At 67.0% G+C, this 57366-nt stretch carries 49 protein-coding genes (1 of these 49 only partly in view); 21 read left to right on the forward strand and 28 right to left on the reverse strand.

The genetic code is table 11. From position 1 onward, the window contains the following. Positions 1-308: 308 nt before the first annotated feature. The 3 genes from C7I84_RS16025 to C7I84_RS16035 all read right to left on the reverse strand — a co-directional run bounded on the left by C7I84_RS16025 (position 309) and on the right by C7I84_RS16035 (position 7251). Positions 309-1487: a M24 family metallopeptidase gene (locus C7I84_RS16025; RefSeq protein WP_106773214.1), complete on the reverse strand. Its 1179-nt coding sequence runs from the start codon at positions 1485-1487 to the stop codon at positions 309-311. A 117-nt stretch (positions 1488-1604) separates the two neighbouring features. Then, positions 1605-3554: a CHASE2 domain-containing protein gene (locus C7I84_RS16030; RefSeq protein ID WP_106773215.1), complete on the reverse strand. Its 1950-nt coding sequence runs from the start codon at positions 3552-3554 to the stop codon at positions 1605-1607. A 1-nt stretch (position 3555) separates the two neighbouring features. After that, positions 3556-7251 carry a FecR domain-containing protein gene (locus C7I84_RS16035; protein ID WP_245428461.1) on the reverse strand — a complete coding sequence of 1232 codons (3696 nt, stop codon included), beginning with the start codon at positions 7249-7251 and terminating at the stop codon, positions 3556-3558. 266 nt (positions 7252-7517) lie between these two features. Here C7I84_RS16035 and C7I84_RS16040 point away from each other — a divergent pair, with 266 nt between their 5' ends. Further along, positions 7518-8327 (forward strand): SapC family protein, encoded by an 810-nt coding sequence (locus C7I84_RS16040; RefSeq protein WP_165816099.1) that lies wholly within the window; start codon positions 7518-7520, stop codon positions 8325-8327. Positions 8328-8339: 12 nt separating this feature from the next. On the opposite strand, the gene C7I84_RS16045 is transcribed toward C7I84_RS16040, so the two are convergent. Continuing rightward, positions 8340-8756, reverse strand: a complete 417-nt coding sequence (locus tag C7I84_RS16045; protein WP_106773218.1) for a cupin domain-containing protein — start codon at positions 8754-8756, stop codon at positions 8340-8342. A 4-nt stretch (positions 8757-8760) separates the two neighbouring features. After that, a complete protein-coding gene (locus tag C7I84_RS16050) occupies positions 8761-9630 on the reverse strand; it encodes a phosphoenolpyruvate hydrolase family protein (protein WP_106773219.1) in 870 nt (289 codons plus the stop codon). A gap of 52 nt (positions 9631-9682) precedes the next feature. Between C7I84_RS16050 and C7I84_RS16055 the strand changes: the two genes are divergently transcribed. The 7 genes from C7I84_RS16055 to C7I84_RS16090 all read left to right on the forward strand — a co-directional run bounded on the left by C7I84_RS16055 (position 9683) and on the right by C7I84_RS16090 (position 16558). Beyond that, on the forward strand, positions 9683-10306 hold the full coding sequence (locus tag C7I84_RS16055; protein WP_106773220.1) for a TetR/AcrR family transcriptional regulator: 624 nt from the start codon (positions 9683-9685) through the stop codon (positions 10304-10306). Between the two features lie 358 nt (positions 10307-10664). Continuing rightward, positions 10665-11975 carry an ABC transporter substrate-binding protein gene (locus C7I84_RS16060; protein WP_106773221.1) on the forward strand — a complete coding sequence of 437 codons (1311 nt, stop codon included), beginning with the start codon at positions 10665-10667 and terminating at the stop codon, positions 11973-11975. Between the two features lie 82 nt (positions 11976-12057). After that, the gene (locus tag C7I84_RS16065; protein ID WP_106773222.1) at positions 12058-12963 is read left to right on the forward strand and encodes a carbohydrate ABC transporter permease; all 906 of its coding nucleotides are present in this window, start codon (positions 12058-12060) and stop codon (positions 12961-12963) included. A 1-nt stretch (position 12964) separates the two neighbouring features. Beyond that, a complete protein-coding gene (locus C7I84_RS16070; protein WP_106773223.1) occupies positions 12965-13924 on the forward strand; it encodes a carbohydrate ABC transporter permease in 960 nt (319 codons plus the stop codon). Continuing rightward, positions 13921-14130 carry a hypothetical protein gene (locus C7I84_RS16075; RefSeq protein WP_106773224.1) on the forward strand — a complete coding sequence of 70 codons (210 nt, stop codon included), beginning with the start codon at positions 13921-13923 and terminating at the stop codon, positions 14128-14130. The genes C7I84_RS16070 and C7I84_RS16075 overlap by 4 nt, the downstream gene beginning before the upstream one ends. After that, complete coding sequence (locus C7I84_RS16080) at positions 14127-15230, forward strand: ABC transporter ATP-binding protein (protein WP_106773225.1); 1104 nt, start codon at positions 14127-14129, stop codon at positions 15228-15230. Before C7I84_RS16075 ends, C7I84_RS16080 begins: the two co-directional genes overlap by 4 nt. A 245-nt stretch (positions 15231-15475) precedes the next feature. After that, positions 15476-16558: an ABC transporter ATP-binding protein gene (locus C7I84_RS16090; protein ID WP_106773226.1), complete on the forward strand. Its 1083-nt coding sequence runs from the start codon at positions 15476-15478 to the stop codon at positions 16556-16558. A 340-nt stretch (positions 16559-16898) separates the two neighbouring features. Here the strand turns inward: C7I84_RS16090 and C7I84_RS16095 are convergent, their stop codons facing one another. Next, positions 16899-18140 carry an RNA polymerase sigma factor gene (locus C7I84_RS16095; protein WP_106773227.1) on the reverse strand — a complete coding sequence of 414 codons (1242 nt, stop codon included), beginning with the start codon at positions 18138-18140 and terminating at the stop codon, positions 16899-16901. A 4-nt stretch (positions 18141-18144) separates the two neighbouring features. Further along, complete coding sequence (locus tag C7I84_RS16100) at positions 18145-18495, reverse strand: YciI family protein (RefSeq protein ID WP_106773228.1); 351 nt, start codon at positions 18493-18495, stop codon at positions 18145-18147. A gap of 689 nt (positions 18496-19184) precedes the next feature. On the opposite strand from C7I84_RS16100, the gene C7I84_RS16105 reads away from it, so the two are divergent. Beyond that, positions 19185-19568 (forward strand): MAPEG family protein, encoded by a 384-nt coding sequence (locus C7I84_RS16105; RefSeq protein ID WP_106773229.1) that lies wholly within the window; start codon positions 19185-19187, stop codon positions 19566-19568. 136 nt (positions 19569-19704) lie between these two features. Here C7I84_RS16105 and C7I84_RS16110 read toward each other — a convergent pair whose 3' ends face one another. Together C7I84_RS16110 and gshB are read right to left on the reverse strand one after the other, a co-directional pair. Then, complete coding sequence (locus tag C7I84_RS16110) at positions 19705-21234, reverse strand: YifB family Mg chelatase-like AAA ATPase (RefSeq protein ID WP_106773230.1); 1530 nt, start codon at positions 21232-21234, stop codon at positions 19705-19707. Positions 21235-21393: 159 nt separating this feature from the next. Next, complete coding sequence (gene gshB, locus C7I84_RS16115; RefSeq protein WP_106773231.1) at positions 21394-22335, reverse strand: glutathione synthase; 942 nt, start codon at positions 22333-22335, stop codon at positions 21394-21396. Positions 22336-22484: 149 nt separating this feature from the next. Between gshB and C7I84_RS16120 the strand changes: the two genes are divergently transcribed. The 6 genes from C7I84_RS16120 (at position 22485) to C7I84_RS16145 (ending at position 28724) form a co-directional block, all read left to right on the forward strand. Next, the gene (locus C7I84_RS16120; RefSeq protein ID WP_106773232.1) at positions 22485-23834 is read left to right on the forward strand and encodes a putative bifunctional diguanylate cyclase/phosphodiesterase; all 1350 of its coding nucleotides are present in this window, start codon (positions 22485-22487) and stop codon (positions 23832-23834) included. A gap of 145 nt (positions 23835-23979) precedes the next feature. Then, on the forward strand, positions 23980-24747 hold the full coding sequence (locus tag C7I84_RS16125; RefSeq protein WP_106773233.1) for an SDR family NAD(P)-dependent oxidoreductase: 768 nt from the start codon (positions 23980-23982) through the stop codon (positions 24745-24747). Further along, positions 24744-25685 carry a 2-dehydro-3-deoxygalactonokinase gene (locus C7I84_RS16130; protein WP_106773234.1) on the forward strand — a complete coding sequence of 314 codons (942 nt, stop codon included), beginning with the start codon at positions 24744-24746 and terminating at the stop codon, positions 25683-25685. Before C7I84_RS16125 ends, C7I84_RS16130 begins: the two co-directional genes overlap by 4 nt. Then, a complete protein-coding gene (locus C7I84_RS16135; protein ID WP_106773235.1) occupies positions 25682-26314 on the forward strand; it encodes a 2-dehydro-3-deoxy-6-phosphogalactonate aldolase in 633 nt (210 codons plus the stop codon). The genes C7I84_RS16130 and C7I84_RS16135 overlap by 4 nt, the downstream gene beginning before the upstream one ends. 35 nt (positions 26315-26349) lie before the next feature. Further along, positions 26350-27408, forward strand: coding sequence for a D-alanine--D-alanine ligase family protein (locus tag C7I84_RS16140; protein WP_106773236.1), 1059 nt, complete (start codon positions 26350-26352; stop codon positions 27406-27408). Positions 27409-27911: 503 nt separating this feature from the next. Next, entirely contained in the window at positions 27912-28724 is an 813-nt protein-coding gene (locus C7I84_RS16145; protein ID WP_106773237.1) for a hypothetical protein, read from the forward strand. Positions 28725-28892: 168 nt separating this feature from the next. Here the strand turns inward: C7I84_RS16145 and C7I84_RS29540 are convergent, their stop codons facing one another. Next, positions 28893-31946 carry a calcium-binding protein gene (locus tag C7I84_RS29540; protein ID WP_120785122.1) on the reverse strand — a complete coding sequence of 1018 codons (3054 nt, stop codon included), beginning with the start codon at positions 31944-31946 and terminating at the stop codon, positions 28893-28895. Between the two features lie 220 nt (positions 31947-32166). On the opposite strand from C7I84_RS29540, the gene C7I84_RS16160 reads away from it, so the two are divergent. Beyond that, positions 32167-32658: an Lrp/AsnC family transcriptional regulator gene (locus tag C7I84_RS16160; RefSeq protein WP_245428462.1), complete on the forward strand. Its 492-nt coding sequence runs from the start codon at positions 32167-32169 to the stop codon at positions 32656-32658. A 168-nt stretch (positions 32659-32826) separates the two neighbouring features. On the opposite strand, the gene C7I84_RS16165 is transcribed toward C7I84_RS16160, so the two are convergent. Further along, entirely contained in the window at positions 32827-33126 is a 300-nt protein-coding gene (locus C7I84_RS16165) for a septal ring lytic transglycosylase RlpA family protein (RefSeq protein ID WP_245428466.1), read from the reverse strand. Here C7I84_RS16165 and C7I84_RS30595 point away from each other — a divergent pair. Continuing rightward, on the forward strand, positions 33026-33289 hold the full coding sequence (locus C7I84_RS30595; RefSeq protein ID WP_245428470.1) for a hypothetical protein: 264 nt from the start codon (positions 33026-33028) through the stop codon (positions 33287-33289). The two genes, C7I84_RS16165 and C7I84_RS30595, sit on opposite strands and share 101 nt — an antisense overlap. Positions 33290-33679: 390 nt before the next feature. Here the strand turns inward: C7I84_RS30595 and C7I84_RS16170 are convergent. The 3 genes from C7I84_RS16170 to C7I84_RS16180 all read right to left on the reverse strand — a co-directional run bounded on the left by C7I84_RS16170 (position 33680) and on the right by C7I84_RS16180 (position 39053). After that, a protein-coding gene (locus C7I84_RS16170) for an IS630 family transposase (RefSeq protein ID WP_106773240.1) occupies positions 33680-34625 on the reverse strand; the annotation gives its coding sequence in 2 pieces (ribosomal slippage) (positions 33680-34285 and positions 34287-34625; 945 coding nt in all). An 82-nt stretch (positions 34626-34707) separates the two neighbouring features. After that, the gene (locus C7I84_RS16175) at positions 34708-35865 is read right to left on the reverse strand and encodes an efflux RND transporter periplasmic adaptor subunit (protein WP_106773353.1); all 1158 of its coding nucleotides are present in this window, start codon (positions 35863-35865) and stop codon (positions 34708-34710) included. A 14-nt stretch (positions 35866-35879) separates the two neighbouring features. After that, on the reverse strand, positions 35880-39053 hold the full coding sequence (locus C7I84_RS16180) for an efflux RND transporter permease subunit (protein ID WP_106773241.1): 3174 nt from the start codon (positions 39051-39053) through the stop codon (positions 35880-35882). A gap of 305 nt (positions 39054-39358) precedes the next feature. Between C7I84_RS16180 and C7I84_RS16185 the strand changes: the two genes are divergently transcribed. Continuing rightward, the gene (locus C7I84_RS16185) at positions 39359-39961 is read left to right on the forward strand and encodes a TetR/AcrR family transcriptional regulator (protein WP_106773242.1); all 603 of its coding nucleotides are present in this window, start codon (positions 39359-39361) and stop codon (positions 39959-39961) included. A 42-nt stretch (positions 39962-40003) separates the two neighbouring features. Here C7I84_RS16185 and C7I84_RS16190 read toward each other — a convergent pair whose 3' ends face one another. The 10 genes from C7I84_RS16190 to C7I84_RS16235 form a co-directional block, all read right to left on the reverse strand. Then, positions 40004-40954, reverse strand: a complete 951-nt coding sequence (locus tag C7I84_RS16190) for a carbohydrate kinase family protein (RefSeq protein WP_106773243.1) — start codon at positions 40952-40954, stop codon at positions 40004-40006. Next, the gene (locus tag C7I84_RS16195; protein WP_106773244.1) at positions 40926-42164 is read right to left on the reverse strand and encodes a Gfo/Idh/MocA family protein; all 1239 of its coding nucleotides are present in this window, start codon (positions 42162-42164) and stop codon (positions 40926-40928) included. Before C7I84_RS16195 ends, C7I84_RS16190 begins: the two co-directional genes overlap by 29 nt. Positions 42165-42174: 10 nt before the next feature. Next, positions 42175-43197: a LacI family DNA-binding transcriptional regulator gene (locus tag C7I84_RS16200; RefSeq protein ID WP_106773245.1), complete on the reverse strand. Its 1023-nt coding sequence runs from the start codon at positions 43195-43197 to the stop codon at positions 42175-42177. After that, entirely contained in the window at positions 43194-44150 is a 957-nt protein-coding gene (locus tag C7I84_RS16205; protein WP_106773246.1) for an ABC transporter permease, read from the reverse strand. Before C7I84_RS16205 ends, C7I84_RS16200 begins: the two co-directional genes overlap by 4 nt. Further along, the gene (locus C7I84_RS16210) at positions 44147-45136 is read right to left on the reverse strand and encodes an ABC transporter permease (protein WP_106773247.1); all 990 of its coding nucleotides are present in this window, start codon (positions 45134-45136) and stop codon (positions 44147-44149) included. Before C7I84_RS16210 ends, C7I84_RS16205 begins: the two co-directional genes overlap by 4 nt. Before the next feature lie 13 nt (positions 45137-45149). Then, positions 45150-46652: a sugar ABC transporter ATP-binding protein gene (locus tag C7I84_RS16215; protein ID WP_106773248.1), complete on the reverse strand. Its 1503-nt coding sequence runs from the start codon at positions 46650-46652 to the stop codon at positions 45150-45152. A gap of 68 nt (positions 46653-46720) precedes the next feature. Beyond that, positions 46721-47746 carry an ABC transporter substrate-binding protein gene (locus C7I84_RS16220; protein WP_106773249.1) on the reverse strand — a complete coding sequence of 342 codons (1026 nt, stop codon included), beginning with the start codon at positions 47744-47746 and terminating at the stop codon, positions 46721-46723. A 465-nt stretch (positions 47747-48211) separates the two neighbouring features. Next, the gene (locus C7I84_RS16225) at positions 48212-49369 is read right to left on the reverse strand and encodes a mandelate racemase/muconate lactonizing enzyme family protein (RefSeq protein ID WP_106773250.1); all 1158 of its coding nucleotides are present in this window, start codon (positions 49367-49369) and stop codon (positions 48212-48214) included. A 122-nt stretch (positions 49370-49491) separates the two neighbouring features. Beyond that, positions 49492-50427, reverse strand: a complete 936-nt coding sequence (locus C7I84_RS16230; RefSeq protein WP_165816100.1) for a LysR family transcriptional regulator — start codon at positions 50425-50427, stop codon at positions 49492-49494. 73 nt (positions 50428-50500) lie between these two features. Next, positions 50501-51385 (reverse strand): LysR family transcriptional regulator, encoded by an 885-nt coding sequence (locus C7I84_RS16235; protein ID WP_106773252.1) that lies wholly within the window; start codon positions 51383-51385, stop codon positions 50501-50503. A 93-nt stretch (positions 51386-51478) separates the two neighbouring features. Between C7I84_RS16235 and C7I84_RS16240 the strand changes: the two genes are divergently transcribed. From C7I84_RS16240 to C7I84_RS16250, 3 genes are read left to right on the forward strand one after another with little or no spacing between them, the layout of a single operon-like run. Beyond that, positions 51479-52264: an SDR family oxidoreductase gene (locus C7I84_RS16240; protein ID WP_106773253.1), complete on the forward strand. Its 786-nt coding sequence runs from the start codon at positions 51479-51481 to the stop codon at positions 52262-52264. Positions 52265-52274: 10 nt separating this feature from the next. Beyond that, positions 52275-52979 (forward strand): ribonuclease activity regulator RraA, encoded by a 705-nt coding sequence (locus tag C7I84_RS16245; protein WP_106773254.1) that lies wholly within the window; start codon positions 52275-52277, stop codon positions 52977-52979. Next, on the forward strand, positions 52976-53902 hold the full coding sequence (locus C7I84_RS16250; RefSeq protein WP_106773255.1) for a dihydrodipicolinate synthase family protein: 927 nt from the start codon (positions 52976-52978) through the stop codon (positions 53900-53902). The genes C7I84_RS16245 and C7I84_RS16250 overlap by 4 nt, the downstream gene beginning before the upstream one ends. A gap of 104 nt (positions 53903-54006) precedes the next feature. On the opposite strand, the gene lhgO is transcribed toward C7I84_RS16250, so the two are convergent. The 4 genes in view from lhgO to C7I84_RS16270 are tightly spaced (at most 59 nt apart) and all read right to left on the reverse strand, a layout consistent with a single transcriptional unit that may run on beyond the window. Beyond that, the gene (gene lhgO / locus C7I84_RS16255) at positions 54007-55206 is read right to left on the reverse strand and encodes an L-2-hydroxyglutarate oxidase (RefSeq protein WP_106773256.1); all 1200 of its coding nucleotides are present in this window, start codon (positions 55204-55206) and stop codon (positions 54007-54009) included. Positions 55207-55221: 15 nt separating this feature from the next. Continuing rightward, positions 55222-56730, reverse strand: coding sequence for a tripartite tricarboxylate transporter permease (locus C7I84_RS16260; protein ID WP_106773257.1), 1509 nt, complete (start codon positions 56728-56730; stop codon positions 55222-55224). A gap of 25 nt (positions 56731-56755) precedes the next feature. Continuing rightward, positions 56756-57223: a tripartite tricarboxylate transporter TctB family protein gene (locus C7I84_RS16265; RefSeq protein WP_165816101.1), complete on the reverse strand. Its 468-nt coding sequence runs from the start codon at positions 57221-57223 to the stop codon at positions 56756-56758. A gap of 59 nt (positions 57224-57282) precedes the next feature. Then, positions 57283-57366 carry the final stretch of a tripartite tricarboxylate transporter substrate binding protein gene (locus C7I84_RS16270; RefSeq protein ID WP_106773259.1) on the reverse strand. It continues 897 nt past the right edge of the window, so only the last 84 of its 981 coding nucleotides appear in the window; its start codon lies off the right edge, out of view; the stop codon is at positions 57283-57285.

Consider the following 57366-nt stretch of genomic DNA (forward strand, 5'->3'; position numbering starts at 1 on the left):
TCTTGGCCAAATCTATTCCAAATCTGATAGTTTGCATCGCGGACGGTCTCCTTCGCTGAGTCCAACAGCTCCAGCTTGGCACATTCGATGCCGTGAGGGGCCGTCCACCCATCATTCCGGGGCCGCGCAGCGGAACCCGGAATCCAGAGTGCGGACGCTGCTCGAAATTCCTGGATATTTGCGAAGTCTCGCTTTTCCTTCGACACCAACGCTCTGGATTCCGGGTTCCGCTGCGCGGCCCCGGAATGACGGTCAACATCGGCATATGCGATTGCCCTGCCGTCCATGGGGGGAAGAAAACATAGGCCTCACCCGCCCCGGTTCCAGCCGCGGCCGCGCTCGCCGAACATCTGGTAGCCGCTCTCTGTGACGGCCACCGTGTCCTCCAGCTTGATGAAGCCGCGCGCCGGGTGGAGCATGGTGGTCTCCACCGACAGCACCATGCCCGCTTCCAGCGGGTGGGCGGCGTCGACGCCTTCATAGGTGACCGGGTGGTTGGTCATCAGGAACGGCGCCTCATGGGTGATGACGCCCATGCCGTGGGCGAAGAAGTCGGTGTAGGGCGCGACCGGCGAAGCCTTCAGCCGCTGCTCGCCGGCGGCGATCAAATCGCCGCCCGGCGCGCCGGCGCGGATTTTTCCGAAGGCGGCCTGCTGGACGGCATCGATCTCCGACAGCAAATCCTCCAGTTCGGCATCCGGCTCGCCCAGCACGCCCATGCGGCAGAGGTCACCGATATAGCCGTGATAGTTGCCGCCCGAATCGATCGACAGCACCTCGCCCTTCTTCCACGCCTGCGGCGAGGCGGCGCGGTTGTGGCTGGAGCCCAGCGTCAGCAGGCAGTATTCGAAATGCAGCCCGCGATCGGTCTCCTCCTTGCGCAGCCGCTCGATGATCTCGGCCTTGGTCGTGCCCTCGCCTGCCCATTCGATGGTGGCGAGCATGGAGTCGGTGATGAGTTCGGAAGCGGTGCGCAGCTTGTCCAGCTCCTCCGGCGTCTTGACCGCACGCAGCCGCTCGAACACGCTGGTGGCATCCACCAGCTCGGCGCGGTTGCCGAGCTGTCCGAGCACCGCATGCGCGTCGGACGGCAGGAAGGGGGGCTCGATGCCGATGCGCGCGCCGGGCGCCGCGATCTTGCGGATATGGTCGGCGGCGAGCTGGGCGGCGTCCAGCGTGCCCCAGGCGGCGGCATGCAGCGTCGGCGTCCAGAACGGCCGGTTGGCGTGCTCGCCGCCCTCCATCCGGTTGGCCACATAGGCGGCGTGGTCCGGCCGCCCCTTCTCGTAGACGACCACCGGCAGGTAGCGGCTGTGGCCGATCGCGTCCATGGCAGCGAAGAAGATGAATTTGTAGCCGCCCAGCAGGTACTGGACGTTGTGCTTGGAGGTGGCGACGAGGATGTCGATGCCAGCCTTGTCCATCAGCCGGTCGAGTTTTTCATGGTCGAACGGAACGGCGACCGGCGTCTCGGTTTTGATGTTCATGATCTCTCTCCCTGCCGCGACGGTAGCGTGCATGGCCCTGGCCTGCAACGGCGGTTTGTGATTGCCCTGTGATTGCCCCGCCCTTGTGCCCGGCCAAACCGGCCGTGAAGCCGGCGCTTACCGCCCTGCCGCCAGACGATCGCGCAGAATCCGGTAGAAACCCGCCACCTCCGGCAGTTCTTTCCCCAGAACCTCGAAGCGGGGACCGTCGGCCCTGAGCATCCCGGCATACATGTCGGCGATCAGCGCCGCATGCCAGGCGAGTGCGTCCGCGGTGGCGCGGGGCACGGGCGTCGACACCATGACCGCCTGCGACTTGCCCTTCACCTTGACCAGGTCGAGTTCGGCCAGCGCGATCCGCCCACCGACAAGCCGCGCCGCCGCCTCGCCGACCAGGATCGAGACGCCGAAATTCTTCGTCTCGCTTTCCAGCCGCGAGGCGAGGTTCACCGGATCGCCCAGCGCCGAATAGTTGAAGCGGAAGTCGGAGCCCATGTTGCCGACCACGCAGTCGCCGCTGTTGATGCCGACGCCGATGCGCAGCGGTGTGGGCGCCCGCTCCGAGCCGGCTGCCTCCCGCTCGCGCTCGGCGTTCAGCGCGTCGACCGCGTCCAGCATGGCAAGCGCGGCCTCGATCGCGTGGACCGCATGGTCCGGATCCTCCAACGGCGCGTTCCAGAAGGCCATGATCGCGTCGCCGATATATTTGTCGATCGTGCCGCCGGCCTTGAGGATGACGTCGGAAAGCGGGTTGAGCAGCCGGTTCATCAGCCGCGTGAGCCCTTCCGGGTCGTCCTTCATCTCCTCCGAGATGGTGGTGAAGCCGCGCACGTCGCAGAACAGCACGGTGAGCACGCGCCGCTCGCCGCCGAGCTTGAGCTGGGAAACGTCGTCGGCCAGCCGCTCGACCAGCACCGGCGACAGATATTGCGAGAAGGCGCGGGTGATCCTCATGCGGCGTCGGCGCTCGGCGGCGTAGTCGCGCGCGCTCTGGATAGCAGCGACGCCGGCGAAGGCGAGCGACGGCGCCACCGGCGCCAGGAAGACGCGGCCGTATTGGAGAAGCAGCAGGCTGGCGGCGAAGATGCCGAGCACGGCGGCGATGGAGACCGCCGCCGTGATCCGTCCCGTGCCGCTCCAGACGGAAAGAGCCGCCAGCGCCGCAGCGGCCAAAATTGCGAGTGCGACCGCCACCACCGGCGCCGGCATCACGAAATGGCGGCCGCCGAGATTCTCGAAGATCGTCGCCTGCAACTCGGCGCCGGCGAGCAGCCTGTGGCTGCGCACCGTGTCGGAGGTGGCATAGACGTCGGGTCCGCCGGTGTCGACGCTGGGCGCCGACTGCATCGACAGGCCGACGATAACCGTGCGGCCGCGGAACGCATCGGGCGGCAGGAAGGCGCCGGGATCGAGCGCCTGGTAATAAGACACCGTCTGAAAGCTGCGCGGCGGACCAAAACCTTGGATCAGCGCCCCTGCCGGCACTGCGGGCGCCACGCCGCCGGCGGTTTCGAGCAGCCGCGCGGCAAAACCGTCCGCGTAGGCCGGAACGCGGCGTACGACCCCGTCGCCGTCGAGGCTGATCGAGACGATGCCCGACCGCGCGCCGGATGCCGTGAAGGCCGCCAGCGGTTCCACCCGGATCAGCTGGTCGGCTTGCGGCGTGCGGATCACCGTCTCGTCGGCGGCAAGCACCACGTCGGGCCCCAGCGCCGCGGTGAGCGCATGGTCGCCCGCAGCCGTCGACGGCTCGGAAAAGATGATGTCGAGGCCGATCGCCTCGGCGCCAGCAGCGCGCAGCGCCGTCACCAGGCGGGCATGCAGGTCGCGCGGCCACGGCCAGCGTTGCCCGATCTCCGCCATCGAGGGCTCGTCGATCGCCACGATGATCGGCGAATCCGGCGAGAGCGGCGGCGGCGCAAGCGTCGAGAAATGGTCGAATATCTTCAGCTCGACCAGCCGCCAGGCCGAGGCGAGCGAGGCGGCGAAGACGAGGACGGCCACCGCCGCGGCGATGGCGGCAAGCTGCCAGGCCCGGCGCGCGTCGATGGTCGCGCCGTCGGCCACCTCAGAACCGGACCTTCAGCGAGCCGGTGAAGACGCGCCCCCAGCCCGGCACGTTGGGCGCCACCTCGAACTCCTCGTCGAACAGGTTGTAGGCGGCGAGTTCGAGTTCGAAACGACTGTCCAGCGGCTCCCAGGTGAGGAAGGCGTCGGCCGTCCAGTAGGGGTCGAGCATGATGCCGGAATCGCCGCCGGAGCGCTCGCCGACATAACTCGCGGCGACAGTGACCTTGACGTCGGCCGTGCTCACCCAGGTCAGGCCCAGCCTCGCCGTCTGTTCCGGAACGTACGGGATCAGGCCGCCATAGCTCAGGCTCGACGGATCGCGGTTCTCCGAGTTCGCGTAGGCGAAAGTGGCGAAGGCGCCGAACCCGTGCGTCAGCCAGAGGTTGGCGGTGGCGCTGACGCGGTCGATCCGGCCTTCGGTGAGCGATATCTGGTCGAGGCTGAGCGGGACGGGAATGGCGAGATCGTCGAGCTCCTGGTGCTGGTAGTCGACCGCGGTGAACAGGTGATCCGACCACTGGGCCTCCCAGCGGGCCGCGAAGCTGCTGCTCTTGCCGCCGATGTCGAGCGGCGCCTGGTTCGCCTGCATGCCGATCACGCCGACCGGCGCCAGGGTGAAGGCGTTGAGCGCGCTGCTCTCCTCGATATAGCCAACGCGCAGCCAGTGGCCCTCGAACGGCGCCCAGGCGGCACCGACGCGCGGCTCCGCCCGGAATTCGTCGAGCGCCTCGCCCTCGAACATGGTGCCGAACAGGCCCGCTTCCGCCTTGAGGCTGGGCGTGATGTCGTAGAGGACGTCTGCGTAGATGCGGCCGGTGGTTAGGTCGAAGTTGCTCTCGGTGGTCGTGAGATCCCGCGACACGCCCGGAATATATGTCAGGTTCGATGCGGTGCGGTTCTGATTGAGCATTCCGCCCTCCGCGCCATAGCGCAAAGTCAGATCATCAACTCCCAGCGTGTGGTTCACGCTGCCGAGTACTGAATCACTGTCGGCTTTAACCTCCTGCGCACCGAGACCAGATACCAGATACTGGTCGTTGAGCAGGATAAGGAAGTTGGTAGCCTCAAGGCTGTGACGTTTGAAGCCGGACGCGAACACACCCGCGCTCACCACGTTCCGATACCCAAAAGTATGGCTCCAGGCAGCACCATAACCGCCAGTGCGGTCGTCAACGGTGCGATCGTTTGTGGAACCGAGCAAGTCGAGAGAATTCACGCCGGATGTGTTGGGCGGGACTGGAATCCCAAGCGGCGGAACATAAACCGTGAGACCATTGCGAAGATCATCCTCGGTATCCTGGACCGCGGCAAACAGCACGATGTTGTCGTTCGGAGTCGGGCTGAGCGTCAGATATCCGAAGCCTCCTACCGTCTTGTCGAACAGATCGTACTCTGTGGAAGTCCGGCTCGCATCGGGCTGTATCTCGCCGCGCGACTCCTCGGTATCGCGTTTGGTGAATTCGCCATAGAAGCTGATCGGGAACGGGTAGGCGAGATAGCCCTTCACCTCGGCTTCGCCGGTCCAGCCGCTGGCGTCGCCGCTGAGCCCGCCGCCCTGGATCGCGCCTTCGATGAAGGGCCGGTTGATCAGATTGGCGCCGCGGGAGCGGCCGGCAAGCATCTGCGGTTCGAGCAGCAGACCCTGGATGAGGGACGACAGCGCCGAATCGCCAGCGATCGGCTCGCCGACCGTCTGCCCGTCATAGTCGCCGCTGGTGGTGAACGGATTCGGGCTGCCGGCGATCGCCTGGTCGGCGAGCGCGCTGGCGGAGAACGGATCGAAGACCACGTCGCCATAAAAGCGGCCCCAGGCATCGAGCCCCTGCAGGCGGTAGGCGTGGTTCAGCGTCGAGCCCTGGTCGCGGCTGGCGCTGAGCGCGGCATAGTCGCCGCCGCGGGCGCGCGTGCGCTTCATCGCCTCCTGCGCCGAGCGGATGGCGCGATCGGAATCGTAATCGTCCGCCGCGATCGCCGTCGCGACATTGGCCGTCGCCGGATCATTGGGGTCGAGGCGGTCGGCATTCTCCAGCGCCTGCTCGGCCGGCTGGCGCTGGCCGGTCTCGTAATAGCCGGCGGCGAGCAGCAGCAGCGCCTGCGCGAAGGCGGGGTTGGCGGTGGAGCCGGCGAGCAGGTCCTGCATCGCCTTGTCCATCTCGCCGGTCTTCAGGTGGTAGAGGCCGCGGGCCACCAGGCCGATGTCGAAGCCGGGATCCTCGGCCATCGCCCTGTCGATCTCGGCCTTGGCCTTGGCTAGCCGGTCCTGGCCGAGATAGATCAGCGCCAGGTTGGCGCGCGACACCGGGTCCTGCGGGTCGAGCGCGACCGCCGTCTGCAGCGCCGCCTCCGCCTCGCGCGTCGCGCCGCGCTCGTCGAGCACAAGGCCCAGCGCGTTCCATGCCGAGGAGGAACCCGGCGCCAGCTCGGTCGCCCGCTTCAGGTCGGCAGTGGCGCCGTCGAGATCGCTGTCGATGTCGGCGCGGTAGTTGCCGCGCGCCTCCAGCGCCGTCGGGTCGTCGGGATCGAGCGAGAGCGCCCGGTCGACCGCCTCCTTTACCTGCACCCGGTCGTCGAGCAGCAGCGCCATCTGGGCGCGCGCCGCCGGCAGGGTCGGGTCGTCGGGAAAGCGCAACTCGGCGCGGCGGATGACCTCGACCGCCGCCGGTATGTCCTTGAGGAAGCCGGTCGTCCAGGCCTCTGCCAGCGCGCCATAGGGGCTGACGGCGGCACCCGAAGGCGGCTGCTCGAGATGGTCGGGGTTGGCCAGCGTACGGGCGAAATAGGCGGCGTAGAGGGCGACCTGGCGCCGGCTGCCGGACAGAAGCGGCGCGGCGCGGGAAAGCAGCGGGATCGCCGCGTCGTAGCGCTTTTCGGACGCCGCGATCATGCCGTCGACGAGATCGAGGCGGGCGCGCTGCGACGCATCGAGCGGTAGGCTGCGCGCCCGGTCGGCGGCGCGCTTGCCGGCGCCGCGCCCGTCATAGGAGAGCCCGACTTCGGCCAGCGTCAGCCATTGCTCGGCGGTGCGCCGCGCCTCCGGCACCGCCGCGATCCGCGCCCGTTCGCCGCGCATCCCGGCGCTGGAGAGCGGCGAGGCCGGCATGGCGGCGAAACCGTTCCGCAGCGACAGGTAGAACAGCATCTGCTCGCGGTCGTCCGGGTCGACGATCACGATCTTGGTCGGCGCCTGCCCGATTCTTGCGGAGGCCGCCTCGCCACGCCGCACCGAGACCGAGCCGAATGCGTTGGAAAGCTCGACCTGCCCTTCCAGCACGGTCAGCGAGGTCCGGCCGGAGGCGTCGACCGTCATCGTCCAGTCTGTGCCGCGGATCGCGGCGGCCGCGGCCGGCGTCTCCACGACGATGCCCTCGCCGCCGCGCTCGGCGCGCGCCCAGATGCTGCCGCTCTCCAGGCCGAACAGCGAATCGGCGCCGGGATTGACCTCCTTCACCAGCATGGTGGTGTTGCGGCCGAGCCGGACCTGCGTCTTGTCGGCGAACAGGACGGCGAGATTGCCCTGGGCGTTCGTCCTCAGCACGTCGCCGGCCAGCAGATCCTGGTGGATGTCGACGCCGCGCCAAGTGCTGACGTCGATGAAGCGCACCTCCTCGCCGGTCTTGCGGGCGATCACCGAGCCGGCGGCCGGAGCGTCGCGGGCCACCGGCTCCGCATGCGCCACGGCGGCGCATCCGAGCATCAGACCCGCCGCAACTGCCCCCGCAAGTATTCGCATGCCGCCCGATATTGTTCCCGCCTCTCCTGCCTTATGAAAAGAGAGGAACACCGAAGTCAAGCTTGGGAACCACTATGACCACCAAATATTCACCGCAGGCGACCGCGCCGCGGGGCAAGTTACCGATGTCGTTTTGCTCGAACCGCCACGTCTCTTCGTCCCAAGGCAAGCCGGTTGCGCCGGGTCCGCGGGATCGGCATCATGGAGGGCACAAAGAAAGCGGAGCGGACATGCCAGAGACGCTGCACGTCATCACCCGGGAGCGCCACCTCCACAAGAAATGGCAGCGTCCGACCGGCTACGGCTTCGCCGCGTCGATCAATCTTGCGCCGGTGGGTGCGTCGGAGATCGCGCATGCCGGCCGCGCCTTTCCCCTGGCCTTCGTCGACATGGAAGACGGCGCGACGCTGGTCGCCCTGTTCAGTCTCCATCGCGACCGCAACCTCTTCGTCGCGCCGGACGGACGCTGGCTCGCCTCCCATGTTCCGGCCGCGCTGCAGAATTTTCCCTTCAGCCTCGGCCGCCAGGCCGACGGCAAGTTCGCGCTCTGCGTCAACGAGGCGAGCGGGCTGATCCGCGACACCGCGGTCGGCGAGCACGGCTTTCCGTTCTTCGCCTCCGACGGCACGCCGACGCGCGAGACCCAGGCCATCGCCGATTCGCTGACCCGGGCACGCCGGAGCCTCGACGTCGTGCGCAACGCCGTTGCCGCCCTCGCGACGCGCGGCCTGCTGGAGCCATGGCCGGTGGTCGCCAAGGAGGAGACAGGCGACCGGCGGATCGGCGGCCTCAAGCGGATCAACGAGGCGGCCCTCAACGCGGTCGGAGCCGATGATCTCGTGGCGCTGCGCGATTGCGGCGCGCTCGCCACCGCCTATTGTCAGCTGTTTTCGATGGGCAACATTTCGGTGCTGGGCAGCCTGGCCGGCGCGCAGGACCGCGCCAGGCGGCAGCGCATGGCGATCCCCGCCAACAGCTTCATTCCCGAAGACGACGGTAACCTGAAGATCGACTGGTCGACCTTTCTCAAGGACGAGTGACGCCCCCGACTATTAGGTTCCCGGCGGGAGCATGCGAAAATCCGGCAGGTCGCGCAGCGCCAGCTCCGGTCCGGCCGGCGAATAGACGACGAAGAGCTGCATCGGTCCGTCGCCCGTATTGAGCGTCGAGTGGTAGCGGCTTTCGGGAACGAAGACGGTGCAGCCCGGGCCCACCTTCGCGACCACCGGCTTGCCGGCCTCGTCCTCGACCATCTGCTCGCCATTGCCGGAGATGACGAAGATGATCTCCTCGGCGCCCGGATGGTTGTGGCGGGCATGGCCCTGACCGGAGGGCAGGTCGACCACCCCGCCGGAAAATCGCCTGGCGCCGTTGACCTCCGGCGCCACCGTCAGCGCCAGCCTGCCCCAGTCGAAGCCGAACGCACTTACGTCCTGCGGATAAACGAAGACTTTCGATGTGTCGGTCATGGCCTCATCCCTTCCTTTTCTTCGCCGGCTTCGCCGCTTTGCCCCGCACCGGAAGCGCCTTGAAGTCGGCCGTCTGCTTCGCGATCGCCGCCTCCGCCGGCAGCCGTTCCATCGACGAGGCGCCGTAGAAGCCGTGCAGCCCGTCGATCCGCTCGAGCACGTAGCGCGCGTCCTCCGGCATGGAGATCGGCCCGCCGTGGCAGAGCAGGATCACGTCCTTGCGCACCGAGCGCGCCGCTTCGGCGATGGCGTCGATTTCTGCCACGCAGTCGTCCAATGACTTCGCCGACGTGGCGCCGATCGTGCCGCCGGTGGTGACGCCCATATGGGCGACGACGATGTCGGCGCCGGCCCTGGTCATGGCCTTGGCCTCGTCGGTGTTGAAGACGTAGGGCGTGGTCAGCAGGTCGAGCTTGTGGGCCTCGGCGATCATGTCGACCTCAAGGCCGAAACCCATGCCGGTTTCCTCGAAGCTCTGGCGCATCGTACCGTCGAACAGGCCGATGGTCGGAAAGTTCTGCACGCCGGAAAAACCCATGTCCTTCAGCTCGGCGAGGAAGCGCGGCATGATGACGAAAGGATCGGTGCCGTTGACGCCGGCCAGCACCGGCGTATGCTTCACCACCGGCAGCACCTCGACCGCCATCTCCTTCACGATCTCGTTGGCGTTGCCGTAGGCGAGCAGGCCGGCTGCCGAGCCGCGCCCGGCCATGCGGTAGCGGCCGGAATTGTAGATGATGATCAGGTCGATGCCGCCGGCCTCCTCGGATTTCGCCGACAGGCCCGTACCGGCGCCGCCGCCGACGATCGGCACGCCGCCTGCGATCATCTTCCTGAATTTGTCGACGATCTTTTTTCGCGGAATCAGCGGCATTCTGCCCTCGCCTGGCCGTTGCAATTTTTTGAGACGGGCGTATCGTATTGATATGGATGTCTCACGTCAATCGATGGCGACGGCGGAGCGCGGCCCCCGCGCCCGCACCCGCCGCCTGCTGCTGGACACGGCGAGCCGGCTGATGCAATCGGGCGTGACGCCGTCGGTGACCGAGGCGGCGGAAGCGGCCGGCGTTTCGCGGGCCACCGCCTATCGCTACTTCCCCAGCCAGGCAGCCCTGGTGCAGGCGGTGGTGCATGAAGGGCTGGGGCCGATCCTGACCTGGAAATCGGCGGCAAAGGACACCGGCGAGCGCGTCGACCAGCTGATCGCGACGTCGCTGCCGCGCATCGAGGCCTACGAGGCGACCTTCAAGGCCGCACTGAAGCTGTCGCTCGACCAGTGGGCGCGCCGGCAGGCGGGCACGCTGGGAGAAGAGCCGCGCCTCACCCGGGGCCATCGCGTGGACTTGCTGAAGGAGGCGATCGCACCGCTCCGGGACCGGCTGCCCGCCGCGCAGTTCGACCGGCTCGCGCAGGCGTTGTCGCTGGTGTTCGGCGTGGAGGTGCTGATCGTGCTGAAGGACATCTGGGGTCTCGATGGCGAAGAGACCTTGGCCGTGGCAAGATGGGCGGCGGCGACCTTGGTACAGGCATCCGCCGCGGCCGAAGCGTGAAACTTTCTCGCCAATCTGGTTGGACCAGATAATGGGTAAAGTGAACGTGACTTTTCAAGGGAGTGCTCGACCCGCTGATCCACACCCGCCGGCAGAGAAAGAAAATCGGTTAAAAATCGCGCGTTATGCGAGCGGAGCCGCTTTTGCGGGCGGGAACTGGCCGGCAACAAAGCCCTTGACGACGAACGCATATTGGTAATACCAGATTGTAGAGGGAGGAACAATCGGCTGGGGAGGCCGAGGCACGTCTAGAACCGGCCGGGGAGGGTCGGGCGGCGATGCGGCAGCGAAGGCAGACGGGGCCGAGCATCGCGCTCGGACAACTCGAGAATGCAGTTGCACAAGGGAGGAATTTGGAATGCGCAAGACACTGACCGGTCTGCTGGCCGGCATCGGATTCTCGCTTGCCTGCGGAACCTCGGCGTTCGCGCAGGAACTCACCATCTTCTGGGCGGAGTGGGATCCGGCGAACTACCTGCAGGAGCTCGCCAACCTCTATGAGGCCGAGACCGGCGTGAAGGTGACCGTCGAGACCACGCCGTGGTCCGACTTCCAGACCAAGGCCTTCACCGAATTCAACGCCAAGGGCAGCGCCTACGACATGGTGGTCGGCGACTCGCAATGGATCGGAGCAGCTTCGGAGGCCGGCCACTATGTCGATCTGACCGAGTTCTTCAACAAGCACAAGCTCGCCGAGACCATGGCGCCGGCGACGGTCAAGTATTACGCCGAATACCCGGCCAGTTCCGGGAAATACTGGTCGATCCCGGCGGAGGGCGACGCGGTCGGCTGGTCCTACCGCAAGGACTGGTTCGAGGATCCCAAGGAGATGGAGGCGTTCAAGGCCAAATACGGCTACGACCTCGCACCGCCGAAGGACTGGAAGCAGCTGCGCGACATCGCCGAGTTTTTCCACCGCCCCGACGAGAAGCGCTACGGCGTCGCCATCTACACCGACAATTCCTACGATGCGCTGGTGATGGGCGTCGAGAACGCCATCTTCTCCTTCGGCGGCGAACTCGGCGACTACGCCACCTACAAGGTGGACGGCATCATCAACTCGGACAAGAACGTCGCGGCGCTCGAGGCCTACAAGGAGCTCTACAAGTTCACGCCGCCCGGCTGGGCCAAGAGCTTCTTCATCGAGGACAACCAGGCGATCACCGAGAACCTGGCGGCGATGAGCATGAACTACTTCGCCTTCTTCCCGGCGCTGGTCAACGAGTCTTCCAATCCCAACGCCAAGGGCACCGGCTTCTTCGCCAACCCGGCCGGCCCCGGCGGCGAGCAGTTCGCCGCGCTCGGCGGCCAGGGCATCTCGGTGGTCTCCTATTCGGAGAACCAGGAAGAGGCGATGAAGTTCCTGGAATGGTTCATCAAGGACGACACGCAGAAGAAGTGGGCCGAGCTCGGCGGCTATACCTGCAACAAGGCGGTGCTGGAGAGCGCCGAGTTCCAGAACGCCACGCCCTACAACAAGGCCTTCTACGAGACCATGTTCAAGGTGAAGGACTTCTGGGCGACGCCGGAATATGCCGAGCTGCTGATCCAGATGAACCAGCGCGTCTATCCCTACATCACCGGCGACCAGGGCACGGCCAAGGAAGTGCTCGACTCGCTGGCCGGCGACTGGAACGCGACGTTCAAGAAGTACAACCGGGTACAGTAAGCCCGGCACTGGGGCACATCTGGAGGGGACGGTCCCCGTCCCCTCCTTTTCTTTTCAGGGTTTCCATGGAAGGAATCCGGATTTGGCTACCGCCGTCATGACCCGGCTCGATCCGCAATCGCGCGCCGCCGCCCGCGGCTGGAGCGATCTCACCATCCGCAACCTGTTCGTCATCCCGACGATCCTGTTCCTGATCGTCTTCAACATCTTCCCGCTGATCTACTCGCTCGGCTATTCCTTCACCGACTTCCGCGCCTCGACCAACGCGCCGGCCAACTTCGTCGGGCTGCAGAACTATCGCGAGCTGCTCAACGACCCCTTCATCTGGTCGAACTTCGCCATCACCGCGAAATACGTGATCGTCTCGGTGGTGGGGCAGGTGATCGTCGGCTTCGGCATGGCGATGCTGCTCAATCGCGATATCCCGCTGAAGGGGCTGCTGACCACGCTGCTGCTGCTGCCGATGATGCTGTCCATGGCGGTGGTCGGCCTGTTCTGGAAGCTGCTCTACGATCCGTCCTTCGGCATCATCAACTACGCGCTGGGCTTAGGCACCTTCGAGTGGCTGTCCAATCCCAACATGGCGCTCTACGCCGTGGCGCTGACCGACATCTGGATGTGGTCGCCCTTCGTCATGCTGCTGTCGCTCGCCGGCCTGTCGGCCGTGCCGAAGCATCTCTACGAGGCGGCGGCGATCGACCGCGCCGGGCCGCTCTACACCTTCTTCCGCATCACCCTGCCGCTGGTCGCGCCGATCCTGATGATCGCCATCATCTTCCGCACCATGGAGGCGTTCAAGACCTTCGACCTCGCCTACATCCTGACCAGCCAGCCGACCACCGAGCTGATCTCGATCCGGCTCTACAAGATGGCCTTCCAGGAATGGCAGACCGGCCGCTCCTGTGCGCTCGCCTACATCGTGCTGATCATGATCCTGGCGATCACCAACATCTATGTGAAATACCTGAACAAGGTGAAGGAGCGCTGAGATGGCCGCCGTCCGCACATCCGGCGAAGTCGCGCTCAACCGCGTCGCCATCGCCGCCGTCATCGTGATCACGCTGGTCTTCCTGGCGCCGATCTACTGGATCGCCTCGACCGCCTTCAAGCCGCGCAATCTCGCCACCACCATCCCGCCGACCGTCCTGTTCCAGCCGGAGGTGTCGCCCTGGGTGAAACTGTTCACCAAGCGCTCGCAGCTCAGGACGCAGCCGACGCCGGAGGAATACGAGGCGGCGCCCTGGTGGGAGCGTATCGTCTTCGACGGCGGCGAGAAGGTGGTGCGCGACGGCAGGGGCAACGTGCAATGGTCGGCCTATCCCGACCGCTTCATGAACTCGCTGATCGTGGCGATCACGTCCACGGTGCTTGCCGTCGGCATGGGCACCTTCACCGCCTACGGCTTCTCCCGCTTCAAGATGAAGGGCGAGGCGGACCTTCTGTTCTTCATCCTGTCGACGCGCATGCTGCCCCCCGTGGTGGTGGCGATCCCGATGTTCCTGATGTACCGGATGGTCGGCCTCAACGACACGCATTGGGGCCTGATCATCCTCTACACCGCCTTCAATCTCTCCTTCTCGGTGTGGCTGATGAAAGGCTTCATCGACGAGATCCCGAAGGAATACGAGGAGGCGGCGCTCGTCGACGGCTACACGCGCATGCAGGCCTTCTTCAAGGTGGTGCTGCCGGAGGCCGCCACCGGCATCGCCGCGACGGCCGTGTTCTGCTTCATCACCGCGTGGAACGAATACGCCTTCGCGCTGATCATGACCAACCGCCGCGCCCAGACGGCACCGCCCTTCATCCCCAGCCAGGTCGGTTCCGGCCTGCCCGACTGGACGGTGATCGCCGCCGGCACGGTGCTGTTCCTGCTGCCCGTCGCCATCTTCACCTTCCTGCTCCGCAACCATCTGCTGCGCGGCATGTCGTTCGGAGCGATCCGCAAATGATACGCTCCGACAGACTGCAGCGCATCGCCGAGATCGTCATGGTGCTCGGCATCGTGGCGCTGTGCCAGCCCTGGAACCTGTTCCTGCACCGCTACGGGCTCACCATCATCCTGGTCGGCCTGGTCACCTTCCTGTTCACCAACTGGTTCGGGGCAAAGGTGGTCAGCGACGACGAGGACGCGCCGAAGGGAGAAGGTCATCCATGACCCAGATCGAACTCCGCGGCGTCCAGAAATTCTTCGGCACGGTACAGGTCATCAAGGACCTCAACCTGAAGATCGAGGACAACGAGTTCATCGTGCTGCTCGGCCAGTCCGGCTGCGGCAAGACCACGACGCTGCGCGGCATCGCCGGGCTGGAGACGATCGACGAGGGCGACATCCTCATCGACGGCCAGCCGGTGCAGCATCTCAAATGCTCGGACCGCGACATCGCCATGGTGTTCCAGTCCTTCTCGCTCTACCCGCACATGACGGTCTACGAGAACATCGCCTTCCCGCTGCGCGCCACCCGCATGAGCCGCACGGAGGTCGACAAGGCGGTGCGCGAGATCGCGCAGGTGCTGCGCATCACCGACCTGCTCGGCAGGAAGCCGTCGGCGCTGTCGGGCGGCGACATGCAGCGCGTGGCGATCGGCCGGGCGCTGGTGCGCCGGCCCAAGGCCATGCTGATGGACGAGCCGATCGGCGCGCTCGACGCCAAGCTGCGCGAGGACATGCGCGGCGAGATCAAGCGGCTGCACGTCAAGCAGGGCTCGACCACCATCTACGTCACCCACGACCAGATCGAGGCGATGAGCCTGGCCGACCGCATCGTCATCATGCATGAGGGCGTGCTGCAGCAGGTCGGCAGCCCCGAGGATGTCTACAAATACCCCTCCAACCTGTTCGTCGCGCAGTTCGTCGGCAGTCCGGTGATGAATGTCGCCAAGGCATCCGTCTCGGAAGCGGGCGGCGAGGCCCGTGTGACGGTGGACGGAGCCGCCGAGGGTTTTGCCTTCCCGCGCGAGCTGCTCGGAAAGCTCAACGGCAAGGCGGCGGTTGGCGATCTCAAGCTCGGCATCCGGCCGGAAGGCGTGCTGGTGCGGCACGAGGCGGCGGACGGCTTCCTGCCGGTCGAGGCGCATATCATCGAGCCGCTCGGCTCGCACGACATCGTCGACCTCAGGATCGGCGGCGAGATGCTGCGCGCCCGCACCAAGGCCGGCTATGTCGACAAGGCCGGCGACCGGGTGTTCGCCCGCCTCGACCCCAGCCACGCGCATTTCTTCGACGCGAGCGGGCAGAGCCTGGGGGTGCGGTTGTGATGGGTGGCTTGATCACGATGTTCAGTGCCTCGTCGCACCCCCCTCTGTCCTGCCGGACATCTCCCCCGCAAGGGGGGAGATCGGCGGCTTCGCTGAAGGTACTCTTCCTCCAACGTCGGAGATTGGCGAAACAAAAGCGGCCAGCCAATCTCCCCCCTTGCGGGGGAGATGTCCGGCAGGACAGAGGGGGGTGCGAAGGAACGCCTTGCCCGTCCAGACTTTCCTTTGCAAAGGCCGGCTAACCCATGGCCCATATCCAGCTCAAGACCATCACCAAGAAGTTCGGCGGCCACACCGCGCTGAAGGGGCTCGACCTCGAAATCCAGGACGGCGAGTTCTTCGTCCTGCTCGGCGAGACCGGCGCCGGCAAGACGACGACGCTGCGCCTCATCGCCGGGCTGGAGAAGCCGACCGAGGGCAAGATCTTCATCGACGGCACCGACGTCGGCGACTGGGGCGCGGCCGAACGCGACGTCGCCCTGGTGCTGCAGCAGTATTCGCTCTACCCGCGTTACACGGTGCGCGAAAACCTCGAATTCCCGCTGAAGTCGAAAATCCGCCGGGTCGAGCCGGCCGAGATCGCGGAACGAGTCACGCGGGTCGCCAAGACGCTCCGCATCGAGCACCTGCTCGACCGCAAGACCGACCGCCTCTCAGGCGGCGAGATGCAGCGCGTCTCGATCGGCCGGGCGATCGTCAGGAAGCCGCGCGTCTTCCTGATGGACGAGCCGCTGTCGGCGCTCGACGCCAAGCTGCGCGAGGCACTGCGCACCGAGCTCAAGAACCTGCAGATGCATCTCGGCGCCACCTTCCTGTTCGTCACCCACGACCAGATCGAGGCGATGTCGATGGGCGACAAGATCGGCGTGCTCGACAAGGGCCGGCTGGTGCAGACCGGAACGCCGAAGGAAATCTACTCCAACCCGCTCAACACCTTCGTGGCGCGCGCCGTCGGCTCGCCGCCGATGAACCTGCTGGACGGCACGCTGGCCTCCGGCCGGGCGGTGATCGCACCGAAGAGCTTCGAACTGCCCTGCGGGAGCGCCGCGCCTGCCCGGGGAGCGGACGGGCGGCCTCTCGTCTTCGGCATCAGGCCGGAGGACGTGGTGATCGAAGCCGGCGCGCCGGTGGAGGCGATCGTGCACGACGTCGAGAACCATGGCGTGGAGAAGATCGTGACGCTGCGGGTCGGCGACTGGATGCTGCACGCGACCGCGCCGGCCCGCGTCGATCTCGCCATGGAGCAGACCGTGCGCTTCGACTGGAACCCGGAAAAGGTCGCGCTGTTCGACCGCGCCACCGGCGTCAGCCTGCGCCACGCGGGGTAGGCACCGGTCGTGAACCCGGATTTCGGGCATTGCCAATCAATCCCACCAGTCCGGCCACCCTCCCGGTTCATGAGCTATCGCATTCACACATCTCGCACTTGGCCGCGCCGTTCCCAACTCCGAGATGAAGAAAATCTCTTCAACGATGCCGGCAAAGCCAGTTTCCAGATGTGTGAATCCGATTGCGGCTCATGAGGGCGAGGAGCCCGGGCTGGAGACGGGCCGGCATCACAGCGTTCCTCTCTTCTGGGCAAGTGGCGCAGCGAGCCGGTGAGGGACGCTTCATCGACCAAACTTGCAGCCGAGGTACGAGATCCGCCGACGGCATTCCGGGCTCCGACTACCGCAACTCGCGCATGCGCATTTCCAGGAACTGTCGCTCGCAGGCGTGCTGCGACAGGCGGATCGCCTCCTCATAGGCTTCGGCCGCCCCGGTGCATTGCAGCCGGCGGAGGAAATCGGCGCGGGCGGCGTGGAAAGGCTGATAGCCGGACAGCGCCGGCCGCAGCGGCTCGAGCATGGCCAGCGCCGCCTGCGGCCCCTCGGCATAGGAGAGCGCCACCGACTGGTTCAGCCGCACCACGGGGTTCGGCGCCAGGCGGTAGAGCTCGTCATAGATCAGCACGATCTCCGGCCAGCCGGTGCGCGCGTGGTCGGGTGCCTCGGCGTGGATGGCGCTGATCGCCGCCTGCAGCTGGTAGGGGCCGGGCCGGCCGCGTTTCAGGGCCGCCTCCACCAGGGCAAGCCCCTCGCGGATGGCGTTGCCGTCCCACAGCGCCCTGTCCTGCCGCTCGAGCGGCACCAGCCCGCCGGCGTGGCGCGCGGCGCGGCGGGCATGATTGAGCAGCATCAGCGCCAGCAGTCCTTCGATCTCCGGCTCCTCCGGTCGCAGCGCCAGCATCACCCGCGCCAGCCGGATCGCCTCCTCGCACAGGTCCACGCGGATGCGGCGCTCGCCGGCGCTGGCCGCATAACCCTCGTTGAAGATGAGATACAGCACGCCCAGCACGGATTGCAGCCTCGCCGGCCAGGCGTCGTCGTCCGGCACCTCGTAGGGGATGCCGGCGCGCCTGATCTTGTCCTGCGCACGCACCAGGCGCTGCGCCATCGCCTCCTTGCCGTCGAGGAAGCAGCGGGCGATCTCGGCGGTGGTCAGGCCGCCCAGCGTACGCAAGGTCAGCGCCAGCCGGCTCTTGCGGTCGAGCGCCGGATGGCAGCAGGTGAAGATCAGCCGCAGCCGCTCGTCCGCAATCGCCTCGGGCTCGGCGGCCTCGACGCTGTCGGCGTCGAGCGCCAGCAGCACGGCATATTGCTCCTGCTTGGCTCTGAAGTTCACGTCGCGGCGGATACGGTCGATCGCCTTGCGCCGCGCCGTCTGGATCAGCCAGCCGCCGGGCGAGGCGGGCGGGCCGTTTCGCTGCCAATGGACGAGCGCCGATTCCAGCGCATCCTGCAGGCAATCCTCGGCGAGCTGGAAATCGCGCAGGTTGCGGATCAGCGACGACAGCAGCCGCCCCCAGTCGTCGCGCACGATCTGCTCGATCGCGGCGCGCACGGGCTGCGGGGCGGCGGCATCCGTCATCGGTTCAGCCGAAGCTCATGACCGGCCGGATCTCGATGGCGCCATGCCGCGCCGTCGGGATCATCGCCGCATAGCGGATGGCCTCGTCGAGATTGTCGCAGTCGAGCAGGTAGAAGCCGCCGAGCTGTTCCTTGGTCTCGGCGAAGGGCCCGTCCATGGTCTCGACCTTGCCGTCGCGCACCCGGATCGTCGTCGCCGTGGAGACGCCGTTCAGCGCCTCGCCGGCAACCAGGACGCCGTCGCGGGCATAGGTCTCGTTGGCCGCCTGATATTCGGCGAGATAAGTGCCGAACTCCGGTGTCCCATAGGGAGGCTCGGACGCCTCGGCGGAATAGATGAGCGCGATGTATTTCACGGTGAAGCTCCCTTCTGCGGCCCGTTCCGGGCGATGATGCCTTGGAAAGCAAGGCGTGCAACCGAAAACGAACGGCACCCGACGGAATCGACATGCGACAGGAGAATTTTTGCCCCGTCCGTGGCGGCAGCCGCATCCTCCCTCCCCAGGCGGCCATTCCACCTTGCTGGCAATCATCCCAGGCGGCCGCCGTGAAGAACCGCTTCATCCCGGCCTCCCCGGCGTTCTCCGCCGGCGCCGGGCGGGCAGTCGCGCGGTGCCCGGCTCACTCCTCCCTGCTTCCCTCGGCACGCGCTCCAGTCTCCGTCAACGGGCCTGTCCGACCACGGATGGGCTGAGGAAATCCACGGACTGCCGGCGCAGATGCGCCAGGCACGGCTGCGACGAGTCTCGGCCCGCCGCTCCTGCCGCACCATGGCCGTCCCGCCGAACGCGAGGCTGAACTGCCCGGCGCCGCCTCCGACGCACCCACACGATCTGCCGTGCAGCCGGCCCCTCGACCATTGCCCGCCAGGACCAGCCAAAACGCAGCCGGCCGGCTCATCCGATCCTGTCGCCGGAATCCGGATCGTCCGGGATAACCCGATCTTTTTTCAAAACCTCCAACTTCCAGACGGAAACCTTGTCGATTCCGCAAAACGCCGTTCGTCAACGGATCGCAACCCCATCCGCGATACGGAGACTTCCAGATGTCCTTTCAGATAACCGCCCTCTATGCCTCCATCCTCACCGTTATGGTGATCGTTCTCGCCAATGTCGTCAGCGCCAAGCGAGGGCGTTCCGGCATTTCGATCCTCGACGGCGGCGATGCCGACCTGGCGCTGTGGATGCGCCGCCACGGCAATCTCGTCGAGAACGCTCCGCTCGCCCTTCTGCTGATGGCGTTCTGCGAAGCACGCGGCCTCGGCCCGACCTGGCTGCACGCCATCGGCATCGTGCTCATCGCATCGCGCGCCCTGCACCTCGTCGGCCTCGACGCCAAACGCGTCACCTCGCCGCTGCGGATCGCCGGCGGCGTCGGCACCCAGCTCGCCATGCTCGCCGCCGCCGCCTATCTGCTGTGGCCGTACTGACCGGGTCGCACGACCAACCGTCGGACCGGCGGCAGCGCCGCCGCATCCCGGCGCCCGACCGGTCCGGCTCCACCCGTCAGCCGCCGCAACCATCCGGCGGCCGGTCGATCCGCCCACCCTTCCCCTCGCGCGCGTCCTAAGCCGCCTGTGCCAGCCTTTCCCCGACGATGCGGTAGGAGATCGCCTCGGCAAGGTGAATGCGGCGGACGTCCTCGCTCTGGTCGAGATCGGCAAGCGTGCGCGCCACCTTGAGCACGCGGTGATAGGCGCGCGCCGAAAAGCCGAGCTTTTCGCTGGCGTCGCGCAGCAGCGCCTCGCCGGCGGCGTCCAGCCTGGCGATCTCCTCGACCAGCGCCGTCGGGCAGTGGGCATTGGTGGCGACCACGGCGCCGATCTCCTCGAAGCGCCGCCGCTGGATCGCCCGGGCCGCCGCGACGCGCTGCGCTACCGCGGCGCTGGGCTCGGACTTCGCCGGGCGGATCAGGTCGGCGGCGCTGACGGCCGGCACCTCGACCCGCAGATCGATGCGGTCCATCAGCGGTCCGGAGATGCGGCCCTGGTATTCGCTGCGGCAGCGCTCGCCGCGCGCGCAGCGATAGCCCGGCTCGCCCGCCATGCCGCAGCGGCACGGGTTCATCGCCGCGACGAGCTGCAGCCGCGCCGGGTAGGTGACGCGGGTGTTGGCGCGGGCGATCACGCATTCGCCGGTCTCGATCGGCTGGCGCAGCGAATCCAGCGCCACCGGCGAGAATTCCGGCAGCTCGTCGAGGAAGAGCACGCCGTGATGGGCGAGCGACACCTCGCCCGGCCGCACGCGCAGGCCGCCGCCGACCATCGCCGCCATCGAGGCGGAGTGGTGCGGCGCGCGGAACGGCCGCCGGTCGGTGAGCTTTCCGCCGGCCAGCTCGCCGGCGATGGAGGCGACCATCGACACTTCGAGCAGTTCCTTCGGCGACAATGGCGGCAGGATCGAAGGCAGACGCTGCGCCAGCATCGATTTCCCGGAGCCAGGGGGGCCGACCATCAGAAGGTTGTGGCCGCCGGCCGCCGCCACTTCCAGCGCCCGGCGCGCCGTCTCCTGCCCCTTGATGTCGGCGAGGTCGGGAAGATTGTCGGCCGGCACATGCACCTTGGCCTCGGGCCGGGTCAGCACCTGGGTGCCGCGGAAATGGTTGGCGATGGCGACCAGGCTGCGCGGCGCCAGGATGTCGATGTCGGCGCCCGCCCACGCCGCCTCCGGGCCGCAGGCGGAGGGGCAGATCAGGCCCTTGCCCTCGGCATTGGCGCCGATCGCCGCCGGCAGCGCTCCGGCGACCGGCGCGATGGTGCCGTCGAGCGACAGTTCGCCAAGCACCACATAGCCGGCAAGAGCATCGCCGGGCACCGCGCCGAGCGCCGCCATCAGTCCGAGCGCGATCGGTAGGTCGTAGTGGCTGCCTTCCTTCGGAAGATCTGCCGGTGCCAGGTTGACGGTCACTTTCTTGGCCGGCATCGACAGGCCGGAAGCGTGCAGCGCCGCCTGCACCCGCTCGCGGCTTTCCGCCACCGCCTTGTCGGGCAGGCCGACGATGTGCATGCCGGCCTTGCCCGGCGCGACCATCACCTGCACGTCGACGGGAACCGCCTCGACGCCCTGGAATGCCACGGTACGCACGCGCGAAACCATGCCCGCCCTCTCCAGCAGCGGGGTTTTCCCCTTCCCCGCGCAGCCTGGAGTGAAGCACAGAACGCCGCACTCCGCAAGAACATTAAGAGAACAAAATGATGGCTCGATGTCCGGGTAGCAACGGTGAAGACGTGCTGGACGGCGCTCCACGGCAGCCCCTCACCCCCGCTTCGCCTCCACCGCGTCCCAGAACAGCGCGGCGATGTCGGCGCCGCCAAAACGCTTCACCTCGCGCACGCCGGTCGGCGAGGTGACGTTGATCTCGGTCATGTAGTCGCCGATGACGTCGATGCCGACCAGGATGAAGCCGCGCTCTCTCAGCGACGGACCGATGCGCGCGCAGATCTCGCGCTCGCGCGCCGTCAGCTCGGTCTTCTCGGCGCGGCCGCCGACATGCATGTTGGAGCGGCTGTCGTGCTCGGCCGGCACGCGGTTGATGGCGCCCACCGCCTCGCCGTCGATCAGGATGATGCGCTTGTCGCCCTTGCGCACGTCCCTGAGATAGCGCTGCACGATGAAGGGTTCGCGGAACATCTGCGAGAACATCTCCAGCAGCGAGGCGAGATTGCGGTCGGCCTCGGCGAGGTGGAAGATGCCGGCGCCGCCATTGCCGTAGAGCGGCTTGACGATGATGTCGCCATGCTCCTTGCGGAAGGCGGCGACCTCCTGCGGGTCCCTGGTGATCAGCGTCTCCGGCATCAGGTCGGGAAACTCGGTGACGAATATCTTTTCCGGGCTGTTTCTCACCCATGCAGGGTCGTTCACCACCAGCGTCCCCGGGTGGATACGCTCGAGCATATGGGTGGTGGTGATGTAGTTCATGTCGAAGGGCGGATCCTGGCGCAAGAGCACCACGTCCATCTCCGACAGATCGGTGCGGACCGGTTCGCCGAGCGTAAAATGGCTGCCCTTCTCGTCGCGCACAGACATTTCCTCGACCCGGGCGAACACCTTTCCGCCGTCCAGCGTCAGCCGGTCGGGCGTGTAGTGGTAGAGCGCATGGCCGCGCCGCCCGGCCTCCAGCGAAAGGGCGAAGGTGGTGTCGCCGGCGATGTTGACCGTCGACACATGATCCATCTGGATGGCGATGTTCAGGGGCATGTCGCAAAACTCCGGGCGCAACCGATGCCGATGTATAGGCTTGGGCCCGCGCTGCCAATCCCACCGGCCAAGAGCACGCCGCCGATACGTTTCCTCAATACTTTGCCGCCATTATCCGCCGGCGCGTCGCATGGAATACAGGAAGTTTGATGCAGCCGTCCTTCGCCCCCGGCCCGGACCGCAGCGAAAGCGCCGACCTCGCTTTCACGGATCCCTTGACCGGGCTGGGCAACCATCGGCGTTTCTCCGACAAGATCGACCGGCTGATCAGCGACCGCGCCGACGATCCGGCGCCGTTCACCGTGGGAATCCTCGATCTCGACGGCTTCAAGCCGATCAACGACCTGTTCGGGCGAAGGGCCGGCGACGACATCCTCGTGCAGGTGGCTATGCGGCTGCGCGCGGCGATGGACGCCGGCTCGACCGTGGCGCGCGTCGGCTCCGACGAGTTCGCCTTCCTCTTTCCCATGGTGTTTTCCGAGGAGGCCGCCTCGGAGCGCGCCAAGATGCTGATCGAGATCATCTCGGCCCCCTACGACGTCGGCGACCGCATGGCGCGGCTGTCCGCCTCGGTCGGCTGCTCGCTGTTCTATTCCGGCGACGAGACGACGGAAGTGCTGGTCGACAAGGCCGAGACCGCGCTCTACCACGCCAAGCGCTCCGGCCGCGGCAAGGTGGTGGTCTATACGCGCGAGATGGAGGAGGCGGCCAAGCGGGTGACCCGCATCGAGCAGGCGCTGCGCCGCGCCGTGGCGGCGGGCGAGGTCGAGCCGCATTTCCAGCCCATCATCGACCTGGAGACACGGCGGGTGCGCGGCTTCGAGACGCTGGCGCGCTGGACCGACCGGGATCTCGGGCCGGTGTCGCCGGCGATCTTCATCCCCATAGCCGAGGAGCGCGGCATCATCGGGCCGCTGTCGCAGCTGGTGCTGCGCAAGGCGACGGAAGCCGCGCGCAACTGGCCGCGCGACCTGTTCCTGTCCTTCAACCTGTCGCCGTCGCAACTGGTCGACCAGAACACCGGGCTGCACATCCTCACCATCCTCGACCGCACCGGCTTCGACCCGCGCCGTCTGGAGATCGAGATCACCGAGACCGGCCTGATGAACGATCCGGTATCGGCCGGCAAGATCGTCGAGGACCTGCGCCGCTGCGGCATCCGCGTGTCGCTCGACGATTTCGGCACCGGCCTGTCGTCGCTGGGCCGGCTGCGCGAGTTCCATTTCGACAAGCTCAAGATCGACCGCAGCTTCGTGTCGTCCATCCTCGACGACAGGCCGTCGGAGCACATCATCCGCGCCATCCTCGCCATGTGCGAGGGGCTGGGCATGGAGGCTGTCGCCGAGGGCATCGAGAAGGAGGGCCAGGCGGCCCGCCTCAGCGAGTTCGGCTGCCAGGGCGGGCAGGGTTATCTGTTCGGCCGGCCGGCCGACGCGGAGACGACGCTCGGGCTGCTGCGCGACACGATCCGGGGCAGGCCGGCGCTGGTCGCCGTCTGAGCTCATCCCGTCGGAAACGGCGACGGCGCGCGCTGTCCGCAGCCCCGCGAAATGCCATGACCCCGCGCAAGATTCCTGTCGCGCCGGACGCCCCGACGGGCTAAAGGATGGCCCGCCAAATCCCTGACGAGAAGAGACTTTTGCCATGGCGCATCCGGCCCGATACAGCGACCTCGACGGAGCGGCGGTGCTGATCACCGGCGGCGGCTCCGGCATCGGAGCGGCCCTCACCGAAGGTTTCGTCGAGCAGGGCGCGAAGGTCGCCTTCCTCGACATAGCGGCGGGACCGAGCGAGGCGCTGCGCGACCGCCTGGGCAAGGCCCACGGCTCCGCCCCGCTCTACATCCGCTGCGACCTGCGCGACGTCGAGGCGCTGCGCGCCGCGATCGGCCAAGCCGAGGCGGCGCATGGCGCGGCGACGGTGCTGATCAACAATGCCGCGCTCGACGACCGGCACGAGGTGGCCGACGTCACCGTCGACTATTGGGAGAACAATCTCTCGATCAACCTGCGCCCGCATTTCTTCACCGCACAGGCGGTGGCGCCCGGCATGCGCGCGGCCGGCGGCGGCTCGATCATCAACTTCACCTCGACCTCCTTCATGATCAACCATCCGGACATGCCGGCCTATACCGCCGCCAAGGCCGGCATCGTTGGCCTGACCAAGGGCCTTGCCGGCAAGCTCGGCCCGTGGGGCATCCGCGTCAACGCGGTGGCGCCGGGCTGGGTCATCACCGAGCGGCAGCGCGAGCTCTGGGTGAGCGACGACGCCCTTGCCGTGCATGTGGCGCGCCAGTGCATCCGCGAGGTGATGAAGGCCGAGGACATGGTCGGCCCCTGCCTGTTCCTCGCCTCCGGCGCCTCGCGCATGCTGACGGCGCAGACGATGATCGTCGACGGAGGCTTTCTGTGACGGACGCCAAACGGGCGGCGGTCGCGGCCGCCGACTGGGGGACCACCCGGCTGCGGGTCTGGCTGCTCGACGCGGCCGGCGGCGTCATCGCCGAACGGCGCAGCGACGAGGGCCTGCTGGCAGCGCAGCCCGACCGGTTCGAGGCCATCCTCGAGCGGCAGCTCGCCGAAATGGGAGCGCCGGTGTCCCTGCCGGTGGTCATCTGCGGCATGGCGGGATCGCGCCAGGGCTGGGTCGAGGCGCCCTACATCACCGTGCCCGCCTCGCTCGGCGAGATTTTCGGCGCGGCCGCGCGCGTGCCCGCGACCGCTCGCGACATCCGCATCGTGCCCGGCCTGGCGCAGCGCGACGCGGACCGTCCGGACGTCATGCGCGGCGAGGAGACGCAGCTTGCCGGCGCGCTGGCGCGGCTCGGCGCCGGACGGCATCTTGCCTGCATGCCCGGAACCCATTCGAAATGGGTCGAGCTGGCTGATGGCGCCGTCGCCGGCTTCCAGACCTTCATGACCGGCGAGCTCTTCTCGGTGCTGTCGGCCCAGTCGATCCTGCGCCATTCGGTCGACGCGGAGGCGAAGGTGGACGCCGCCAGTCCGCTGTTCGCGCGGTGGTGCGAAAATGCCGTCGCGTCGCCCGCGCCGCTGGAGACCAGTCTTTTCCGCATCCGCGCCGCAACCCTGCTGCAGGGGTTGGAAGGCGCCGACGCGGCGGCCGCGCTGTCCGGCCTTTTGATCGGCGCCGAGATCGTCGCCGCCAGGGCGCGCTTCGCGGTCGAGAGCGGGCCGGTCGTGCTGATCGCCTCCGGCGCCATGCGCGACCTCTACGCCGAGGCGCTCGGGCTCGCCGGCTTTGCGGCCACGATCATCGACGCCGACGAGGCGGTGCGCGGCGGGCTTGCCGAGGCCGCCCGGCACATGGGCATGACGGGAGACGCGGCATGAAGGTGGCTTTCCCGGCGCTGCGGCGCAATCTCGTCGCCATCCTGCGCGGCCTGCGGCCGGAGGAAGCGGTCGCGGTGGGCACGGCGGTGTTCGAGGCCGGCATCGAGGCGATCGAGGTGCCGCTCAACTCGCCCGACCCGTTCCGCTCCATCGAGGCGCTGGCCAGGGCCCTGCCCGCCAAGGCGCTGATCGGCGCCGGTACGGTACTTTCGGCGGACGAAGTCGACCGGCTGCACGATGCCGGCGGGCGGCTGCTGGTCAGCCCCAACATCTACGCCGCGGTGATGCGGCAGGCGGGAAAGCACGGCATGGTCACCATGCCCGGCGTGTTCACGCCGACGGAAGCCTTCGCCGCCTTGCAGCTCGGCGCGTCGGCGCTGAAATTCTTCCCGGCGAGCGTGCTCGGCCCCGGCGGCATCGCCGCGATCCGCGCCGTGCTGCCGTCCGATACGACCGTCGGGGTGGTCGGCGGCGTCTCGGAAGCCGATTTCGCGGCCTATGCCAAGGTCGGCGTGCGCACCTTCGGCCTCGGCTCCAGCCTGTTCAAGCCGGGCATGAGCGCGGCCGAAGTGGGGCAGCGGGCGCAGGCGGCGGCGCAGGCCTGGGACGTGGTGTTCAAGGCAGCCTGACGCCCGCCGCGCAGGGATCGACCCCGGGGGAAGACATGTCGAAGCCGCAACTCGTCCTGGTCTACGAGCCGGAGGACGCGTGCCGGGAAATCCTGGCCCGACAGGGCTTTGCCGCGGAACGCGCGCTTGAGATTTCCTCCTATCTCGCGCAAAGCACCGACATCGCCCTGGAATTTTCCGGGATCGAGGATGCCTGCGCCCGGCGCGGCCTGCGCTTCGTTCCGGTGCCGCTCGACGCGGCGGCAGGCACCCTGGCCGGAGCCGATCCGGCGGCGACGCTGGTGTGGACCCTTACCGACGGCATCGCCTATTTCCGCGGCGGCGCGGCGCCGGCGCTGGCGCGGCTTGCCGGCCTCGCCACCATAGGCTCCGACGACTCGCTGTTCGCGCTCTGCCAGGACAAGTTCCGATCCGGCGCGGTCCTCGGCGCGCTCGGCCTGCCGGTGCCGCCGGCCGGGCTGGCACGCGACGGCGAATGGCTGGTGGCGCCGCCGGCCACGGCCAGCGGCTATTTCGTCAAGCCCAACCGGCTCGGGGCCAAGATCGGCATCTGGCCGAACTCGCGCTGCGCCGACGCCGAGGCGGCGCTGGCGCTCAGCCGCCGCATCTTCGCCTGTTATCGCGACGATGCCGTCGTCCAGCCCTATGTTTCCGGCCGCAACGTCCGCGCCAGCTTCCTCGCCGTCGATCCCGCCACGAAGGTCGAGGCGCTCGGCGTGTTCTTCGTCGATGCCGGCGGCGATTTCCAGACCATGGCCGATTCCATGGCGCTTTATGGCGACACCGGCGCGAAGGCCAGAGCCGCGGAAACCTATCGCGAGCCGGAACTCGTGCCAGTCGCCGCCATCCAGCCGCGGGCCGACCGCCGCATCCGCTCCATTGCCGGGAGGCTGATGGCGGCTCTCGGCGTTCGGGACGTGTTTTCCATGGATTTCCGCGTCGAAGAGGACGGCACGGTCCATCTCCTCGAATTCGAAGTCTGTCCCGGCCTGCCCTGCTTCGATTTCCGCGCCTACTGCCGGGCGCAGTGGGGCCTCGCCCTGCCCGACGCGATGGCCGAGACAGCGGCGCGGCGGCTCCTCCCCGCTGCCTGAACCACATTCAAGATCGGCTCCTTCCCCTTCGGCTTCCGCTTTAGACACCTTCCGATCGACGCTGTCCCGAGACCGATCCCAGCCAGCGTCGCATTTATCGCATTCACACATCTCGCACTTGGCCGGGCCGTCTCCAACTCCGAGATGAAGATCTTCATCGGCTTTGGCTTCGCGGAGTCCAGGCCTCGGAAGTGGCGAAGCCAGAGCCGATGAAAAATCTCTCTTCAGCCGGCAAAGCCAGTCCGGATGTGTGGATCCTGTAGAGGCGTCGCATGGTGAGATCGGAAGTCTTCAGCTCCGACCTTGAGTTCCTCGGCAATAACCCCCTCACCGGCCCTTCGGACCTGTTCGGGGGTTCTTTCAGCGGCTGGGACTTGCCTGAGGTGGGGTTGCTTTCGGCCGCTCCTTGTCAGCATCCGTCAGGATTGTTTTCGCAAAATCTATCCCCTCCCTTCCCGACCACAGCGATACTTCCCGCCGCCCATGCAGGAAAGGAGGCGGCGGTGGACTGGGATGCGGCAATCGAGAAGAATCGCGAGGCGCTGAAGCGCATCCTCGCCATGCTCGTCGCCATGGCCGGCCTGGAACTCGGGGAACTCAGGGGACAGTTTACTTTGTTTCGGCAGAAGGGCACAGCCGCTTCGAGGTTTTCGCGGACCGAAAAAAGTAAACTGTCCCCGGCACTTGACCCGGAACTCACCCTTCCCCGCCGCCTCCACCGCGCCATACTCCGGCTCCTGCGTCCCGCCGAAGCGGCGGTGCGGCGCCTGATCGTCGTGGCAGCACGTAGCCTCATCGTCGCCTTGCCGCCGCCCCGGCAGAAACCGAAGCCGAAATTCCGGCCCGGGGCCGGCCCCGTCCGCATGCCGGCGCGGCCGAAAGCCCGCGCCCGCAGCACCTCACTGCCTCTGCTCGATCCGCTGAAACCCTGGAGCCGCCGCCCGCGGCGGGCGCCCAGGGGCGTGCCGCGCATCTCCTGTCCCGGCTACAGCGAGCCGTTCCGCATCCCCGCCTGGTCGCCCAACGATCCCATCGATGCGACGCGGCTGGACGCGCGGCTGTGGGCGCTGGTTTTGGCGCTCGACGACCTGCCCGGCCAGGCAAGGCGCTTCGCCCGCTGGCGGGCACGCCGCGACGCAGCGATCGCGCGCGAGCGAGAATCCGGCGGTCTGCGCCGATTCGGCCGCTTCTCGCCGCTGAAGCCCGGCCGGCCGCCCGGCTGGCGGCGAAAAAAGCCCGTTCACGAGGTGCACGAGGTCCTCGACGTCCTGCACGGGCTTGCGCAGTGGGCACTGGAGCCGCCCGACACGTCGTGACGACGCTCTGCTTGGCGGACACGACAGCGAAGGACCGACCGGCCAGGGGATTTCCGCGGCGGGGCGGCGATGCATGCTGTCGACCCTTGCGGGTCTGTTGTCCAGAGCCCGACCAACCTGCCTGGCTGTGCTCCAGGGTCACCGCGGCCGGTCGCGGCGACCCGTCGATCAGATCACCTCGAAATCGGCATTGGTCAGCGCCAAGCCGACAGTCAGTGTGGCGAAGTGCACGCCGGCGGCGGCGCCGGTCCCGTCCGCATCGTAGAACAGCTTGCCGGTGGACGTGTCGTGGATGATGCGGTCGCTGGCATCATGCGCCAGGCCGGTGGTGTTCGACCAGAAGGCCGCGGCTGCGAGCGTGCCGGTCGTCAGTGCCGCGAAGATCGCGTCGTCCAGCTCGATCGTATCAGCCGCCACGCTGAAGTCGGCGATGACATCGATATTGTCCGCGCCCAAGGCGGTCGAGAAGGCAAATACGTCCGCACCGCCGGAACCCTTCAACACATCGTTGCCGCCCTTGCCGTCGATGCGATTGTCGCCGGCATTGCCGGCGATCTCCTGGCCGATCCCGTTCCCCGTGAGATCGATGTCGGACGTGCCAGCCGAGCCGTTGGTCTGCAGGATCTCGACATGCACACCGGCGCCGAGCGCATAGTCCACCGCCGCCACCACCTTGTCGGCCGCGCCCTGCGACATGCCCTCGACGATGACGTCGCCGGAGTTGAAGACCCGGTAGGTGTCGCTGCCGCCGAGCCCCTTCATCACGTCGGCCGCCCCCTTGCCGCCGTCATGCAGGATGTTCTCTCCGGCATTGCCGATGATCTCCTGGGCGAGCGCGTTGCCGGTCAGGTCGATGGCGGACGTACCGGCCGAGCCGTTGGTCTGCAGGATCTCGACATGCACGCCGGCGCCGAGCGCGTAGTCGACGGCGGCATTCACCTTGTCGAGGCTGCCTTGCGAGGCGGCCTCGGCGATGGCATCGCCGGAATTGAACACACGGTAGGTGTCGTTGCCCCCAAGACCCTTCATCACGTCGGCCGCGCCCTTGCCGCCATCGTGCAGGATGTTCTCCCCGGCATTGCCGGTGATCTCCTGGGCGAGCGCGTTGCCGGTCAGGTCGATGGCGGAGGTACCGGCCGAAGCCGTGGTTGTCAGCTTTTCGATGTCGTCATCCGCCGCGAGCGCATAGCTGACGCGTGCCGCGACGTGATCGGCAGTCCCGTCGCCGGCGACCTCGACGACGATATCGTCCTGCGTGTCGACCACATAGGTGTCGTCGTCGGCATGGCCGGCAAGCGTATCCGCTCCCGTTCCGCCGTCGAGCCAGTCCTCTCCGGAACCGCCGGAAAGCTGGTCCTCGCCCTCCGCGCCGTACAGCTTGTCGTCACCGTCCTGGCCGTAAAGCGTGTCGTTGTCGCCCAGGCCGAAAAGCTGGTTGTCGATGCTCGTTCCGAAGATGACATCATTGTGCTGCGAACCGCGGGCGTTCTCGATCGTGCCCACGACGATGATGTCGTTGCTTGCTCCACCGGCATTCGGGCCGCCGCTGAGATAGAGCGTGATGCCGCTCGCCACGCCTTCGTAGCTGATCGTGTCCATGCCGTCGCCGCCGTCGTAGCGGCTGCCGCTGGCCAGGCTGGCGACCAGCGTGTCGTCGCCGTCCTCGCCGTAGAGCGCGTCCTTGCCGCCCTTGCCGGCAAGCGTGTCGGCGCCGCCGCCGCCATGGAGCACATTGACGCCGCTGCTGCCGTAAAGCGCATCGTTGCCGGTGGCCGAGCCGATGGCGGACGAGAAGGTGCCGGCCTTGATCGTGTCGCCCACCGCGTCGCCGAACTTCGCGCTGCTGGCCGCGAGGTCGACCAGGACGCCCAGCGTCGAGGTCTTGTAGCTCAGCGTGTTGCGACCGGCGCCACCGTCGAGCGTGTCGGCGCCTGCGCCTCCCTCGATGACGTCGTTGCCGACGCCGCCGGAAATCTTGTCGGTGCCGCCGCCGCCGAACATGACGTCGGCCAGCTCGTCGCCCTTCAGCGTCTCGCTCGTGTCGTCGCCGACCGTCGTGCGGATGATCTGCGTCTGCGTGAACGCGATGTCGCTGCCCGGGCCGTCGACCTCGGGGTCGGTCGTTGCATAGACATGAGTCAGCACTCCGCCGGCCGTGCCGATGACGTCGGCGTCCCTTTCTACGTGGATGGTGTCGGCGACCATGAACTCGCCGGTGATAGCCGCGCCGCTCGGGCTGAAGATTCTGGCAGCAATGTCCTTGTTGGCGCCGCCCATCTCCCAGGTGACCGCGATGAAGCCGTTGTCCATCAGCGCCAGCGACGGGTTCGTCTGTGCGCCGACGGTAACCTGGTTTATCTTGAAGGCGGCAGTGCGCGCCGTGCCGTCTTCGTTGTAGATGCGCATGTTCAGGTCGAAGATGTTCGAGACCCCGTCGTGGTTGAGGTAGGCGACGGCGAAGCCGCCATCCTTCAGTCCGATCACCTGCGGATTGTGGCCCTCACCGCCACCGGTGTCGTCCACCAGGATGTCGTCGGTGACCGCCGCGTTGTCGTCGCCATACTTGCGGACATGGGTGCTCCAGCCCTGGCCGAGAACGAACTCGGACCAGACGATCACGTAGCCGCCATTGGCCAGGGCGGAAATGGAGGGCACGGTCGTGTCGTTCTGCGGCAGGTCGTCGACCGCCCAGGCTCCCGTCAGCACGCCCTTGGCGTCGAACCGCGCGAAATCGACGTCGCCATTGTCTCCGGCGGCGGTGTTGGGCTCGAAGGTGACGACGAAGCCGCCATCCTTGAGCGCCGTGACCCCGCCCATCCCGGTCGTTGGGAAGCTTTCGAACACGAGCGCATCGGGTCCGAGCGCGACGCCTTCGCTGTCGAAGACCCGGTAGCGGAGCTGGTTCGCGCCGGAGCTCATATCGTTGAACAGCGTGACGAACCCGCCACCCTCCAGGGCGACGGTCTCGCTGCCATGCTGGTCGCCGGCGCTCGTCGAGTTGACCGGGCCGATTTCGAACAGCGGCGCCGAGTTGGTCGGATCGGTGCCCGCCTTGTAAGCGGTCGCGACGATCTGCGTCGTGCCGAAATGGTCGAAGGTGGTGACCAGCGTACCATCCTTCAGCACGGTGATCGACGGCGAACCTTGATTGTCCGTCTTGAAGATGTCGCTGAGCGCGACCGGTTCGAGAATCTGTTCGTGGTTATAGGTGATGATTGCCATGGAAAGCCCTCCGCCTTGCTGATGCCGGGTAGAGCCTTGCTCGACCCCTTGGCGGCCCGTATAATTTGTGAGTGTATCGGTCTTGTGTCGCTAAATTTTCGGTTTAGATACAAAAGTACCGTAAAATATCTGCATACTGCCGTGCGTGTGATCGGTCGCGCAGGCGCCGACCGCGGCCGGGTCGATTGACGCCCCGCCGCTTTCATCGCAGGGAAGGATGATGAGCGACATCGACGACATCGACAGGACGATCCTCGCCCTTCTCCAGGAAAACGGCCGCACGCCCTATGCCGAACTCGGCAAGGCGGTGGGACTGGCGGTCTCCTCGGTCAACGAAAGGGTGAAGAAGCTCAACGAGCGCGGCGTCATCGAAGGGGTGCATGCCGCGGTTTCGGCTTCGGCGCTGCGCCTCGACCTGCTCGCCTTCGTGTTCGTCGGCTGGAACGACCCCGCGACGGAGGAACAGTTCCTGGCCCGCGTCGCCAGCGAGCCGGCGATCCTGGAGTGCCACCACGTCACCGGGACGTGGAACTATCTGCTGAAGGTGAGAACGCACACCACGCGCGACCTGGAGGCCTTCCTCGGCGGCATCGTCAAGGCCGTGCCGGGCGTGCTGCGGACGGAGACGCTGATCGCGCTTTCCTCGCCCAAGGAAACCGGCCACCTGCCGCTCGTGCCCCCGACCGAACATGCGCGCAAAGCCGGAAGATAGACCGTGGCCGCCGCCGACCTGGTCGTGCTGGCGGCCACCGTTTCCGTACGACTGCTCGGGGGACGGCGTAATTTTTCGCCGAAAGCCGCAAAGAACCCTAAGCTTTCAGCCGAGATCAGCGGGGTTTCGGAGGATTTTCCTCCGACATCCCGGCGGAAAGCGGAAAACTCAGGTGCGCGCCATGCAGACCGCGGTGTGGCCCGCGCCGACGAAGCCGAGCTGGCGCGCCGCGGCCTTCGATACGTCGAGCACACGGCCGCGGATGAAGGGACCGCGATCGTTGATGCGCACGACGACGCTCTTGCCGTTGTGCTTGTTGGTAACCCGGATTTTCGTGCCGAAGGGCAGGCTGCGGTGGGCGGCGGTCATGGCCGACGGGTTCATCCGTTCCCCGGAAGCCGTCCTGGAGGTCAGTGCGTACCAGGAGGCGCGGCCGCACTGGGCCGACGCGGTGGCGTTGAAGGACACAAGGGTTGCGCCCGCGGCAAACAGTATTGCCGCGGCTTTGCCGTATCTGAATTTCATCTGTGAAGAGTGCTCCGTGCGACGTGACGGAGCATTGTCATTCAAGCAAATGGGGTGCCGAATGGGGCGGGTTTCGGGCGATTCCGAGGCGAGCGATAACGTCTGATGTCGAGATGTAACATTCCGTCAGAAGTAGCGCCCGCCGCTTTCGCAAGCAGTGCACTCGAGATCAGGCGCCAGCGGCAGCCGCAAGGCCTCGCAAGCGAGATCCTTCGAAGACGGCATAAGCTCATCCATGGAGAGGCTGCCGGAAAAACTTGCCGCCACCCGGCAGCGCTCCTGCCATCACCATGGCGAGGAGCAAGGGGATGCAGGACCGCCCCATCGCCCTTCCAAAGACGGCCTGGCTGCCCAAGGCTCTTGCCTTACCGGCGGGCGGCCGGAATTGAGAATGCTGCTCCCTACCCTCCCCTTGCGGGCTTGGCGCTCTACAAGAAGATTGAAATCGCCATCGGAGACAACGGGCTGAACCTCGCAGGCCTAGAGCATTTCGCATTTAGGTTGACTTGTATCCGGCGTTTGCGAGGTAGTTCTGGCATTCGCTGGGCGGGATTGTTTCGAGGGTTTCGGTGAGGGCGTCATGGACGGCGTCGACGGTGCGGCCCATGGCCTTTCGCATGGCGTGTTTGAGCTTTGCGAAGAGCTGCTCGATCGGATTGAGGTCGGGGCTGTAGGGCGGCAGGAAGACGAGCTTGGCGCCGGTCCTGCGGACCATGGCGCGGACCTCCTTGCTCTTGTGGCTGCCGAGATTGTCGAGCACGACGATGTCGCCCGGCTTAAGCGTCTTGAGCAGCTCGGCCGCGACATAGGTCCGGAAAGCCTCGCCGTTGATCGGCCCGTCGAGCACCCATGGCGCCTCGATCCGGTCGTAGCGCAGGGCCGCGATGAAGGTCATGGTCTTCCAGTGGCCGTGAGGCACATGCGCGAGGAGCCGCTTGCCGCGGTCGGCCCAGCCGCGCAGCGGAGCCATGTTGGTCTTCACCCAGGTCTCGTCCAGGAAGACTAGGCGCGTGGGATCGATCTTGCCTTGATGGCGCTGCCACCGCTCACACAGACGGGCCAGCCTCGGCCTTGCCTGCTCGGCGGGAAGAACGGTTTTTTTTGAAGCTCTTGCCCTCGCGATGCAAAAAGCGCCCGACGCTGGCCGGGTGCAGCTTCAGACCGCGCGCCGCGAGCCCGGCCGTCAACACGGCGAGCGTCACATGCGGAGTGCGCTCAACCTCGGCCAGGACCCAGTCGCGATCCGCGCCCGTGATCAGGGGGCGACGGTGGCCCCCCATCTGGCCCGGCGCAGCGCTGCCCGTCGCGCGCTGCCGCGCCGCCCATTTGATCACGCTCGACACCGCGACCTTCAGCGCCGCTGCCGCCGCGCGGCTCGTCTCACCCGCAGCCAGCCGATCCATCGCCTGCTGCCGCAAATCCATCGAATACGGTCTCGCCATCTGTCGACCTCCACGGTCAACAGATGGAATCTGATTTGCCCCTGCCAGGGAATCCCCCGATTCAATCAAAACGCAGCGCGCTCTAGAGCTGCGGCTTTTCCTCCGGCATCGGCTGCACCGGCGCCCCCGGGAATATCTTCTGAAGATTGCCGGCGATCACCTGGTCGCCTTCCGAAACGCCTGAAGACAGCACGACGAGGCCGCCGTCGACGGGGCCTAGCGAGACCAGGCGCTGCTCGACCAGGTTGTCCTTGCCGACGACATAGACATATTTGCCGAACTGGCTCGACCCGAGTGCCGTCTGCGGCACCATCAGCGCATCCGGATGCTCGCCGACATGCAGGCGCACGCGGACATACTGGCCGGGCAGCAGCGTCCGATCGGCATTTTCGATCGTCGCGCGCGCCAGGATCGTGCCGGTCGAGCGTTCGACGGAATTGTCGATGAAGGTCAGCGCGCCGCTGTGCCGCGGCTCGTCCTCGCCCGGCAGGAACACCTCGGCGGTCACCTTGCCCTTGGCGAGCAGCACTTTCTGGATGCCGGCCAGCTCGTTCTCGTTCGGATTGAAGGTGACGTAGATCGGCGAAAGCTGCACCAGGTTGTTGAGCGGCGTGCCGGCGGCATTGCTGACCATCGTGCCCTCGGGTGCCCTGTTGCGTCCGAGACGGCCGGGGAAGGGGGCGCGAATTTCCGTGTTCTGGAGATTGAGCTCGGCGATGCGTACCGTCGCCTTCGACATCCCCACGGTTGCCTCACCCTGCCGGACGGCACTGGTCCGCTGGTCGAAGCTGTCCTTGGCCAGATAGCCGCTGGTGGCGAGATCGTTGCCGCGATCGAGGCTGGTGCGGGCGTATTCGAGCGAGGCCTCGTCGCGCTTGGCCTGCGCCTGCGCCAGCTCGAGCGCGGCCTGATAGTCGCTCGGGTCGATCCGGTAGAGGAGATCGCCCGCCTTCACGTCGGTGCCGTCGGGGACCACCTGCTGCTGAAGGTAACCCGAGACCTTGGCCTGCAGCGTGACGTCGCGGATCGCCTCGGTGCGCGCCGAATATTCGAGGTAGATCGGGATCGTCTTCCTGACGATGCCGACCACCGGAACGGGCATGGCCTGCGGGGCCGCGGCGGCCGGCGCCGCGCCCGCCGGAGTTCCGGCAAGCTCGGGCATGCCACGGGCCAGGAAATAGGCGGCGACGAGCGCCGTGACCACAAGGGCGCCATTGGCACCATATTTCAACACACGCATTTCCAGCTCCATTCCTATTCCGCGGGCTCGGCCCTCTCGGGGCCATGCGCAGGCATCGACGGGTGGGCGGCGGCCGGCGAAAAACGTTCGCGCCATTGCTCGAGAACCGCATAGAAGACCGGCACGAAGATCAGCGTCAGCACGGTCGCCGCGAGCATGCCGCCGAACACCGTCGTGCCAAGCGACTGCCGGCTTGCCGCGCCCGCTCCGGTCGCCTTCATCAAAGGCACGACGCCGAGGATGAAGGCGAAGGCGGTCATCAGGATCGGCCGCAGGCGCAGCTTGGCGGCCTCGGCCGCCGCCTCGACGATCTCCAGGCCTTCCTCCCGCCGCCGCTTGGCGAACTCGACGATGAGGATCGCGTTTTTCGCGGCGAGGCCGATCAGCATGACGAAGCCGATCTGCGAATAGACGTCGATCTGCATGCCGCGGAACCACAGGCCGACGAGCGCGCCGAGCAAGGCGAGCGGCACCGCCAGCAGCACCATGAACGGCATCGACCAGCTCTCGTACTGGGCCGCCAGGATCAGGAAGCAGAAGACGATGGCGAGCCCGAAGACGAGCAGCGCGATCGAGCCGGCCCTGATCTCCTGGTAGGTGATGCCGGTCCATTCGAAGCTGAAGTCGCGCGGCAGCGCCGTCGCGGCGGCACGCTCCATCGCCGCGATCGCCTGGCTCGAACTGTAGCCCGGCGCGGCGGCGCCGTTGACCAGGGCCGAGGGGTAGTTGTTGTAGTGGGTGACGGTCTCCGGGCCGGCGATGGGCCGCAGCGAGCCCAGCGTGGAGAGCGGCACCATCTCGCCGGCAGTGTTGCGCACGTAGAGGCGCGAGATGTCGGCGGTCGAGGCACGGGCCTTGGGGTCCGCCTGCAGCGTGACGCGGAAGGTGCGGCCGAACAGGTTGAAGTCGTTGACGTAGAGCGAGCCGAGATAGATCTGCAGCGTGTTGAAGATGTCCGGCAGGTTGAGGCCGAGCAGCTTCGCCTTGTTGCGATCGAGATCGTACTGGAGCTGCGGCGTCGAGGTCGAGAAGGTGGTGAAGAGCGCGTACGGATTGATCTCCGGCTGCTTGCGCGCCTCGGCGATCAGCGCCTGTGTAGCCTGGTCCAGCGCGACGGCGCCCTGGCCGGTCAGGTCCTCGACCTGGAACTCGAAGCCGCCGGTCGCGCCGAGGCCTTGGATGGATGGCGGATCGAAGGCGAGCACCATGGCGTCGGGAATCTGGAACAGCATCTGCTGCGCCCTTTCGCGCAGCGCGACGGCGCCCTCCTCGGGGCCGCGCTCGTCCCAAGGATCGAGGATAACGAACTGCACGCCGGCGTTCGACTGGTTGGCGAAGGACAGGAAGCTGAAGCCGACGACCGAGCCGACTGTGGTGACGCCCGGCAGGCTGCGCAGCATCTCCTCCGACTTCCTGGCCACCGCTTCGGTGCGCTCCAGCGACGCGCCGTCGGGAAGCTGCAGGACGACGAAGAAATAGCCTTGGTCCTCGACCGGCAGGAAGGTCGAGGGGATGCGCTGGAACAGCATCCAGGTGCCGGCGAGCGCCGCGACGAAGACGACGAGCAAGGCCCAGCGCAGGCGTATCAGCCCCCTGATGCTGCCGGCATAGGCGTCCGCAAGCCAGTGGAAGCCGTTGTTGAACCAGCGGAACACGAAGAATTGCGGCTCGCCGCGGTAGCGCAGGAAGGCGGCGGCGAGCGCCGGGCTCAGCGTCAGCGAGTTGAAGGCGGAGATGCCGAAAGAGATGGCGACGGTCAGCGCGAACTGGTTGTAGAGGCGGCCGGCCACGCCGGGAATGAAGGCGACCGGAATGAACACCGCCATCAGCACCGCCGTGGTCGCGATGATCGGACCGGTCACCTCCTGCATGGCCTTGCGCGCGGCGGCGAGCGGCGCCAGCCCGGCCTCGAGCTGACGCTCGACGTTCTCGACCACGACGATGGCGTCGTCGACGACAAGGCCGATGGCGAGCACCATGCCGAGGAGGGAGAGCATGTTGAGCGAGAAGCCGAGCAGATACATGAAGACCAGCGTCGCGATCAGCGACACAGGGATGGCGATCAGCGGGATGATCGTGGTGCGCCAGCTCTGCAGGAAGATGAAGACGACGAAGATGACCAGCAGCAGCGCTTCCACCAGCGTCACGATCACGTCGGTCATCGCCGCCGACACGAAGCGCGTCGTGTCGTAGAACATGTTGTAGCTGACGCCGGCCGGGAACCGCGTCGACAGGTCGTCCATCTTGGCCTTGACCCGGCTCTGCAGGTCGAGCGCGTTGGAGCCCGGCGCCTGCAGGACGGCGAGGACGACGACCTGCTGCTCGGTTTCCCGGTTGTTGAGGTTGACCGAAGACGAATACAGGAGTGCGCCCAGCTCGATCTTGGCAACGTCGCGCAGCCTGACGGCCGCGCCCGTGGCGGGGTCGACGCGCAGCACGATCTCGCCGAACTGCTCGGGATCGGACAGCCGGCCGACGGCGTTGACCTGCATCTCGAAGGCCGTTCCGGCGGGCGCCGGCGCCTGCCCGATCTTGCCGGCCGCGACCTGGATGTTCTGCTCGGCAACGACGTTCTGCACGTCGACGGCGGTAATGCCGAGGCTCGTCATCTTGTCCGGATCGAGCCAGACCCGCATGGAGTAGCGCCGTTCGCCGAAGAACAGCACCTCACCGACCCCGGGCAGACGCTTGATGGGATCCAGTACCTGCAGATAGGCGTAGTTGCTGAGCGTGGTGAAGTCGACCGCATTGCCGGGCGAGCCGATGGCCACCAGCACGGTGAAGTTCGGGTTCTGCTTGGTGACCGTGACGCCGGTCTGGTTGACCAGCGCCGGCAGCGAGGGGGCGGCCTGCGAGACACGGTTCTGCACGTCCATCGCGGCGACGTCGATGTCGTAGCCGACCTCGAAGGAGATGGTGATGCGCGACGAGCCGTCATTGGAGCTCGTCGACGACATGTAGAGCATGCCGGGCACGCCATTGAGCTGCTGCTCGAGCGGCGTCGTCACGGTGTCGGCGACGACCTGGGCGCTGGCGCCCGGATAGTTGGCGGCAACGACGATCTGCGGCGGCGTGATGTCGGGGAATTGCGAGACCGGCAGCAGGAAATAGCAGATACCGCCCGCCAGCATCATGATGATGGCGATCGCCGAGGCGAACACCGGACGCTGGATGAAGAACCCTACCATTGGTCAACGTTCCCCTCGGCCGCGCGACCACAGGGCCGGCGACACTGTTCCCCTCGCGTGCGCTTCCGCCGCAGCATCCTGCCGCTCCCGTTGGCGAAATACCCACAACCTGCCGAAAGCCGGTCAAAGGTCGGGAGGGCACGTGCGCATCCTGAACGGGCTCTCCCGAAGCTGTGATGCGCGGTCCGCTTTCCCGGATGTTGACTTGCGGCAGGGTATGTTACTATCTGGTAACGTCAGATGTGACCGGCTGGTAACATTGTCAAGGGCCTTCCGGCGAGAAGACTGGAAGGGAGGAAACGATAATGACGATTCCTGACAGACCGGCGCTCCCGCCGAGGGACCGGATCATCGACGCCGCGCGCGATCTGTTCCGCAAGCACGGCGTTCGCGGGATCGGGGTAGACGCGATCGCGGAAGCCGCCGACAGCAACAAGATGACGCTCTATCGCCATTTCGGCTCGAAGGACGACCTGCTCATCACCTGCATCGAGAAGGCGGCGTCCGAAGCCGAGGCCTTCTGGGTGGCGCTGGAAGAAGCCCATCCCGGTGACGCCAAGGCCCAGCTCAGGGACTGGGTGAAGCGGGCGGGCGACTTCGTCACGGTCGATCACTGCAATTGCGAACTGATCGATGCCGCCGCCCAGCTGGTGGAGAGCGATCATCCGGCACGCCGCGTGATCGAACAGGTGAGGAGGGGGCAACTGCGCAGGCTTACCCAGCTTTGCCGGGACGCAGGCATCGCCGAGGCGGAGCTGCTGGTCGACGCGCTGACGCTGCTGATCGAGGGCGCGCGCGTCAACTGGCGCAGTGCGGGAGAGGGCGGCGCGAGCACACGGTTCGTCGACGCGGCCGAGCGTCTGATCGATAGCTTCGCAACGCAGCAGCGTGTTCTCGCAGTCGGCTGACCCATCCAGGCCGGCCGGTCTTCGAAGGGTGTGGATAGTACCCTATTGTTGCGCGACGAAGCGGCCGGCCTTGCCGTAGCTCCGGGGAAACGTCGAGATCGCGTGCGACGCCACTTCCACCCCGCGGGCGATGGCCGAATCGGGCGTTGCCCCGGCGACGATCGCCGCCAGATAGGCCGCATTGAAGCTGTCGCCGGCCCCCACGGTATCGACGACATCGACCACGGGCGCGCTTACAATGCTCTCCGCGCCGTCAACCATGCAGCTTGCGCCCGCCGCGCCGCGCTTGACGACCAGGATGCCGCCCGGGCGCAGTTGGGCCGCCACCGCCCCGGACCCCATGCCTTCGCCGAGGGCCGCCACTTCATCCTCGTTGAGCAGCACGTGATCGGCAAGCGGCAGCCATTCGCCGAACGTTGTCCGCAGGAGCGGCGTCCAGCCTTGCGTCGGCCAGCCCGGGTCAATGGCGGTGGCCCAGCCGCGCGCCCGCAACTCGCCGAGGATCCGCGTCGTCGCGGCGCGGATGGCGGGCATCAGCAGATTGCCGGAGAGGATGGCAACGGCGCCCGGCCGCGGCGCCGCCGGCACGCGGGCCAGCAATGCCTCGGGCGTGGCGCGCTGCAGATGGCCGGGCGTCGTCAAGAAGACGCGGTCGCCGCCCTTGTGCACGATCCCGACGGTGGTCGTGGTCATGCCCGGATCGTCGCTCCAGTCGCAGCTGGCGGCATCGAATCGGCCGCGCAGCCAGACGCCGTTCGGGCCGTCGCCGGTCGAGGCGACCAGCCGGTGCGGCTCGCCCAGGCCGGTCAGCGCCAGCGCCGTGTTGCCGGCCGAACCGCCCGCCCGCATCTCCGCGCGCTCGACCTCAATCTCGGTGCCGATCGCCGGCCAGCCGTCCAGAGGCCCCAGGACGAGGTCGACATTGACGTTGCCAAGGACGAGGATCGGCGGGGCCGCGGCCGCCTCAGCGCGGGCGGGCGACGACGGGGACATAGGTCTCCAGCGCGGGCTCGGGGAACCGCACGGTGCGCTGCAGCTCCGAAGACATGTAGAGGCCCATCAGGATCTCGACGACGGCCAGCCCGTCGTGGAACGTCTCCAGCGGCGTCTCGCCCCTGCGGAAGCATTCGACCATGTGGCGGTTCTCGTCGGTGTAGCCGTAGACGCCGGCCTCGTCCTCGAGCACCGGCATCAGGCCCTGCTCGGCGTTCTGCTTCTCGACCAGGTCCTCGCCTTCCGAACCGGTGACGGCGCGCGACATGAACACCTTGAGGCCGGTCGAGAGCGAATTGAACTCCATGGCATATTCCGGCCCCAAGAGCTCGAGCTGGATGCGCAGGCCGGCGCCGACATAGGCCCAGGACGTCGTCGCCTCGATCATCAGGTCATTGCCGTCCTCGTCCTCCAGCTCCACCGTGGCGCGGGCGAAATCCTCGGAGGGGCGATTGCGGTAGTCGACCTCGGCACCGAAGCGGGCCTTGAGCTGATCGGCGTAGTGCGGCCGCGTCCACTTCAGGTTCGCCACCGTGCCGTTGACCGCCTTGACCCTTAGCGAGCCGCGCTTGGCGCCCGGCGCGGTCAGCAGGTGACGCGCCACCTCGACCGAATGGCACATCATGTCGGAGAGCACGCCGCCGCCCTGCCTGTCGCCCTGCCAGAACCACGGTTCGTGCGGGCCGGAATGCTCTTCCGCGGCGCGGGCGAGATACGGACGCCCGGTGGTGGAGGCGGCGCGCCGCCAGACGATCTCCTTGCCGCGCAGCACGGGCGTCGAGAATACCTGGTTCTCCAGGTAGCCGTGGTTGAGCCCGGCGTCCTCGACGAGGCGAACCATCTCGCGCGCCTCGGCCACCGTGCGCGCCAGCGGCTTCTCGCAGGCGACGGCGAAGATCTTGCTCCTGCCGGCCTTCTTCGCCGCGTGCAGCGCCTTCATCACGTCGAGCCGGGTGTCGTTGGGCGAGAGTATCCAGATGGCGTCGACGTCGTCGGCCTCGAGCAGCGCCTCCAGCGTCGCATGCGTGCGGCAATGGCCGAGGCCGAACTCCGTCACCGCATCGGCGAAGCGCTGCCGCTTCCCGGCGCTGCGGCTGTAGACGCCGGTCACGTCGACATTGCGCACGCCCACCATCGACTTCAGGTGGAAATGCGCGATGAAGCCCGACCCCACGAAGCCGACGCGCAAGCGCTCCCTCGTCTCGACCATGGAACTCTCCTTATCCTGACGTGCCGGCGGGACCGGTGGTCCCGCGAATCTTGAGCATGGTCGGCAGCACGATCGGCTCGGCCGCCACTTCGTCACCGCCGATCACCTGCAGCAGCAGCGACATCGCCGCGCGGCCGATCTCGGCGCGCGGCTGGCTGACCGTGGTCAAGGGCGGAAAGATCACCTCGCTCAGATAGATGTCGTCGAAGCCGACGACCGAAACGTCGCCGGGCACGTCCAGCCCGCGCCGGCGCAACTCGTGGATGGCGCCGAAGGCCATCTCGTCGTTGGCGCAGAATATCGCCGTCGGCGGCTCGGGCAGGTCGCACAGGATCGCGCAGAGCGCCTGACCGCTGCGCAGCAGATAGTCGCCACGCTGCTCGTAGGCTTCCGGCACGGCCAGGCCGGCATCGTGCATCGCCGCGCGCCAGCCGTCCCGGCGCAGCCTGGACATGATCTCGGGCAGCGGACCGGTGAGGTGGGCGATGCGCCGGTGACCCAGCCCGACGAGATGCCGGACCGCCTCGCGCGCGGCGGCGAGATTGTCGATGCGGACATGCGGCAGGCCCGATCCCTCGATCGTCTCCAGCGCCACCACCAGCGGCAGATCCGAGATCGCAATGCCCGCGGCGTCCAGTCCGGCCGGCAGCTTGCCGGTCATCAGGATCATGCCGTCGGCATGGCCGTCGCGCAGCATGTCGAAATACTCGGTCTCGCGCTCGGGGTTGCTCTCGGTATTGCCCATCAGCACCGAATAGCCGGCCTCGCGGGCCGCCTGCTCCACCCCCTTCATCACCTCCAGATAGAACGGGTTGCCGATGTCGCGCACCACCATCAGCACGGACATCGAGCGGCGCGTGCGCAGATTGCGCGCGCTGACATTGGGCCGGTAGTTCATGGCGCGCGCCGCCTCGCGGATGCGCGACAGCGTCGGCTCGGCGACCAGCCCGGTGCCGGTGAGCGCGCGCGACACGGTCGCCGGCGAGACGCCGAGCCGCTGGGCGATATCCTTGATTCTTGGGCGCCCGTTCATGCCCGCATCGCCCGGCCACGGCCATAGAACAGCATCAGCAGCAGCAGGGTCGCCCCGAAGATCATCTGACGGCCGGATTCGTCGATGTTGACGGTGGTCAGGATGCCCTGCAGCACGGTCAGCATCATCGCTCCGGCCATGGTGCCGGTGTAGCCGCCCTTGCCGCCGGCAAGCGAGGTGCCGCCGAACACGACGGCGATGATCGACGGCAGCATGTACTGCTCGCCGACATTGGCGAAGGACGAGCCGGAATAGCCGAGCAGGCAGATGCCGGCGATTGCCGCGAAGACGCCCGAGAGAACGAAGAGCGATACGCGCATCGCGGCCACCGGCACGCCGGCCATGCGGGCCGCCTGCTCGTTGGAGCCGATCGCGTAGACGCGATAGCCATAGACGGTGCGCGACAGCAGGAAAGCGAGCAGCAGGCCGATCGCCACCCACAGCCAGATGATCCCCGGCAGGCCGAACAGGAACGGCTGAGTGACGAACTGCGACAGGCCGGGCGCGGCGCGGCCGGAGGGGATGCCCTGGCGGATGACGACGAGCAGACCCTGGAGCACGCCGAGCATGCCGAGCGTCATCACCAGCGGCGGTATGCGCAGCAGCGTCACGCCGAGGCCGTTGGCGAGGCCGAACAGCGCCCCCGTGGCGATGCAGCCGAGGATGGCGAGCGGAATGCCGGCATCCTGCCCGTTCATCAGATTGCCGGCGATGATGGCCGACAGCGACACGACGCCGCCGACCGAGAGGTCGATGCCCTCGCGGCCGCCGAGGATGACGAGATTCTGGCCGGCGGCGACGATGCCCAGAAGGGCGGCCACGATCAGCAGGCGCATGATCTGCGTCGGCGAGGCAAAGCCGGGAGACAGCAATTCGCCGACGATCAGGAGAACGACGATCAGCGCCAGCGCGACCAGCAGCGGTTGCCTGGCGAGGTCGAGAAGCCGGCTCATGAGCGCGCCCTCCGCCCGACCAGTATGCCGGCCATCAACGCAACGAGGATGGCGAGGCCCTGGACGAGGTTCTGCCACTCGGAGGGGGTGCCGACGAAATAGACCAGCGAGTTGATGAGGCCGATGATCAGCGCACCGAATACCGAGCCGACGACGGTGCCGTAGCCGCCGGCGAGCGCCGAGCCGCCGAGCACGACGGCCGCCACCGAGAACAGGGTCATCTTGCCGCCGACCAGCGGATCGCCGCTTGCCGTGTCGCCGGTCACGCAGAATGCGGCGAGCGCGGCGAACAGGCCGCAAAGCGCGTAGCCACGCATGCGGATCGCCGTGACCGGCAGGCCGCTCTGGTAGGCGCCCTGTGCGTCGTCGCCGACCGCGAGCAGCTGAAGAGCGAGCCGCGTGCGGGCGAGCAAGTAGAGGATCAGCGCGAGCACCGCGGCAGCCCAGAAGACGAACGGGATCTCAAGGATGCGCCCGCCATAGGCGCGCCAGAAGGTGGCGGGAGCGGGCGTGCCGGCAACCGGCATGATCCAGAGCGCCAGCCCGGTGAAGAAGATGGAGGTGGCGAACGTCGCGACGATCGCCTGCAATCGGAACGTGGCGACCACGACACCGTTGACGAGGCCGCAGGCGAGGCCGACGCCCAGCCCGATCGCCATCGCCGCGATGACGGAAAACCCACTGTCACCCATCGCCGCCATCGCGGCCACGATCACCACGTTCACCAGCGAGACGATGGCGCCGGCCGACAGGTCGATGTCGCCGGCATAGACGACATAGGTCTGCGCCACCGCGAGCAGCATCAGCGCCATGTATGTCTTCACCAGCCCGGTGATGCCGACGAGGCTGACGCTGCGCGGCTGCCATATGCCGTTGAGCGCCAGCAGCAGCAGCATGATGGCGAGCGCCGGCAGGAACGGATAGCGCTCGATGAAGCGCTTGACCGAACCAGGCTCGCGCGGCGGCTTTGCGACTGCGTCTACCATCAGGCCATTCCCATCAGGCGGCCTCGTAGGCGGCTTCGTAGAGGTTGAACCGGGTCCGCTCGGCACCCTGCAGCGAGCGCCTGATTCGCCCGCCGTTGAAGACGAGGATGCGATCGGAATTGGCGAGCAGTTCCGCATCCTCCGAGGAATAGAGCACGATCGCCATGCCTTCGGCCGCGAGCTTGCGCACGAGCGCGAAGAGGTCGGCCTTGGCCGAGAGATCGATGCCCTTGGTCGGATCGTCGAGCAACAGCACGCCCGGCCGGTCGATCAGCCAGCGGGCGATCACGATCTTCTGCTGGTTGCCGCCCGAGAGCGAACCGATCGGGTGGGAAAAACCCGCGAACTTAGTCTTCAGCGCATCCACCGCAGGGGTGGCCTTCGCCCGCAGCGCGGAAGGACTGGCGAGCTTGAGGCCGTTGCGCAGGAAATGGATCGGCGTCACGTTCTCGAGGATGGTCCGGCCGTGGATGACCCCGTCGCGCCCCCTATCCCCCGAGACATAGGCGAGGCCGGCGCGGATGGCAGCGCGCGGATTGGCGGGCCGATAAGCCGCGCCGTCAAGCGTGACGCTCCCGGCGGTCACCGGCGCCGCGCCGAACAGCGCGCGCAGCACCGCCGACTGGCCCTGGCCATGCAGGCCGCCCAGCCCCAGGATCTCGCCCTGGCGCACGTCGAAGGCGACATCGGTGAAGCCCGGCCCCGCCAGCGCCGACACGGAAAGCGCGAGCGGGCGCTTCGCCTCGTTCGCCACCGACGCTTGCGGCGCCGCGGCGGCCAGGGACGGCTCTTCGCCGACCATCATGCGCACGACTTCCTGCGGGCTGGTGTCGGCGATACGCGACGATCCGACCGTGCGGCCGTCGCGCAGCACGGTCACGCGGTCGCCGATGGCGAAGATCTCGTCCATGCGGTGGGAAATGAAGACCATGGCCCGGCCCTCGGTCTTCAGCCGGCGCAATATCTCGAAAAAACGGTCGACCTGGGCGCGGTCGAGCGCGGAGGTCGGCTCGTCGAAGATGAGGACAGGAGCTTCCGTGGCCAGCGCCTTCATGATCTCGACGAGCTGGCGCTGGTCGGCGCGCAGCGCGTCCACCCTCGCATCCGCGGCAAAACCCTCGCCGGCTACGCCCTCGAACAGGGCGATGTAGCGTCCAGCCCGCTCGGAAAGCGCCGTGCGATCCACGAACGGCCCATTCATCGACAGGTCGGGCAGGCAGATGTTTTCCTCGACGGTGCGGCGGGCGGCGAGGCTGAGCTCCTGGTAGAAGATGCCGATGCCGAGGGCTTTGGCGGCGCGCGGGCCTTCGACAGTGACCGCCTTGCCGTCGAGCACAACGTCGCCGCTGTCGGGCTTCACCGAGCCGGCGACGATCTTGCACAGCGTGCTCTTGCCCGAACCGTTCGAGCCGATGAGCACATGAACCTCGCCGGCCTGCAGTTCGAGGTCGCCGCGGCTGAGCGCCATCGTCGCGCCGTAAGCCTTTCTGGCGCCACTGATCTTGAGTTTTGCCATGTGAAATATCCCCAGCCGGCGACCGGAAGCGAGAACGGGGTTCCCGCCTCCGGTCCGGGAGGAACAGCCTATTTGAAGAGCGCCTCGGCGTCTTCGATCGAAAGCGTGCTGGTGTAGGAATAGTGGCCCGGCTTGCCGTCGAGCTGCGCCGCGGCTTCCGCCAGGTTGGACGAGTCGATGAACGGGATCGGCAGGTACATGGCGTTCTTGTACTGCCCGGCTGTCGCCGGCTGCTTCAGTTCCTTGCCCTGGAGCATCAGCACCGCGACATTGAGCGCCGAAGCCATGACGCCGGGCGGGTTCACCGAGGCGCCGGAGTTCAGCTTCTCGGCCGTCCACAGGTCGATGAAGTCCTTGCGTATCTCGCCGGTGGCGGCGATCTGATCCTTCTTGCCGGCATCCGTGATCGACTTCCAGGCGCCAGCGGCCATGCCGTCCTGCACCCATACGCCGCTGATGTCGGGATTGGTGGCGAGGATGTTCTGCATGGCCTGCTGGCCCTGCGCCTGATCCCAGTTGGCGTTCACTTCGTTGACGATCTTGATGTCCGGATACTTCTCGAACACCGACCGGTAGCCGGCGACGCGCATCTCGTTGGCCGGGTGGCCCGCAACGCCGTTGATGGCGACGACGTTGCCCTTGCCGCCGAGAGCCTTGGCCAGCCATTCGGCGCCGGCGGCGCCCCAGGCGGTCTGGTCGATGCCGACATAGGTCGCGTCGGGCGAGGAGACCTCGGCGTCGGTGGAGATCACGAGGATGCCCGCCTCCTTCGCCTGCGCGAAGACCGGGTCGAACGCCGTGGGGCTGTTCGGGTTGATGATGATGGCGTCCACGCCTTCATTGATGAAGTTGCGGACATGGGCGATCTGGCCGGGCACGTCGACATTGGCGCTCTGCACCACGACTTCGACGTTGTGGCCCTTTTCCTTCCACGCGGCGGCGGCGGCCTGGGCTTCCTCGATCATCTGGGTGCGCCATTCGGAGCCGACCCAGCCGTTGGAAAGACCGATCTTGAAGTCGTCCGCATTTGCGGACGAGACGGAAACGGCAATGGCAGCGACGCCCGCAAGCGCGAGCAATTTCAGATTTTTCACGGAGCCTCCCTGGCTTCAATTGATGAAATCGATTGTAAGGTCAAAATGAAATCGATTTCAAGCGCAAATTTCCAGAGCTCTGCCTGGGGAGTGCCGCGTCTGTGGGAACAGAACGCCGAAGTCGTGCCGGCGACGATCCAGCCGGCAGCTTCAATTCATATGGGCGCTTGTCTCGGCCATGCAGCGCCGTGACGGCGATATCGGGCCCCTTTGGCTCCGGCCGGTAGAGCTGCGCAGGCAGGCGGCGGGCAACGCGAACCAGCTGCTCATCGCCGGTTCAGCGCGAACGATTGTGGTCGATTTGTATTAGCCGAGGACACGGCGCGCGAAGGCATTCACAGGCTCGTGCCGGCAATAGCTTTCGCGCACCGCAGCCAGGCGTTCGTCGCGAGATGCATCCGTTACGCCAGCCCATATGACCAGCCCGGCAAGAACGACGCACTCACGGAGGGCTGCCGCGGCGCCTTATATCTGCACCGAGAACTCCTCGATCAGGCCATCCTTCGGCTCGAGCCCCAGCCCCGGTTCCTGCGACACGGTCAGGTATCCGTTCTCGGGCTGCGGGACGCTCTTGAAGATCGCGTTGTAGGCCATCCATTTGTGGAAATGATATTCGACCAATCCGCCGTTCGACAGGCCGGCATGCAGCGCGATGTTGTGCGGGCCGTTGCCGTTACCATGCGAGAGCGGGATGTGGAACAGCTTGGCAAGGGCGGCGGTGCGGATGGCCGCCGAGTAGCCGCCGTCATTGTTGACGTTGGGCTGTATGTAATCGACCGCGTCGGCCAGGATCAGGTCGCGCGCGGAGAACTTCTCGTTTTCCGCAGCGGCCACCGGGATGATCGTCTTCGAGCGCAGCTCGCGCAGGAGTCTCGGGTCGTTGTAGTAGAGCGGCTCCTCGACGAAGCTGATGTCGAGCTCCTCGCAGCGCTTGCACAGCTCCACGGCCTGCGCCAGGTTCATGCGCAGATTACCGTCCATAGCGAGCTTGACGTCCGGACCGACCGCCTCGCGCATCGCCTTCATGCGGATGTAGTCGTCCTTCGGGTCGGGGATCGGCTGACGGCCGACGGTGTTCTTCAGATGGTTGTTGCCGAGCTTGACGAGGTGCGCCGCCTCGGCCGCCAATTCCTCAGGCGAGTAGACGGGAGCGTTGTCGTAGGCCGCGCCGTGGGTGACGTAGACCGGCACCTTGTCGCGCGCGCCGCCGAGCAGGTGATGCACGGGCAGGCCGAGCATCTTGCCCTTGATGTCCCACAGCGCGATGTCGATCATGGCCAGCGCCGAGATCAGCGTCCTGCCCAGCGGCCGCTCGAAGCTGGCGCGATCGAACAGCAGGGGGATACGTTCGGTCCGCATCGGGCTCTCCCCGATGATCTTCGGCGCAATGTATTTGTTGATCAGGTCGATGGCGACGTGGTGGGTGTAGCCGCTGGTCGCCCAGCCGACGATGCCGTCATTGGTCTCGATCTCGAGCAGCAGCGCGCCTTCCTTGTTCGGCTTGTCCCGGTAGGGCGGCGGCGTGATCGGGATGTTGGCGAGCTTGTGCGCCCGGATGCGCGCGATCCTTGTCCTGGCCTCCACGACGGTGTTGTCCTGTTGGACATAGACATCCTGCAGCACGGCCTTCTCCCTTCCCGAAGTTACAGGCAGGATTCCTAGAGAGGCGCGAGCGTCAGGAAAAATTCAAAAATCCGATCGATTATTCTGAAAATCTGAAGTCGCTCTTCTCCGTCGCATGGCGCTCAGACTTGGCGCAGCGACGTCCGGATCAATTGCGCGAGCCGTTCGGCGGCCGGCGAGAGCTCCTTGCCGCGCTTGCGCACGATGCCATAGCGGTGGACGAGCTCGGGCTCGACGATGCGGTAGACGCGCGAATGGTTCGGCTGGGCGAAACGGACGACCGACTGCGTGAGGATCGCCGCGCCGATGCCGGCCTCGGCCATCGCGACCAGCGTCTCCGCCTGGATGCAGCGGTAGCGCACGTTCAGCACCATGCCGCGTGCGGCCGCCTCGCGCTCGAGCATCGCGCCCATCAGGGTGGTGGTATGGAAGTGCAGCAGTGGCAGGGCCGACAGGTCCGTCAGCGTGATGCTGCGGCGGTTGTGCGGACACATCCGCGTCGGGATCAGCGCGTGCAGCGGATCGTCGAGCAGCGGCTCGAAATCGAGATCCGGATTGCCGGAGATCGGGCCTATGCCGAAGTCGACGGCATCGGTCCCGATCGCCTGATAGAGGTCGGCGGACTTCAGCTCCGACAAGAGCATCTTGATCCCCGGATAGTCGCGCTCGAACTCGGCCAGGATGCGCGGCAGGTGGGTGGAGGCGATGGTGGGCGCGCAGGCGAGTGCGACCTGGCCGCGCCGGATGGCCAGCGCCTCCTGAACGTTGCGCAGCCCGATGCCGACCTCCTGCAGACCGCGCTGCGTGCTGGCGAACAATTTGCTCCCTTCGGGCGTGAGCTTGACGTCGCGCGTGGTGCGGTTGAACAGCCTGGCGCCGAGCTGGTCCTCGAGCTGCTTTATCTGCATGCTGATGGCGGATTGCGACCGACGGGCCCTGTCGGCGGCGGCCTTGAAGCTGCCGTTCTCGGCGACCAGCATGAAGGTCTGCAGCAGCTTGAGGTTCACCCGCGCCAGGGCGGCGGCGTTGGTGTCCGGCGGCGGCTTCGGTTCGGTCATTGGCGACGCCATCCGGCCCGCCTGGACAGGCCTGCGCAGCGACGGGCATCAACGCGGCCAGACCCATCAAACATCATCTGCGCCCCCGCTCCGTCGAGACCGCCTCCAGGGCGTCGAGAAGGACACGCACCAGCCGGCCGGCCGGAGCGCTGCGCGGCCACAGCATGCCGATCTCGCGCACCATCGGCGGGCCGGGCAGCGGCAGGCGCGCCACCGACAGCCCCTCCGGCCAAGGCGGCGCCCAGTCGGGCAGGATGGAGACGCCGAGGCCGTTGCTGACCATCACCGATATGGCTTCCAGCGAATCCAGCTCCAGCCACTCCCGGGGGCGGAGCCTCTGCCGGCGCAGCCACTCGTCGGCGAGCCGCCCACCCCAATTGTTGCGGTCGTAGCGGATGAAGGGCCGCGTCGTCAGCAAATGCCGCGGATCGTCGGCGGCGAGGGCGCTCGGCGCCAGGAGGATCATGGGCTCGGTCCGAAGCACGCTCCAATGCAGCGACTTGGGGATCGGAAAGGGCGGCCGCACCAGGATGGCCGCATCGATGCTCCCGTCGCCGAGGGCCTGGTAGAGATCGGTGGAGGTGCCCGGAAGAACGAAGACCTCGATCGAGGGAACGGTGTCGACGAGGTTGCGCAGGGCGGGCGCCAGGATGCCGGTCAATGCCGTCGACACGGCGCCGAGCCTCATCTCGCCGGACGGCGCGTCGGTGTGCGCGAGGCTCTTCAGGTCGCGGATGTCCCTGAGTATCCTGCGGCTCTGTTCCAGGATGGCATGGCCGGCATCGGTCGGCTGCACCACGCGGCCGGCGCGCACCAGCAGCGGCTTGCCGAATTCGTCCTCCAGGGCCTGCATGCGCTGCGCCACGGCAGCCGGCGTGATCGCCAGGCGGCGGGCCGCCTCGGCGAGCGAGCCGAGCTCCGCGACGAGCAGGAAGGTTTCGAGAAAGCGCGATTCCATCGATAGAAAAACTATCATCAAATTATACGACCAGCCATGTTTTCTTCTGTACGCCGTTGACGATAATCCGCTCCTGAACTGGAGGATTTTTTCGTGGATCTCGAATTGAAGGGCAAGGTCGCGCTGGTCTTCGGCGCCGGCGGCGGACTGGGCGGTGCGATCGCGCGCTCGCTGGCCGGCGAAGGCGTGCGCGTGGCCGTCGCCGACATAGACGAAGCCGCCGCGGCAGCGACTGCCGCGGCCGTCAAGGACGCGGACGGCGAGGCGCTGGCAGTCGGCTGGGACATCGGCGATCTGTCGGTGATCGAGGCCCGCCTCGCCTCGATCGAGAAGGCCTTCGGCCCAATCGACATCCTGGTGAACAACACGGGTGGCCCGCCGCCGACGCCGGCGGCCGGCCAGTCCTCGGAGAACTGGTCGAAATTCTTCGACAGCATGGTTCGTTCGGTGATCGCCGTTACCGACGCGGTGCTCCCCGGCATGCGTCAACGCAAATGGGGCCGCATCATCACCTCGACGTCGTCCGGCGTGGTCGCGCCGATCCCCAATCTCGGCATGTCGAACACGCTCAGGATGGCGCTGGTCGGCTGGTCCAAGACGCTTGCCGCCGAAGTCGGCCGCGACGGCATCACCGCCAACATCGTGCTGCCGGGGCGCATCGCCACGGGGCGGATCACCTTCCTCGATGAGCAGAAAGCCAAGCGCGAGGGGCGCCCGGTGGAAGAGGTCACCAGTCAGAGCACGGCCTCCATTCCGGTCGGGCGCTATGGCCGGCCGCAGGAATATGGCGACACGGTCACCTTCCTGGCGAGCCCGCGCGCTTCCTACATCACAGGCTCCGTCATCCGCGTCGACGGCGGCCTGATCCCCAGCATCTAAGGAGATTCCGATGGCCCTCGACCCGAACGCCGTGAAGACACTGCAAGGCGTCTCCACCGCGACGCTCACCACGGTCCTTCTGAAGAAGGGCCTGCGCAATGTGTGGATGCGCGGCACCAAGCCGATCCGTCAGGGCCAGCCCCGCGTGGTTGGCCCGGCCTTCACGCTGCGCTTCGTGCCGGCGCGCGAGGACCTCGCCACCCCGGCAAGCTGGGCCTCGCCCATCTCCACCCGTGCGGCGATCGAGGCAATGCCCGAAGGTTGCGTGGCGGTGGCCGACGCCATGGGCGTGCTCGACGCCGGCATCTTCGGCGATATCCTCTGCGCGCGCATGGTCAAGCGCAATGTCGCCGCACTGGTCACCGACGGCGTGATGCGCGACGCCGCGGGCGTGCTCGGCACCGGCCTCAACGTATGGTGCGACGGCGTGTCCGCGCCGCCTTCGGTGGCCGGTCTCACCTTCGTCGGCTGGCAGGAGCCGATCGCATGCGGCGGCGTGGCGGTCTTCCCGGACGACATCGTCGTGGTGGACGATGACGGAGCGGTGTTGATTCCCGCGGCATTTCTGGATCAGGTGCTGGCCGAAGCGCCGGAGCAGGAGGCCATGGAAGCGTGGATCATGACCGAGGTCGACCGCGGCGTGCCGCTGCCCGGCCTCTATCCGATGAACGAGGAGACGAAAGCGCGCTATGCCGCTTTCGCAAGGAAGACATGACCTTCGGCGTCGATACCAAGGGCGTCTATCCGATCGCGGCGACGCCGTTCAATGCGGACATGTCGGTCGACTACGGTTCAGTCGACCGGCTGACGGATTTTTACCACGAGGCCGGCGCCACGGGCATGACGATCCTCGGCATCCTCGGCGAAGCCCAGAAGCTGGAGCCCGAGGAATCGCTGGCGATCGCCAGGCGGGTGATCGCGCGCTCGCGCGTCCCCGTGGTCGTCGGCGCATCCAACCCGAGCTTCGCGGCCATGCGCAGGCTGGCGCGCGAGGCAATGGAAGCCGGCGCGGCGGGCGCGATGCTGGCGCCTGCCTCGCACCTGCGCAGCGACGAGCAGATCGCCACCTATTTCCAGCACGCCGTCGAGGCGATCGGGCCGGATGTGCCCTGGGCATTGCAGGACTATCCGCTGACGCTGTCGGTGATCCTGTCGGTGCCGATGATCGCGCGCATCATGAAGGAACACCCCTCCTGCGTCATGCTGAAGGCGGAGGACTGGCCAGGACTCGAGAAGATTTCGGCCCTCCGCAGGCTGCAAACCGCGGGCGAGCTGCGCAAATTCTCGATCCTGACCGCCAATGGCGGGCTGTTCCTCGACTTCGAGCCGGAACGCGGCTCGGACGGCGCGATGACGGGCTACGCCTTCCCCGACATGCTCGTCGAACTCGACCGGCTGCACAGCGCGGGCGAGCGCGACGCGGCGCACGATCTCTTCGACGCCCACCTGCCGCTGATCCGTTTCGAGCAGCAACCGGGGGTCGGTCTCGCCGTGCGCAAATACGTGCTGATGCGGCGCGGCGCCATCGCCTCGGACGTGCAGCGCAGCCCGCGCTCGTTGCTGACGCCGGCCGGACGATCCGAGGTCGACTACCTGCTGGAGCGGCTGGCTCGCAAGGACCCGCGCGCAAGGCTTTAACAATTCCCGGAAATCCGCATTTTTGCCGCCAGCTGCGGTCCGCGTGAGAAGCGCGGGCAGGTGCATGCTAAAGACCGCCCGTCAAGGCGTTGCAGCCTGCCTGGTCATTGTGACTGCCCCTCGATCCGGTCGACGATCATCCTGGCGATCGGCATGGCGGACGTGGCGGCGGGCGACGGTGCGTTGCAGACATGCAGCTGGCGCGGGCTTTCGAGGAAGAGGAAATCGTGCACCAGCGTGCCGTCGGCCAGAACCGCCTGTGCGCGGATGCCGGCGCCCGGCTGACCGAGGTCCGAAAGCTCGAGCGAGGGACAGTATTTGCGGCACTGCTCCAGGTAGCCGCGGCGGGATATCGAGTTGCGGAACTCGTCCATGCCGGACCTGAGATTCCTGCGGGCCATCTTCCAGAAGCCGCCGAAGGCCAGTATCTGGGCGACGTCGCCGAAGTCGATGCTGCCTTTTGGATAACCCTCGCGATGGAAGCCCAGCACGGCGTTGGGCCCGACCGTCACGCGCCCGTCGATCATGCGCGTCAGGTGAATGCCGAGGAACGGCAGATCCGGATCGGGGATCGGGTAGATCAGGTGCCTGACGATCTTCGATTTCGCCTCCGGCAAGGTGTAGTACTCACCACGAAACGGCACGATCTGGTGAGTGGGGCGAAGCCCGGCCAGCTTTGCCAGGCGGTCCGATTGCAGGCCCGCGCAGGCGACGAACCGCTCGGCACGGACCGCCTCGCCGCGGTCGGTGGTCACCGTCACGCCGGTATCGTCCTCCACGATGCCCGTGACGCGGGTGCCGGTCATCAGCTTCGCGCCGTTCGCCTTGAGACCCTCGGCCAGGGCGTCGCAGATCAGCCTGTAGTCGACGATGCCGGTCGAGGGCACGAGCAGAGCGCCCAGGCCGGCGACGTTCGGTTCGATGGCGCGCAGTCGCGCCGCATCGATCTCCTCGAAGCCGATGCCGTTCTCAGTGGCGCGGCCCTTCAGCGCCTCCATGCGCTCCATCTCGAGTGGGCTGGTGGCGACAAGCAGCTTGCCGCACACCTCGAACGGAATGTTGTTGGCGCGCGCAAAGGCCTTCGTAGCCTCGGCCCCCTCGCGGCAGAGCTTCGCCTTCAGCGAGCCGGGAGCGTAGTAGATGCCGGCATGGATGACGCCGCTGTTGTGGCCGGTCTGGTGCTCGCCGAAGCCCGCCTCCTTTTCGATGACCAGGACGCGGGCGGCCGGATCGCGGGCGAGGATCTCGGAGGCGGTGGCGAGCCCGACGATGCCGCCACCGACGACGCAATATTGAAACGACATGTGCTGCAGGTCCCGTCAGACTTCGGCTTCGTCCGCCGCGATCATCTTGCGCCCCATCAATTTGAGGAACAGCGGGATCAACAGCACGAGCAAGGTGGCGATGAACAGCCCCAGCGCGATGGGTCGCTCGATGAAGACGAGCAGGTCGCCCTGCGACTGGATCAGCGTGCGGCGGATGTTGCGCTCGAGCAGCGGTCCCAGAACCAGGCCGAGGATCAGCGGCACCGCCGGATAGTCGAGCCTCGCCAGGATGATCCCGGCGCCGCCGGCGACGATGGTCAGCATCACGTTGAAGGCCGAATTGTCGATGGCGAAGACGCCGTAGACGACGATCGCGATGACGATCGGATAGAGATAGGCGGTCGGAATGAACAGCGCGGCCGCCAGCAGGGGCGTCAGCAGCAGCGTCAGGAACACCAGCGCCAAGTTGCCGAGCGCGAAGGAACCGAACACCGACCAGACGAATTCTGGATTCTCGGTGAACAGCATCGGACCGGGCTGCAGGCCGATCATGATCAACCCGCCCATCATCACCGCCGTGGTCGCCGAGCCCGGAATGCCGAGCGTGAACAGCGGGATCATCGCGCCGTAGGACGCCGAGTTATTGGCCGCCTCCGGCGCCGCGACGCCTTCGACGATGCCGGTGCCATATTTCTCCGGCGTCGCCGATATGCGCTTGGCAAGCGCATAGGACAGCATCGTCGCCGCCGAGGCGCCGACACCGGGAAGGACGCCCACGAAGAACCCGAGCACCGAGCCTTGCAGCAGCTGCCAGCGTGTCCGGACGGCGTCCGAGATGCGCGGCAACAGCGAGGCGAAGGTGTATTTGGCCACCGGCTTGTCGACATTCACCTCAAGCGACATGAAGATGGCGGCAAGCCCGAACAGGCCGACGGCGACGATCGAGAAGTCGAGCCCGTCGAACAGGTTCATCGAGCCGGCCGTATAGCGCGGCAGCGCGGAAATGGGATCGAGCCCCACCATCCCCAGCCAGAAGCCCAGCGCCAGCGCCACGAAACCCTTGAAGACGTTGCGGCCGCCGAGCACGCTGAGCAGCGACAGGGCAAAACACATCATCGCCGTCATCTCGGTCGGGCCGAAGGCGAGCGCGTAGCCGGATACCGGGACCGAAAGGGCCACCAGCCCGGCGATGCCGAGAAGACCACCGACGAAGGACGCGAAGACGCTGGTCCCGAGGGCGCGGCCCGCTTCTCCCTTCTGCGCCATCGGATAGCCGTCGAGGACGGTCATCACAGATGGCGCATCGCCTGGAATGCCGAGCAGGATCGACGTGATGGCGCCGCCGAACATCGAGCCGTAATAGACGCCGCCCAGGCAGGCGATCGCCGCGACGCCGCCGAAGCCCGCCGCAACCGGCAGCATGATCGCCACGCCGGCCGTCGGACCAAGGCCAGGAAGCGCGCCGATCAGCAAGCCGACGACCGCGCCAAGTATGGTGCAGGCAAAGATTCCCGGATCGGTGGCAGCGAGAATTCCGTCCCACAGCAGGGCAAGCGTTTCCATCGCGATTCCTCCCTCGCGTGACCGATTAGAAGCCGAACACGCTCTTGGGGATCGGCACGCCCAGGAGATTCTGGAACAGCAGCAGAAGAACGATCGGCGTCAGCACCGACACGGCCGCCAGCCTGACGAAGAAACGCGGACCGGATTCGGTCCGCAGGACCAGACCGATCCCCGCCATCGCCAGCATGGTGGCGATGGTCATGCCGAGATACGGGATCGCCCAGACGGCGACGAGCAGCGCCACGATCACGGCCGCGGCCTTCGCCGCCTCGCGGCCCGACATGCCGGCGCCAAGCTTCTCGAGCCCGCCCAGCGCGCGGTAGAGATTGACCGCGCTGAGCAGCGCGATCGCCGAACCGACGATGATCGGAAGGAGCCCCGCGCCAGGCGTGGTGCCCTGCATCGCGCCATAGCCGATGCCCGTGTAGACCAGCCAAAGACCGAAAATCACCAGCAGCGCGGCGATCAGCTGGTCGAGCCGTTGAATGCTCATCGCTTTCCTCCTCCCTATGGATGGGGAGCCGCCGCGTCGGGCGGCTCCCGCGCAAGTCATTATTGGATGAGGCCGAGATCCTTCATCATCGTCTCGTAGCGCGCGTTGGTGCGCTCGAGCACGTCCTTGAAGCCCTCCGCGTC

Origin of the sequence: Kumtagia ephedrae (assembly GCF_003012745.1) — a bacterium.
GTDB lineage: Bacteria > Pseudomonadota > Alphaproteobacteria > Rhizobiales > Rhizobiaceae > Kumtagia > Kumtagia ephedrae.

What these genes read in the sequence shown, in the direction of transcription:
- C7I84_RS16025 (WP_106773214.1), bottom strand. Translation starts at nt 1,487, where the DNA reads ATGAACATCAAAACCGAGACGCCGGTCGCCGTTCCGTTCGACCATGAA.
- C7I84_RS16040 (WP_165816099.1), top strand. Translation starts at nt 7,518, where the DNA reads ATGCCAGAGACGCTGCACGTCATCACCCGGGAGCGCCACCTCCACAAG.
- C7I84_RS16160 (WP_245428462.1), top strand. Translation starts at nt 32,167, where the DNA reads ATGAGCGACATCGACGACATCGACAGGACGATCCTCGCCCTTCTCCAG.
- C7I84_RS16120 (WP_106773232.1), top strand. Translation starts at nt 22,485, where the DNA reads ATGCAGCCGTCCTTCGCCCCCGGCCCGGACCGCAGCGAAAGCGCCGAC.
- C7I84_RS16235 (WP_106773252.1), bottom strand. Translation starts at nt 51,385, where the DNA reads ATGGAATCGCGCTTTCTCGAAACCTTCCTGCTCGTCGCGGAGCTCGGC.
- lhgO (WP_106773256.1), bottom strand. Translation starts at nt 55,206, where the DNA reads ATGTCGTTTCAATATTGCGTCGTCGGTGGCGGCATCGTCGGGCTCGCC.
- C7I84_RS16125 (WP_106773233.1), top strand. Translation starts at nt 23,980, where the DNA reads ATGGCGCATCCGGCCCGATACAGCGACCTCGACGGAGCGGCGGTGCTG.
- C7I84_RS16140 (WP_106773236.1), top strand. Translation starts at nt 26,350, where the DNA reads ATGTCGAAGCCGCAACTCGTCCTGGTCTACGAGCCGGAGGACGCGTGC.
- C7I84_RS16070 (WP_106773223.1), top strand. Translation starts at nt 12,965, where the DNA reads ATGGCCGCCGTCCGCACATCCGGCGAAGTCGCGCTCAACCGCGTCGCC.
- gshB (WP_106773231.1), bottom strand. Translation starts at nt 22,335, where the DNA reads ATGCCCCTGAACATCGCCATCCAGATGGATCATGTGTCGACGGTCAAC.
- C7I84_RS16205 (WP_106773246.1), bottom strand. Translation starts at nt 44,150, where the DNA reads ATGAGCCGGCTTCTCGACCTCGCCAGGCAACCGCTGCTGGTCGCGCTG.
- C7I84_RS16095 (WP_106773227.1), bottom strand. Translation starts at nt 18,140, where the DNA reads ATGACGGATGCCGCCGCCCCGCAGCCCGTGCGCGCCGCGATCGAGCAG.
- C7I84_RS16215 (WP_106773248.1), bottom strand. Translation starts at nt 46,652, where the DNA reads ATGGCAAAACTCAAGATCAGTGGCGCCAGAAAGGCTTACGGCGCGACG.
- C7I84_RS16250 (WP_106773255.1), top strand. Translation starts at nt 52,976, where the DNA reads ATGACCTTCGGCGTCGATACCAAGGGCGTCTATCCGATCGCGGCGACG.
- C7I84_RS16190 (WP_106773243.1), bottom strand. Translation starts at nt 40,954, where the DNA reads ATGTCCCCGTCGTCGCCCGCCCGCGCTGAGGCGGCCGCGGCCCCGCCG.
- C7I84_RS16090 (WP_106773226.1), top strand. Translation starts at nt 15,476, where the DNA reads ATGGCCCATATCCAGCTCAAGACCATCACCAAGAAGTTCGGCGGCCAC.
- C7I84_RS16195 (WP_106773244.1), bottom strand. Translation starts at nt 42,164, where the DNA reads ATGGTCGAGACGAGGGAGCGCTTGCGCGTCGGCTTCGTGGGGTCGGGC.
- C7I84_RS16230 (WP_165816100.1), bottom strand. Translation starts at nt 50,427, where the DNA reads ATGACCGAACCGAAGCCGCCGCCGGACACCAACGCCGCCGCCCTGGCG.
- C7I84_RS16035 (WP_245428461.1), bottom strand. Translation starts at nt 7,251, where the DNA reads ATGCTCGGATGCGCCGCCGTGGCGCATGCGGAGCCGGTGGCCCGCGAC.
- C7I84_RS16180 (WP_106773241.1), bottom strand. Translation starts at nt 39,053, where the DNA reads ATGGTAGGGTTCTTCATCCAGCGTCCGGTGTTCGCCTCGGCGATCGCC.
- C7I84_RS16050 (WP_106773219.1), bottom strand. Translation starts at nt 9,630, where the DNA reads ATGCCGCTGATTCCGCGAAAAAAGATCGTCGACAAATTCAGGAAGATG.
- C7I84_RS16210 (WP_106773247.1), bottom strand. Translation starts at nt 45,136, where the DNA reads ATGGTAGACGCAGTCGCAAAGCCGCCGCGCGAGCCTGGTTCGGTCAAG.
- C7I84_RS16075 (WP_106773224.1), top strand. Translation starts at nt 13,921, where the DNA reads ATGATACGCTCCGACAGACTGCAGCGCATCGCCGAGATCGTCATGGTG.
- C7I84_RS16200 (WP_106773245.1), bottom strand. Translation starts at nt 43,197, where the DNA reads ATGAACGGGCGCCCAAGAATCAAGGATATCGCCCAGCGGCTCGGCGTC.
- C7I84_RS16260 (WP_106773257.1), bottom strand. Translation starts at nt 56,730, where the DNA reads ATGGAAACGCTTGCCCTGCTGTGGGACGGAATTCTCGCTGCCACCGAT.
- C7I84_RS16175 (WP_106773353.1), bottom strand. Translation starts at nt 35,865, where the DNA reads ATGCGTGTGTTGAAATATGGTGCCAATGGCGCCCTTGTGGTCACGGCG.
- C7I84_RS16105 (WP_106773229.1), top strand. Translation starts at nt 19,185, where the DNA reads ATGTCCTTTCAGATAACCGCCCTCTATGCCTCCATCCTCACCGTTATG.
- C7I84_RS16045 (WP_106773218.1), bottom strand. Translation starts at nt 8,756, where the DNA reads ATGACCGACACATCGAAAGTCTTCGTTTATCCGCAGGACGTAAGTGCG.
- C7I84_RS16110 (WP_106773230.1), bottom strand. Translation starts at nt 21,234, where the DNA reads ATGGTTTCGCGCGTGCGTACCGTGGCATTCCAGGGCGTCGAGGCGGTT.
- C7I84_RS16185 (WP_106773242.1), top strand. Translation starts at nt 39,359, where the DNA reads ATGACGATTCCTGACAGACCGGCGCTCCCGCCGAGGGACCGGATCATC.
- C7I84_RS16265 (WP_165816101.1), bottom strand. Translation starts at nt 57,223, where the DNA reads ATGAGCATTCAACGGCTCGACCAGCTGATCGCCGCGCTGCTGGTGATT.
- C7I84_RS16135 (WP_106773235.1), top strand. Translation starts at nt 25,682, where the DNA reads ATGAAGGTGGCTTTCCCGGCGCTGCGGCGCAATCTCGTCGCCATCCTG.
- C7I84_RS16055 (WP_106773220.1), top strand. Translation starts at nt 9,683, where the DNA reads ATGGATGTCTCACGTCAATCGATGGCGACGGCGGAGCGCGGCCCCCGC.
- C7I84_RS16080 (WP_106773225.1), top strand. Translation starts at nt 14,127, where the DNA reads ATGACCCAGATCGAACTCCGCGGCGTCCAGAAATTCTTCGGCACGGTA.
- C7I84_RS16245 (WP_106773254.1), top strand. Translation starts at nt 52,275, where the DNA reads ATGGCCCTCGACCCGAACGCCGTGAAGACACTGCAAGGCGTCTCCACC.
- C7I84_RS30595 (WP_245428470.1), top strand. Translation starts at nt 33,026, where the DNA reads ATGGCCGACGGGTTCATCCGTTCCCCGGAAGCCGTCCTGGAGGTCAGT.
- C7I84_RS16060 (WP_106773221.1), top strand. Translation starts at nt 10,665, where the DNA reads ATGCGCAAGACACTGACCGGTCTGCTGGCCGGCATCGGATTCTCGCTT.
- C7I84_RS29540 (WP_120785122.1), bottom strand. Translation starts at nt 31,946, where the DNA reads ATGGCAATCATCACCTATAACCACGAACAGATTCTCGAACCGGTCGCG.